Raw genomic sequence first — 57,671 nt, 5'->3', positions numbered from 1 at the left:
GCCGCCGGAGCCGCTGCCGGCAACGCCGGTAATCGTGCGGGCAAATGCCGTGTGCGCCGTTCTGCCGTTGTTGCCGATCAGACAGCCGGTAATCGTCACACGCGACGAGTCGATGTCGATCCCGTTCCGGCCGCATCCCCGGATGACGCTGCCGACAAAGGTGGCGCTGCCGGTAAAGCCGGACGTTATCCGGACGTTATCCTCCTGGCCGTCGCACGAAATGTATGTATTGGCGAATTGAGCTTGTGCGCCCGCTTCCAGCAATACTGGAACGCCTTCGCCGTTTTCGAATCCGCCGCCCTCGAAATATAAAAATTTGGGCGTCCCTTTTTGTCCCGTCGTATTACGCAACCACAAGCCGTGCCGTCCGAACAAGATGGCAGTCGCAAAAAATTTGATCGAGCCGCCCATCCCGTCAATCACCACGTTATCCGTATTCGGATTCGATCCGGCCGAGATGCCGCACTGCACGAATTCAACAGGATCGGCCCTGGATTCATCGTCCAACCCGTTCAGCAAAATGACCTGTTCGCCGTTAAACCCGCTCCATACGCAGTTTTGAAATCTGACCGTATTGCACGCTCTTAACGTCATGCCGTTATACCCGTTCTTGAAGCGGACATTATAAAAAGAAAGCATATAATTGCCTGTTCCGCCCCGGCGTTCGGTAGCGACTAAGCTGCCCCCGGTCAATCCTTCTCCGCGCAGCTGCAATCCCGTGAAGCCTCCACCGCGAACGCCGGAAAGCAGAAAACCGTGATCGGTGCCCGTGGCAACGATAAATTGCGTACTAAACCCGTCATTGTCCGTGCTTCCGGCGCCTTCGAACACGATCGGCACGGCTTCCACCTTGATCGTCCTCGCAATTTTGATCTTGCCGCTGCCATATTCGATCACGCCCCCGGACACAAGCGTATTCACCGCCGCTTGAACACGTGCGGAGTCGTCCTGCAAGCCCCGGCCGTCGCACCCGAACCAGGCGAGATGGACCCGCGCCGAATAGCTTCGCTTCCAGCGCCCGACCGGCGTCCCGGCGACGGCAAACACCGTTCCGCCGTTGTCCGCTTCCGTGCCGGCCGCATCCCAGAACAGCACACCGCCGCCACTGCCGGGGCTGCCGGCGTAATAGCCCAGCAGGTTCACATGCTGCCCGTCATATTCGCCGGGCGTAACCCGCAGTTGGTCGACGCTTTTCACGACTCCTGCCTTGCCCGCCTTGTTGGCAGGATCGCCCGGCGGCGGCGCCCCCTCTGCCGCATGGACCTCCAGCGGACCGAGCAAGCCCCCGCCTGCAATGGCAACGCCTGCCATGCCGAGAGAAGATAACAGCTTGCGCCGGCTGAGCTTGCCGTTCCGGATGTTCGGGCCCCCTTCGATCCCATCCACCGGCAGGCCTTGTTTCATGAGCTTTTCGTGAAGATTGTCTTCGTACATTGCTACCCTCCATTCTTCGTTTTATTGTTTCAACATTTCTTCAATCTTCTTGTTGATGTTTTGCTCCGTTTCTCTCAGCACTGTATTTACATCCTTGCCGCCTTGATAAATATCGGCCAATCGGGCGTTCAGCTCTGATTTGGCGATCGCATCGTACTTCGTTGCCGGGATGGGTTTGGCGATTTTCTCCTTAAAGAAGGCCTGCAAATTTTTTCCTTCCATGCCCGGTAAATCCGCCGCATACGCTTTGACTGCATTGTCATTGTTGATTACCGGTATTCTGCCTTGTCTGGACAATTGCGTCTGCGCTTCGTCGGACAACATAGCCGCAATGATTTGAAACGCTTCTTCCTTGTGCTTGCTTGTCGGCGGAACGCCAAAATAAGGGGCGTTCAGCTGGGAGCCGATCTCCTTCGCACCGGAAAATACAGGCAGCGTTACCACATCCCAATCCAATCCCTTCGCTGCGGCGGCTGGAATCTGATCGAGAATGTTCGGTCCGGTACGCGTCGCCAAAATTTGTTTGTTCATAAAGTTGTCCTCCACGTTGCCGGCCGGGGCGTTCCCGTTAATTTTGTGCAAGCCGGCCATGACATCCATCCATCTTTTCCATCCATCGACATTGACCGCAGCTTTATTCGTTTTCGGGTCCACAAGAGGCAGCCCTAATTGGTCTTTATACACGATGTTCAAAGAATTCATTTGAAACCCTTTGTATTCTACGCCGTCCGCCGTACGGGACACTTTCTTCACGACATCGTACAGCTCTTCCCAGGTCATGCCGTCTTTCGGATAAGGGACGCCGAACTTATTGAAAATATTTTTGTTGTAAAACAGAGCGGTGTTGTTAAGGAAAAAAGGCATCGCCAGCAGCTGGTCCCCGTTGTCCGAATAAGATTTGACCGAATCCGCGACATTCGGCACCAAACGGTTCATATCGAATTTGTATTTTTGGATGAGCGGCGTCAGGTCGGACAAGAGCTGCAAGTCTTTCAGCGTCCACAGCAATCCGAGCGAGCCCGAGATCAGATCCGGCGTCGTTCCGCTGCTCAGCACTTCCTGAATGCTGCTTCCCTTCGCATTTTGGATCATTTTCAACGTAATATGAGGAAACTTTTCCTTCACCTGCCTCTCAACCGATTCCACGATGCCGGTTCCGCCGACCTCGTTGAAATAAACGATCGTCACCGGTTCCGTCGTTTGCCCGGTTTGTTGTTTTCCGCGCTCATCGCTTTGCTTGCCGGAGCAGGCCGATAGCGAGAAAACGGTTACAGCTAGGAACGGTACAACCCATTTGCGCCAATGGGACATTGTTTTTCGACCTCCCTTTTTGAATTGAGATTGAGATGAATGTACAGCATTACGTTACTTTTTCGACTCGCCTCAATCTGTTTGTTGATGTCTTCCTCCGCTTGCCTAAAGGATGTATTCACATCGAGCTGGTCGGTGCTTACTTTGTTGAAGGCGGAATTCACGGCTGTTTTGGCAATGGCATCGTATCTTGTCGCAGGGGCCGGGGCCGGGCTTTGCCCGATTTGATCGTAGACTTCTCTGTTCCTTATCATCTCTTTCGATCGGCTTCACTCCATTGGTGCAACCGGTCACGGTTATGTCCGGCACAGCCAAGCCTGTCAATTTTGCCGCAATGTTCACCTCATCACCCCGTTAAACAGTTTCATATCCCGGTTAACCGCGAATTTCACAAAGTCGAGAAAAAGTATTGTAACCGTTTTCATAAAAAGTAAAATTGCCGGCTCCCGACTGCTCCTATAGATGGATGTATCACTCCTCACAGTATTACGCTTGACCCCTCCTGCGTCGACACACTTTCAATCCGCTGCGACTCTCTTTTATGAATGCATTCCCCCTGGTCGGTTATGTATTTAACACCTATTCGTATCTCGTTAACATTATAAGATCATTTATTTATATTTTCAACAATTTTTATTTAATTATTAACTTAATTAAGTTAATTATTTTAGCATTCAAAATAATTTGCTGCATGTCATCAGTTACATCGCGACTCTTTCTTTCTGTGTGCTAAAGAAATCGCAACAACAAATAGCCGGAACGTCAATCGGTCCGGCCATCGTTTCCATTGCGCGTAGTGGATTCGCTCGATTATTCGACTCGATCCTGCGCCATGCATGATTTTCTTTCAATAAGCTGTGTAGGAATCATGATTTGTCTCGGGTATTCATTGGTATTGCCCAAAATGTCGGCAAGCAGCTTCGTCGACATGGTGCCCAACGTTTTCTTATCCTGCATAATGACGGACACGGGAGGATCTTCAAGCGAAAAGGAAGGGAAGTCGTCAAAAACGATCAACGAGACCTGATCGGGAATTTTCTTTCCCGTATTTCGCAAATAATGCAGCAAGGTGATGCCTACTCTGGCATTGACCGCAAATATGGCGGTACAATCCATACGATCCAGTTCCCGCCAGCATTCATCCTCCGCTTGATAGAGACTGTTCACCCGGATCACGCGGTAATCGCTAGAGGTCAAACCGGCATTTCGCAGCGCGGCGCAATAACCGTCCACCCGCTCCATTTCCCAATGAGGCGCCCCCTGAGGGATGACCATCGCAATTTGTTTATGACCAAGGCCCAGCAAATATTCCGTTGCCATTCTCCCGCCATTATAGTTGTCCGAAGACACGCAATGCAGCGGGTTGCTGTAGCCGGCGACTTTCCTGCTGCCGACAAATACCATCGGGAACCGCATCTCGAGCAGCTTGTCAAATCCGGTTAGCTGATGGTTATTCGTTATAATAATGATTCCGTCGACTCCGGACTTGATGACTCTGTTCGTTATATTTTCCTCTACATTGTTTTTCCCGTCCATATGAATCCCGATCATCGTTACGTCGAATTCGGATCGGGCGGCTTCTTCGCATATGCCCATAAGGGTATCGCGGAAAAATCCTTTTTCCATGTCGTGGTTGCCGCCGAGATACAGGACGCCAAGCGATACGTCGGTTTTTGTTTTTTCCGAGACGACGGCCATCCCTTTCGCGTATCCGATTTCTTTGGCAATATTGCGGATTTTTATTTTCGTTTCGCTCGAAATCCGCGGATGATCCGTTAAAGCCAAGGAGACGGTTGCTTTGGATACCCCGGCTATGTTAGCAATATCTTGTATGGTAGGCTTCAATCAAATGCTCCTTCACTTCTTTTTTAGCTTATTTACTATTTTAACTAAAAGTTAATTAATATTTCAACTAAATGTTTATAATCGCCAAACACGAAATAAATCGAAAGCCGGTTGGTACCCTTCGGATACCCGATATCGTGAAAATCCGGAACCATCGATTTTGATAAAAAAATACACCCTCCGCCACCGCCATTCTGCTACACTGGAAAAAAATGAGACGTATCCTGCAAATGGGGTGTTCGATGAAATATATACATTGCGTACAACAAGCAATCGATTATATTGAAGATCATTTATACGAGCCTTTAGAGCTGCAGCAGATCGCCGATCGGGCGTTCATGTCCGTACCTCATTTGTACAGAGCCTTCTATTCGCTCACCGGCCATCCGATTAAAGAATACATTCGTAAACGGCGCATCAGCATGTCGGCGATGCATTTGCGGCATTCCGACAAGCTGGTGTGGAATATCGCGTTCGACTGCGGCTTCGATTCGTACCAAGCCTTTACGAAAATGTTCAAAAAAGTAGCAGGCATGACGCCCGGAGCGTATCGGAACGCCGATCTGTATTACACGTTCGAAGCCTTAAATCTATTTGCAGACGTTTCGTATGTGGGGGAAAAAGAGCTTTTCGATCGGTACCCCGACGTATCGGTCATTCGCTTTCCGCCGCTGCAAACGGCCGTTTACCGGCATCGCGCATCGTCGCCGGAAGGGATCGAAGAAGAAGCTTACCGCATTGTGTTCGCGAAGTTGGAACAAGCCGGATGGCCGATGGAGCGGATCCGGTTATTCGGCTCGAACGTCGAGCTCGCTTCATGGGAACTGCCTTACGGCTACGATATCATGATCCCTTTGCCGGATACCGGTGCATGTGCCGCTTCGGACGACTTTCACGTCGCGACGTTTCCCGGCGGGCTGTACGCTGTCGGCAAAAGCGCGGAAACGAGCGGACCGCAAATTGTCGCCGCTTGGGACCGGCTGTTGTCCGAGTGGCTTCCCCGAAGCGCGTTTGAGCTCGGAGACCACTCGTATGTCGAAGAGTTTCTTACTTACCAAGGGCGCATAACCCGCCTGAAGCTTTACCTTCCGGTGAAACGAAAGCCGGAACCGGCGGCTGCGCTCGAAACGGTAACGATCGATCCGTTTGCGGTTGTCGCTTGCAGAGCATACGGGCCGGAAGCCCGGAAACAGGCGGATCACGAGCTGACTTCTTGGCTGATGCGCACGGGCATGACGGGAACGACGGAGCTGCGGCTGTTCATGTCGTACAGCTACGGCGTTGAGCCGGAGGATGGCTATTGGTACGAGCTCAGCGTTTCGATTCCGGAGAATGTGCACAACTCGGTGTGGGTCTCCGAAAGTTTCGCCAAGGCAGCACTACACCCTGATCGCGCTTGTTGCGCATGCGTTGACGGCATTTCCCTCGATGCTCCCCTGCGCTTCCATACGTTAGGCGGCGGGCTGTACGCCTGTCTCACCGCCGGCGCGTACGGGCTGATGACCGGTTTGCTCGACAAAATGCACCGCTGGCTGTATGCAAACGAGACCTACGCGCTCGATGAAAACAGGCAATGGTTTGCTGAATACGTTGCGGGCGATGGAGACGATCTGGAACGATCGACGTCGGTGCGATGCTATATCCCGATAATTGAACAATAAGGAGGCAATACGTATGGGTGAAAATGCTATGAATCGAAATCAGAACGATTTGACGGGTCAAAAAAATACCGACGGCTATAAGCCTGTTGCCGTTCCAAAAGCCTTCAGAGTAATCCAAGGGAACGCGGAAAACGGCAATCAGGAGGCTGCCGTCTTCAGCGAGCGGCAAATCGATGCTTACTGCATACCGAGGGTCATCTATGACGGAGGCACGATTCACGTCCCCAGAGAACGGCACGAATAACGATCGCATGGTTTGAGAAATATGCCGGTTGGAAACGATCCGGCAAACAATTCAAAAGCGACGCGTACATTAACACCGAGCTGCAATGGGGCGTATGGATTTACTGCGACGACCGGATGACGCTGCCGGAGGCGGCACAATCGAATATCCGTTGGTGCTTTAAAGTACGCGATCTGAAAAAGCTGCACAGCGAGATGTCGGAAAACGGCGAGGACATCACGGATATTTATCGCGGTCCTCTGGGACATGGACACAGACATTCACAAAGATGAACGGGCAAGACCGTTCACCTACGTCGAAAAGTCGGCATTTGTGAAATACCGCCGGTTCCTTTCCGAGCAAAACATCGCCGTCGGCGATATCGAAGGCAGCTTGAAGGGGCTCGCGAAGTTTCATCTTTTCGATCCGGACGGCAACCGGTTTAACATCAGAACGTTTTAGCGGCGGCGCAGAAGCGATTGCATGGCGGTCAGAAGAACTACCGTCGCTTGCAAGCAATCCGATTCTCGACGTCATGATGACGGCTGATTAGATCCGATAGGCCCGGAGGGCGGCGCGGCAGAGGTTCCGTCGTAGCCTGCGGCACACCCGGAGACATCGCTGCTTGCGCAGCGTCCCATACCGGCCGATAGTGGAAGCGCGTGCTGGTGAAGGCTGCTGCAAATAACACTTTCCCGGTCTCCCCCGGCTCGCTGCTCATTTTCACGTAAACTTCAAATCCGCTATTTTCCCGCAACCGACAAACCCGATGCCCGCGTACAGTTTGTTGGAGTCGGGATTTTTCAAATCCGCATACAGAATCGGCACCAGGTACTCACTTCGTATGACCGCGCATAGCTCGGCAACAAGCGCGCTGGCGTAGCCGTTCTTACGATGCCGAGGTGAAGTAAACACGCTGTTGATCCGCGCATGTCTTGCAGAACGATGCGCGATGTTCGCCATCGACACGGGAATGCCGTTCACAAGCCACAGGCATAAGTTACCGGCATCAATCATACGCTCGGCCGCCAGCCGCTGCACCGAAGGCTCGGAACGGACCCCATACGCATCCGTAGAGAAATTCGCAAGAAATCCGGCAACCGTCTCCGCGTCTTGCCGCGACGCCCGGCGCATCGTTCCGTTCACATTCAAAGGGCGAATAACCTTCGGACAGTAGTAAGCTTCCATTGCCATATGCGTCCGGAACATACAGCGCCGATCTTTCGAATACGCCGCTGCAAACCGCTCCGCCGTTTCCGGCCCGCTGCATATGCCGGGTATTGAAATGCCGCGCAGCGCGTCAATCAACTCACTAATATAGCGGTTCCTTTCCGGCCCTTCCACGCTATCGTAAATCCAGAGCCATGCACGGTGGCCCGGGGTTTGCGCGAAGATCATGTTGCCGTCCGTCGATTTCCAACCCAATACCTCGGCGTCGCCGCATATCCGGTGCAGCAGATTGTAAGAAACTTCCGCTTGAGTAAACGGGGGCGTGTTCAAAATAGGGTCCACACGTTCAAGCTTGTGCAGCATCGTTAGTCCTCCTTTTTTTTACGGGCCGCTCTAAGGTACCGATCATTCATCACCGGAATAACCGGCAGCCGCGGGCTGCCGGTTTCCACCTGTATATGCCAAAAAACGTCAATGCTCAATCCGCAGCCGCAAGCTCCTGTCTCCCATCGGCACCGATGCCATGTCCGGCTCGCTAACGAACGTTACGCCGGACAACAGCACATTTTCCCGCAGCACATGATCGAATCGTTCCAACGCTTGTTTCAATACCGGATCGACATCGAGAACAAGCATCACCCGCTTCTCGATCGGCAGCTCCAGCTTTTTGCGATAATCCTGAACCGCGCGGACGACTTCGCGAACCATCCCTTCCTGTTCCAGCGCCTCGGTGACCGTTGTGTTCAAAGCGACGGTCATTCCGTAGCCGGAAGCCGCGGCAAAGCCTTCCTTCGCCTGTTTTTCCACAAGCAGCTCGTCAAGCGTAACACGGTGCGAAACGCCGTCGTCGGTCGTGATATCGATGAAACCTTGATCGACCGCTTGCTTCGTTTCCACCGCGGACAACGGCTTCAAGCGGCTTTGCAGCAGTCCGACGTATTTGCCGTACTTTTTGCCCGCTTCCTTCAAATTCAGCTTGAGGTTCAACCGGACGAAGCCGCTATCGCTGTGCTCCATCCGAATATGTTTGACGTTGATCTCGTCTTTTACGATGTCCTCGAATCGGCGCAAATCCAAATCGCGGTCAAACGAAACGATCAGCTCAGACAACGGCTGGCGGGTTCGGATTCCGGTTTCGTTACGGACGCTGCGCGCCAGCTCGACGATCTGCATTACAGCTTCCATGTCGCGCTCAAGGGCGGCGTCGATAAGCGATACGTCCGCTTTCGGATAATCTGCCAGATGAACGCTGTTTTCGCGGCCGAGATTCGCGTAAATATCGTCGGCAATGAACGGCGCATACGGCGCAATCATCCGTGCGAGTGTGAGCAGCACCTCGTGAAGCGTCCGGAATGCCGACATTTTGTCCTCCGTCCATTCGCTGCCCCAGAAACGGTCGCGCGAGCGCCGGACGTACCAGTTGCTGAGTTCGTCGACAAGCGATTCGATCTGCTTCGCCGGATTCAGAAAATCGTTGACCGCCAGCCCCTTCTCCACCTGCAGCAAAGTGCTGTTCAGTCTCGACAATACCCAGCGATCCAGCAAATTGGCGGAAACTTGCGATGGATGCTCTTCCGGCTTATATTGATCGATGGTCGCATAAAGCGCGTAGAAGGCATGCACATTATGAATGGTGTCGACCACCTTCGATTTGGCTTCGGCAACGATGGATTTGGAGAACCGCTTGTTGTTCCAAGGCACGCTGTCGGACAGCAGCGCCCAGCGGAAGGCGTCCGTGCCGAACTCGCCAATGATCTCCCAAGGATCGATGACATTGCCTTTGCTCTTGGACATTTTTTGCCCGTTCTCGTCCAGTACGTGTCCGGTAGAAATGACCGCCTTGAAAGGAGCCGTGCCCTGGTACAAGGTGGAAACGGCAAGCAGCGAGTAGAACCAGCCTCTCGTTTGGTCGATTCCTTCGCAGATCATGTCGGCAGGAAACTGCGCTTGGAACCGCGCCTTGTCTCCGAACGGATAATGATACTGCGCGAAAGGCATCGAGCCGCTGTCAAACCAGACGTCGATCACTTCCGGCGTTCGTTCCATCACGCCGCCGCACGTGCAACGCAGCTTCACGCCGTCAACGTAAGGCTTATGCAGTTCCAGCGACTCATCGAGCGGCTTTGTCGACCGATCGCGCAAATCTTGCCGGCTTCCAGGCGAGTAATCCGCTCCGCACGTCCGGCATTCCCATACGTTCAGCGGCGTTCCCCAGTAACGGTTACGGCTGATGTTCCAATCTACGAGCTCTTCGAGAAATTTGCCGAAACGACCTTCACGAATGTGCGACGGGTACCAGTCGATCCGGCTGTTGTTCTCGATCAAATGTTCTTTGACCGCCGTCGTTCGGATAAACCAGCTTTCCATCGCGTAATAGAGCAGCGGCGATTTGCACCGCCAGCAGAATGGGTAGCTGTGCTCGTAACGCTCTTTTGCAAACAGCAGCCCGCGTTCGGCCAAGCTTTTGACGATATCGACGTCGCAATCTTTTACGAAACGGCCGGCAAAATCCGCTATCTTGTCGTCGTATCGCCCGTTCGAATTCACGACATTGACGAAATCGAGTTCATGCTCGCGGACCGTGCGATAATCGTCTTCCCCATGCGCCGGAGCAATGTGAACGATCCCGGTACCGCTAGCGTCGCTGACATAATCGGCGTCCACAACGACGTGCCCTTTGTTCACGCGAACGTAGCCGAACGGAGGCTCGTAAGGCATTCCGATCAACTCGGAGCCTTTGTGCATCGATAATACGACGTACTCATCCTTAAAAACCTTTTCCGCCAGATGCTTGGCGACAACGTACACTTCGCCGTTCTGCCGAACTTTAACGTAATCGACGTTGCGGTTGACCGCTAACGCCACGTTAGCCGGAAGCGTCCACGGCGTCGTCGTCCAGGCCAAAAACGTCAGCCCGCCCTGCTTGCTCCTGAATTTGACGGTGGCGCTCAAATCTTTCACGTCCTCGTACCCTTGCGCGACTTCATGGGAGCTGAGCGTCGTTTGGCAGTCCGGACAGTACGGGCTTACCCGATGGCCTTTATACAGCAGCCCCTTATGATGAATATCCGATAAAATATGCCATACGCTCTCGATGTAATCATTCGCCAGCGTAACGTACGGATCGTCCATATCGGTCCAATACGCGATGGCTTCGGTCAATTCGCGCCACTGCTTCTCGTATTCGAATACGCTGTTCTTGCACTGCTCCACGAATGCCGCTACGCCATATTTCTCGATCTCCTGCTTGCCGGAGATGCCGAGCTGCTTCTCGACGCCAAGCTCGACGGGCAGACCGTGCGTATCCCAACCGGCTTTGCGAACGACGCGGTAGCCCGACATCGTCTTGTAGCGGCAGACGAAATCTTTGATGACCCGCCCGAGCACATGCCCGATATGCGGCTTACCGTTAGCGGTCGGCGGTCCCTCGTAAAAGACGAAGTTCGGCTTCCCCTCGCGGTTTTCGATCGATTTGCGGAACGTGTCCTCCTGCTTCCACCGGTCAAGCACGCGCAGCTCGCGTGATCTCGCCGTCTCCTTCACATCTACTTTCCTCAATGCTACCACCCTCTCTTCGGTCCAATTAGGCGATGGTTCAGAGGACAGTATCGCTTCGAACAACCGTTTCGAACAACTTCGTCGAAACGCAAAAAAATCCCGCCCCATAAGGGACGAGATTCCATCTCGCGATACCACCCTTGTTCCGCAAGCGATCATACAGCTTTTGACCTGACTTACGGCACCTCATACTACGTACCATCATACGCGTCCCTTGTAACGGCGGGATCCCGGGTCAGCTTACTTCATTGCTTCAGCTTTCCTTCTCGGAGAGGATTTTCGAATAAGTCTTGTACGTTGGCTTTCAGCGCAAGGCCAACTCTCTGGGGAACAAGGGGATTAGCGTACTCGTTCTCGTCAACGAATTTAAGGACTGTTTTCAATTATGTTTAGTTCTACACGAAATTCTGCAAAATGTCAAGGGATGATCTCATTCGCAGCAGCATATTTCCGTAGAAAAAAAAAAAAAAAAACGCAAGCACCCCGTTCAAGAACGAGGCGGCTTACGTTTCTCCATATCTATTTTAACGATCTCAAACCTGAATAACGATAGCTTCAAGGTCTGCAGGCACACTTCTTTGAGCTCTCTGAACCCCATCAGCATTCCTAACTCTTAGGGTATAGGATACGTTCGTTAAAGTAGTAAGATTATTAAATCTTGCAACACCGAAACTGTCAAAGTTTGCTGTTTCGGTTGTATCCCCTCTCGTTAACACGGCTGTCCAGCCGGTTGTAGTAACTGGAACCAGGTTAGCGTTTACCGCAATGACATGAAAACGATCCAACGTCTGTCTGATTCTCCGTCTCCGCACCTTAGGAGCCGTTACACCGATTTTTTTTACCGGCTTTTTCGTTACTGTTTTTTTCTTAACGATTGCCATTCATTTCACCCCTTCGCTTGTGAGATAGTTATAATTAATGCGTTCATTTCTCATGTTGAAACGTCAGATACCTACCACTATGAAATAAGGCATATTTACTAGAATGCATTATCGATTTTAGTTCTTCCGTATCTTCCTCAACTTTTGCATTACCGCACATATACTGCATGAGAAAGAGGTGAGACGCCCGCATGAAAAGAAAGGCCTGGCTGCATAAGTACGCCGTAAAAATGAATCCCCATTTGAGGAAAAAGGTTCGGCGGTCGCACTTATTAAAGCGTAAGCCAGCTTCCCTTCCGGTAATCGTTCAGTTTCAAAAGAAAATGACTTCAGCCCGTCTGCGTTCCTTGCAAAATCGTCTAGGCTCTGACTCTTTGCCGAATCCGCTTCGTTTGCCGCTGATCAATGCGGTCATGCTCAAGGTTACGATGAAGGGTCTGCGGTGCATGTGCGGCTTGAAATCGATCGGCAAAATTTACTTGGACGGAATCAAAAAAGCATCGCTCGATATCGCGACGCCTTCGATCGGCTCTACGGCCGTTCAAAGAAAAAAAGGGCTTACCGGCAAAGGGATCAACGTCGCTGTTATCGATACCGGCGTGTATCCGCACCCGGACTTGACCCGTCCCGTTAATCGAATTGTCGCCTTCAAAGATTTCGTCAACTTCAGGAAATTGCCTTACGACGATAACGGGCATGGAACCCATGTGGCAGGGGATGCGGCAGGAAACGGATGGATGAGTAAAGGGAAATACCGGGGTCCCGCTCCGAAGGCGGGAATCGTAGGCGTCAAAGTATTGAACAGATTCGGTAACGGCTCCGACTCTACAATCATCAAGGGAGTCGAATGGTGCATCGCGAATCGGAAGCGGCTGAAATTACGCATTCTTTCGTTGTCGCTCGGCGGTCCGGCACCCGGTTCTTTGAAAGAAGATCCGCTGAGCCAAGCGGTGGAAAAAGCAGTCCGCGCCGGCCTCGTCGTCGTTGTCGCCGCGGGTAACGAAGGGCCGCGTCCTCGGACCATCGATTCCCCAGGCAATAGTCCGTCGGCGATCACAGTCGGGGCTGTAGATGATCGGCGGACCGTCAAGGAAGCCGACGATACGATGGTTTTCTATTCCAGCCGCGGCCCTAGCAGGAACGGCGGCAAGAAACCGGATTTGGTCGCGCCCGGCGAAGCGATCATTTCGCTGCGGGCTCCCCGCTCCTTCCTTGATCGCAGCTTGCCTTGGCTGCGGGTCGGCAAAGGATACTTCACGCTGTCCGGGACGAGCATGTCCACGCCCATCGTCTCGGGTGCGGCCGCACAGCTGCTGCAAAAAAAGCCGTGCCTTACACCTCTTCAAGTGAAAAAGATATTGAAAAAACATGCGTTCCGCCTCAAGTTTGGCGTTAATGCAGCCGGCAGTGGCGAAATCGACGTCCGGTTTCTGGAAAAGCGATGCGGTCGCTCCCATGCAAAAAAGAAGAGGCCGCCCTCCTCTTGCCGGAATTCCGCCGCCGCCAGCCGCCGCAACGTTTAGTTCAGTCGCTCCAGCAATCGCTTTATAGCTGTGTCGCATTGCTGGAGCACTTCGGTCTTATCGATCGTCGTTACCTGTTTGTTCTCCATCACGATGCGGCCGTCGACCAGTACCGTGTCCACTTCGCCGCGCGTGGCCGAATAGACGATACGGGAGAAAAGATCGGTTTCGTACGACGGAAACGTATGATAGTCGTTCAGGTCGAGCAGCTGCAGATCGGCCTTTTTGCCTACTTCGATGCTGCCGATCTCATGCTCCATGCCAAGCACCTCCGCTCCCCCGATCGTAGCCATGCGCAGCACCGATTCGGCTTTCATCACGGTCGGTCCGTGCTGAACTTTGTGAATCAGCGACGACAGGCGCATTTCCTGGAACATATCCAGATTGTTATTGCAGGGCGCCCCGTCCGCCCCGAGACCGACATGAATATGACGGGAGAGCAGATCCGGGATTTCCGCAATCCCCGAGGACAACTTCAGGTTGGACGCGGGACAGTGCGTTACTTTCACGCCGCGCTCCTGAATAATCCGCTTTTCCTCCTCGTCCAGCCAGACGCAATGGGCGAGCACAAGCCGGGGTGTAGCAAGCCCGATCCGGTCGAGATAGACGACGTTGCGCATCCCCCGTTCCTGTTCGACCAAGGCGATTTCGCCGCGATTCTCCGATGCGTGCGTATGTACTTTGACATTGTGCGCGCCGGAGAGCGCAGCCACTTCCTTGAGCAGCCGTTCCGTGCAGGATACGACGAAACGAGGGCAAAACGCGTATTGAACGCGCCCCCCGTCATATCCGTGCCATTTCTCCATCAGACGCACGCTCTCCGCTATCGATCTATCGGTATCTTCCAGCAGCCCGGCCGGGACGTTAGCGCCATGATCCATCATCACTTTTCCCGAAACGGCGCGAATTCCGCTCCGGGCTATAGCCTGAAAGGCGGACTCGGAATGATGGACCGTTTCCATATCCAGAATGGTCGTCGTTCCGCTGCGCAGCAGCTCTCCGATGCCAAGCAGCGCGGAATAATAGACGGATTCCTCGTCGTGTGCGGCTTCAAGCGGCCATATTCGGCGCTGCAGCCAGTCGAGCAGCTCCAGATCGTCAGCCCGGCCGCGGAACAGCGTTTGACACAAATGAATATGCGTCTGCACGAAGCCCGGCAGCAGCACTTTCCCCCGCGCGTCGATGACGCGTTCCGCCTGCACGTTCAATTCGGGAGCGATGGCGGCCAATCGGCCGTTCTCCACCAGCACATCGCCGTCGACAATGTCGCGGTTCGCATTCATCGTTACGATGCGGGCATGTTTGATAAGAATGGTTGCCGTTGTCATAGGAAGTCTCCCCTCGCAAGCCGCTTATGCTATAAACTATGCAGTCTGCCTTGCTTCCAGTAGTTTTCGTGCACCGTAATCGTCTCCTCCTCGATCTCAGGAAAAGGCCCCATCACCTCAATCGGCTTGCGGCCTCTCGCAAATACCTCGCGGCAAGGAAGGTCCAGGGTCAAGTTACGCGAATCATCGCCCGTCAGCTGAGCGAGTCTTTGTTCCGAAATGCCGTACACGACACGGCCGACATTGCCCCAATAAATCGATCCGGCGCACATCGCGCACGGCTCCACTGTCGTGTACAAAGTACAGTTCCATAAGAACGATTTGGAAAATACACGGGAAGCGGCTTCCATCAGCATCGTTTCGGCATGCCCGGTACATACGTTTTCCGTAATTTCGATATTGCCCTGCTCCAGCAATACGTTGCCCAGCGAGTCTACCAGTATGGCACCGAACGGGAAATTGCCGCTGTTTTTGGCTACTCTTGATACTTGAACGCAGCGGAGCAAGTAGGATACATGATCTTGTTCCGCGTAACTCACCTTCATTTTACCCCTCCGTTCTCGATCTGCTTCTCTGCCTGAATCATATGTTATATTATGCTTTTCATCATTTTGATCATGTCCTTAACGTCTTCCGGCGCATCGGCAACGGCAAACGCGAGCGGTTCGCAATCCGCCATAACCCCTTTGTAAGCCGGAGATAACAAGAGCGCTCGAACCCCCGCATCCCCTTGCAGCATCTTAAAGCTCGGGAACATGCTGCAGGCAAAACCGCCGGCGGCATCGCCTTGCCGTTACAACCGCCCGCCACGAAATCGAGAGCCGACTCGCATCGGAATCGTTCGATCAGGCCGTCGGTCATGCGGTCGCGAACGCTCCTTTGCGCCCGATTATCCGATGCCAGACCCGTCTCGTAACATGTTATTTTTATTAACATGATATTTGATAAAGAGCCAAATTACAACTACTTTATTTTATATTATGTTATTTTATATAACGTTAATATGACACATCTTTATGTGATTAATTTTATTCCCTATACTTGATCCCTGTTTCGCCTCAGAGACAACAAAAAAAACCGCCAGCCTAAGCTGACGGATTTCAAATCACTGCAAAGATGCGAATCCTATGTGCCGAGCACCTTTTTCCCTCTCGGCTTCGTCCCCTTCGGATCCGGTTCCAGCGTAATGCCGATCGTGTCAAACGATCGCTCGGCTTCATCGATCTTGTACGTCAGCACGCCGTTGCCCTGCGCATCGACCCGGAACGTGCCGCCGTTGACGCGATCGCCGTTTTTCACAAGCCATACCTGGTAGGCCTGCTCCCCTTGCAGTTCAGGCAGCCCGCTCGCTTGCAGCACAAGCTGCATTGTGCCGCCCTGCTTCATAAGCCAAGCCTGCCCGCGGGCTGCCGGCATGGCCGGGTCGAACGGCTTCAAATTGTACGCGCCGAGCACATGGGCAGGCAACTGCAGATCCGGCTGCGCCCGTGGATCCTGCTGTTGCCATTGTGATAACTGCAGCCAGCCGGCGTACCCCAGAAGCAACACCAATAATACGGCTGCCGCAGCGTAGCGAGGGGAGCGGCGTCTGATCCGTTCCAATACGGTTTCGGGCCGTTTCACGACTTGCTCATACCGTACCGCGGGTACAGGCTGCGCCTCCGACGGTTCGGGCCGAACCGCAGGTGCCTGTTGTGACGGTTCATACGGTGCCACAGCCTGAGACTGCTCCTCGGACCGTTGGTACTTCAGCCGCTCCGTATGTTCGGGCAGTATCTCGGTCGCAACCGGCTTTCCTTCCGATCCATCAAGTATGGCTCCCAACGTTTCGACCTTCAGCTCTGCCTGCGGTTCGAGTGGATCCATCGAATAAGGAATGACACTCCACGCTTCCTGCAGCTGCATCAGCTCTTCCCGGCAATCGGAACATTCGGACATATGTCTTTCAAATGCCTTTTCTTCTTCCTCCGTCATCTCACCTAAAAAAAACGAAATCAGCTGCTCGCAGCGATTGCGCTCCTCGTTCATTCGAATCCCTCCCCTCTGGCCGGACCGAGATGCTTCCGCAAAATTTTCAAAGTCTGATGCAGTCTGCTTTTCACCGTACCAAGCGGTTCACCGCTCTGCTCTGCAATTTCGCTTAACGTGTAGCCTTCCCAATATAACGCTTGAATCAACCGCACCTGGCTGTCCGACAAATAACGGTATGCTAGCTCGATATGCTGCTTCCGCCATTTGCGGGAGACGATTTCCTCGGGATGCTCGTGCGGGTGATCCGGGAGCCGTTCCCATGCCGAAGGCTCATAAGGCACGACCGCCGCCTGTTTTCTCAATTTGCGCAGCTGATCAATCGATATGTTCCGCGTCACCGTCAGCAGCCAATTGACGAATTGTCCCTTTTGCGGATCGTAACCTTTGGTCGTCGTCCACAAACGGGTGAACACAAGCTGAACGACCTCTTTGGCAAATTGCGTATCTCTGTTTGCTTTCATCGCGAACGAATAAACGAGCTTGGCATAGCGATCGTACATTTCCTCGAGCGCCGTGCTTTGCTTCTCCATAATCATTCGCATCAATTGTTCATCGGAAAATTGTTGCACGATTCAGGCACTCCCCGCGTCGATCAACGACCCATTTAGAATAACGTAAGCGATTTACAAAACACGATCCGGTATATCGATCTTCCTATATCCCGGCTTGTTTTGCAATATGCGGGCCGCAAAAAGAAATCCGGCATACCCGGAAAAATGTCTTCCGGGTATGCCGGACTCGCGACGAGTTCGGGAACAGGTGCAGCGTTATTTCACGATGATTTTGCCTTTCATCATACTTTTATGCGGTGCGCAAAAGTACGTATATTCACCGGGCTTATCGAATGTCAGCGTGAACGTTTCGCCTTTGCCAAGCAGCGGCGTTTCGAACAGCGGCTTGCCGTCCGCCGTCGCATCGGATACGACGTTATGCTTCACGGCATCTTTGTTGGTGAATGTAATGCTGGAGCCGGCCTCTATCGTCATTTCCGGCTGAGCGAAGGCAAATCCGGCGATATCCATCGCGTACGCTTTGCCCGCAGCCGCTTTCGGCTGTTCCGCCTGCTTGCCGGAAGAAGACGGTTCGATGACATACCATACGTTGTTAACGCCCTGACCTTTCACGTCTCCGGCTTTTTCATCTTTTACAAAGTAGTACAGCGGCATTCCCTTATACGTCGTTTGCTTCGTGCCGTCTTCACGGACAATCGTACCGAAATCTTCGGATTTCAGATCGGCGCCGGAAGCGATATGATCGGAGTAAAAAATGGGCCAGTTCGTTTCGCACATCCCATAGCACGCACTCTTATCCTTGCTGTCTTTTGTGTACAAATACAAGGTTCTGCCGCTCGAATCGACCAAAAACTTGCCGAGATCTTCCTGCGAAGAAACGGATACTGTCGAGAAGTTCACAACGTACCATACATTATTGACGCCCTGCCCTTTCACGTCTCCCGCTTTCTCGTCCTTGACGTAATAATAAAGCGGCATCCCTTTGTAGGTTGTTTGTTTTTTGCCGTCTTCCCGAACGATCGTTTTGAAATCGGCACCGTTCAGCTCGCCCGAAACTTGAATGTTGTCGGCGTAATAGATCGGCCAATTGGCGGCGCACTGGTCTTTGCACGTGCTTGTATCCATGCGGTCTTTCGTAAAAAAGTACAGCGTCTTTCCTGTTTCATCGACTAAGTACGAACCGAGCGTAGCGTCTTTCGCAATATTGATGCGGGCGTATGCAGCCAGCGCCGCTTTGCCCGCGTCGATGACTTTCTGCTCGGCCAGCGTCTCCGCCAGCGTCTTGCTTCCGCCTTTTATTTTCGCTTTCAACGCTTCCACCGTCGCCGTCGCGATATGGCCGTTTCTTAATGCCCCTGCAGTGGAAATCTGGTAGAGTCCCCGGCTTTTCGCGTATGTAATCACATCGTTGTAAGTAAAGTCGGTATCCTGCTTGTATCCTAACGTCTCCAGCAGTACTTTATAATATTGCTGTGCGGTTACGCCGGAGAGCGGATCGAATTTGCCTTCCCCCGTTCCGGTCCAACCCAAATTCGGATTCGCCTTCAAATAGGACATAGTGGCTTTGTTGCTGTCCCCGACCGTACCGGCGTCGGCAAAATTGTCCATGCCCTTAAAGGCAAGCGCCGTTTGTTCCAGTCCCTTCAAACGCAAAAACAATATCGCCGCCTGGATGCGCGTCGTCGTTTTGGCCAAGTAGCCCGGGGTCACCCCGCTTCCGTCCCCTTGCAGCACCCCGAGCTCGGCCGCTACCTGCGCATCCGTCTTCACGTTAACCGGCGCAGGCGTATCGGCGGCAAAAACCTGCACACCCGACGACAGCATCATTGCACCGGCCAGCAGCATGACCGCCAACTTTTTATTTCGTTTCTTCATCGCGTCGAATCCTCCCCATCATATATTCGGTTTACTGTTGAAACAGCATACAACGAAGTAAACGAGGATACGAGGTGATCGGTTTGACGAGTTGGCAAAATAATTTTCGGCGGCCGAATGACGAATGCCAAATGCGCCGCTTACTTTCCGCCCTTCTGGATGACCAGCTGCTGAATCGCTTGATTTGCTTCTTCTTCCACCGAACGAAGCGAAGTGTTCAAGTCCATGCCGCTTTTGAACATGTTGTCGAATATTTTGCTCGTATTGACGCTGTAATACACAAGTCCGGGAGCTCTCGGTGCCGGGGGCTGCGCATTTTTGCTGAAGTAGACCGCCCCGGTGTTTTTCCCGTTCAACTGAGGCAAGTCTTTCCCATACAAATCGCGAACGGCTTTGCTTTTAAGCGGTGACACGATGCCTTGCTTGGACAGCTCCGACTGCACCTCGTCCGAGAGAAGATACTGAATGATCTGGAACGACTGATCTTTATATTTGGAATTTTTCGTCACGAATAGCGAATACGTATTGGGCTGCATCCCGGTGTTCGGAACTTCTTTGAACGAAGGCGGCGAGGCGATGTCGAACTTCAAATCTTTGTTGGCGTTGTACCAACTCGTTACTTTCTCCGCGACATGAACGGCGATCGCCGTCTGCCCTTTCGGAAAATCGTCGATGTTCGTATACTCATTGCCGGGAATCTCGTAAAACCGTTTGAAGTTTTCAACGAGCGTTTTCCAAGCATTCGTATTGACCGCCGCTTTGTTTTCTTTCAAATCGAGCGGTGTCAGCGAAAGCTGGTTGTACCCCATCATGACGCCCGGATGAGCCGAAAATCCTTTGTACGCTATGCCGTCGACCGTTCGGGTTAATGTTTTGGCCAAATCATATACTTCGTCCCACTGCATGCCGTCTTTCGGATACGGAACGCCGAATTTGTCAAATAAATCTTTGTTGTAGAACATAATGATGTTGCTGAGCGTAAACGGGATGCCATACAGTTGTCCATCCGGGTTCGCGTTCCGGACTTGAGCGACAGCCGCTTCGTCGAGCCGCCCGAGGTCGAAGTTATGCTTCTTGATCAGCCCTGCGATGTCATCCGCCAAATCAAGCTCTTTCAGTCTGGAAACAATGTTGCCGCTGGACTCGAGAACGATATCCGGTATCGTACCGGCGGCGATCAAATCGGGATAATCTTGCCCGGTCGCCTTATGAATATGTTTGATCGTTACGTTCGGAAACTTCTTCTTGATGTACTGTCCGATCTCGTTCTCGAAGCCTCCTTCTTGTGCATATACGGAATTTTGCGCCGTAAAAAACGTAATTGTCACCGGCTCGCTGCTTGTTTTATTTTGCGGTTCGCCGGATGGAGGAGCCGCTTCTTTGCCGGAGCTGCATCCGCTTGCAAATACGGCTAGTCCCACCGAGATCGAAACCATTTTCTTGTACCATTGTCCCCCCATGCATTTGCCCCCTTTTCATCGATAAACAAAATGCAGATAGCGTGCCATTTATAAAAGCGCTTTCATTTAAGTATATGAAGGTAGGTACTGCATATTAATGCACAAAACTAATGTGTTCTTGCACGATATTCACTTCTTTTTGACCGACAAAAAACCGTCCGGAAACATGACGCCGGACGGCTGAACAGATACGAATGCTATTTTCCCAGTTTCGATATGACTCCCGATATTTCCAAGATCAGCGCCACTTTGCCGTTGCCCAATATCGTCGCCCCGGCAATGCAGTCCATCTTGCCTACATAGGAGCCCATCGACTTGATGACGACTTCCTGATTTCCGATCAATTCGTCCACGGCCAAAGCAAGCCGTTTGTCCGCCGAACCTACAATCACTAGCGGAATATGCTTTTTGCCGTTATGCTTTCTCGGAATTTGGAAATGATCGTGCATCCAGGCGACCGGTATGACTTGGTTGCGCAGCGAAATGACCGACTGTCCACGAACGGTCGTAATGTCACTTGGCGTCACCCTTATAATTTCCGTAATATTGCTCATCGGAATAATGAAGGTTTGCTCATGCAGCCGGATGAGCAGTCCGGTAATAATCGCGAGCGTTAGCGGCAGCTTTATAATAAATCGCGTCCCGGCGCCAAGCTTCGTCTCGATATCGATCAAGCCGTTCAGCTTCTCAATGTGGCTGCGAACAATATCCATCCCGACCCCGCGACCCGATATATCGCTTACCGTATGTGCCGTCGAGAAGCCCGGACGGAATATCAAACCGATCGCCTCTCGATCGGTGAGCTGCTCCGCTTCCGCCTGCGACAATATTCCTTTTTGGATCGCCGACTTTTTCATTTTTCCGGGATCGATACCGGCGCCGTCGTCCTCGACGTAGACGACAACCTGGTTATCCTCGTGAGCAGCGCGGATACGCAGCGTTCCCTTGGCGGCTTTTCCCGCCTGCCGCCTTTTTTCCGGAAGCTCGATGCCGTGGTCTATGGCATTCCGAATCAAATGAATGAGCGGATCGGCAATCTCTTCGATTAACGTCCGGTCCAGTTCAGTATCCTTGCCTTCGATGACCATTTCGATTTCTTTCCCCAAATCGCGGGAGAGATCCCTGATCATGCGCGGGAAACGATTGAACAGCTGCTCGATGGGAAGCATCCGGGCCTTCATTACGCTTTCCTGCAAATCGCCGATAATCCGGGTCAGATGGTCTGCGACTTGCCCCAATTCGCTCACGGCTTCATCCGAATAACGGCGGCTGATCATTCGCTTCACTTGGTGAATCCGGGTTTGGTCAATGACAAGCTCGCCCACCAAATTCATCAAATGCTCCAGCCGCTCCACGCTAACCCGAATCGTCTGGGATTGCGTCTTGGCTATCCACCGATGCTCCCGAGATGGTTCAATCGACGGTTCTAACCTCTCCGAACTAGGTTCAGCAGGCTTCGCCGATATTGCCGGCTCGATACTCACCTGTCCCTCTGCCTGTACGGATGCAGGATCAACGTGTACTTCGGCAACATCGGTCAATCCTGCAACGAGTCGGTGGAGTTCTTCCGCACTTTGTCCTCCCGCATACAAGAATGTGATCGGGAGCAGTCCTTGACATTGCTCATCTACTGCATCCAACTCGGGGTCGCTGAACAGCACTTCTCCCCATTCGCTCAGGTTGGAATGAATGACATACATTCTTGCTCCTTTAATAAAACAATCCGCCGAGATCTGTACGCGAATCCAATAGACCGCTGCTCCCTTATCGAGCGCTTCTTCCATCTTCAGCGTCATATGCAAATTCAGAGCGGGCCCATGACCTGTCGCTGCCGATTCGGGCTGGTTTCCCGGCGTCTCGGTAAACGATTGAAGCTCGCGAATCGTTCCCGAAATCTCCGTCGCCCCGTATCCTTGCCCTTCAAAATCGGACTTCAGCCGCTTCAAACAATCCAGCGATTTGAACAGCAGATCGATGAGCGGACCGCTTACCCCCAGCTTCTTGTTTCGAACCTGATCGAGCAGATGCTCCATCTCATGCGTGACCTGCTTCATCTCCTCGAAACCCATGGCCGCAGAGGAGCCCTTGAGCGTGTGCGCCGCCCGAAACAGGCTTTGTATGACCTGATCGGAGGCTCCGTGCTGCTCCAGCTTTAATATTTCATCGTCCATCAGCTGCAGCTGATCTTGAAGCTCCTCCTGAAAAAGCTCTTTGTATTCGGATAGCACGGACGTCACTCCTGTTCGTGAAGTAAAACTTCATCCATTTTTAAGATGCCGACAAGTCCGCTTTTCGTGAGTCCGATCCCCGTAAACAAATGGCCGTCATTTCCCCCGACTCGCTCCGGCGGGGACTGAATGTCCGAGAAGGTCGTCACTTTATTCACGCGATCGACGACGATGCCGATCTTCTCCTCCATTTGGTGAACGACGATAATGCGGGTTTGTTTGGTATATTGTTGATCTTCTAGGCGGAATAAGCCCCTTAAACTGATGACAGGCACGATCTTTCCCCGGAGATTGATAACCCCCCGAACATAAGGCAGCACATTAGGGATTTCGGTAATATCCTGTAACTTAATAATTTCGTGTATGTCCTGAATGCGAATTGCATAGTGCTCGTTTCCAATGCCAAATTCGATATATTGTTCCAGACCGGTTCCCTGCATGCGTATCCCTCCTGCTCCTTACATTTTGAACCGCGATACGGAAGCCTGCAGTTTGTCCGCCATTTGTGCGAGCGACTGGCAAGTGTTCGCCGTTTCTTCCGATGCCGCTGCCGCCTCTTCGCTCGCTGCGGCGATCGATTCCACCGATTGCATCACTTCGGAAGCTTGCGCGGTTTCTTCTTCGCACGCTGCAGCGATTTCGCCCACTTTGCCGGTGGAATTGCTGACCATTTGAATGATGCCGTTGAACGCCTCCCCGGTCTGGGTCGATTGCTTCATGCTCTCCAAGACGGCCGACACGCTTTGCTTGGTGTTCTCCTGCATCACTTTAATAATGGATGTAATTTCTTTTGTCGCCTCGCTGCTACGTTCGGCCAGCTTCCTTACTTCATCGGCAACGACGGCAAACCCTCTGCCCTGTTCTCCTGCCCGAGCCGCCTCGATCGCGGCATTTAACGCCAGCAAGTTCGTCTGCTCGGCAATATCGTCAATCACCTCGATAATGTCGCCGATCTTGTTGGAATCTTCCTCCAGGCGGGACATTGTCTGATTCACGCCTTGCATTGCTTCGATCGATGCTTTGACGACTTTATCGCCTTGACTGGCGGTTTTCATCGTATCGTTCGCAAGCTCCGCCGCCTCTTCTGCGCTTTCGGCAACCGTATTGATGGCAACGGACAGTTCCTTGAATAGCTCGGCAATCATGGAAGCCGATTGCGCCTGACTTGTGCTGCCGCTCGCAATCTCCTCCGTGCTGGCAGATATTTGTTCGGAGGCTGCAGCTACGCTTTGGGACGATTCGGCGATATCGCCGACCACGACCCGCAGCTGGTCAACCATTTGGTTAATCGATTGGGAAAGAACGCCGACTTCATCTTTCGTATCGATATCCGATTTCTCCCGCAAGTCGCCTTCCGCCACTTTGGCCACGACGGCAACCATTTTACCGAGCGGACGAGCAATCGATTGCGCAATCGCATAGCCGAGAATAATGCTGAACAAGACTGCGATGATAACGATGGTAATGGTCGTCGAGCGAGCCTCTTTATATGTATTGAAAGAGTGTTCATTTTGTTCGCCCGCAAGCTTTACGTTAATCTGAATCAGCTTCACGAGGCTGTCTCTGTATTTGTTCTCCGTTTCGGTCAACGGGCCTTCCTCGAACTTGACAAACTCGATTTGGTTACTTTGATATGCGTAAGCAAGCTGTACGGCCGTGTCAAAAAGTTTCTGATACGCAGGCCATTCCGCATCGTAAACTTTTAGAAGCTCCTGCTCCTCTTTCGTAATGGTCGTATTACGGTAAGTATTCATCTTGTCCGTCATGTCTTGCCGCAAACCGGGAATTTGTTTGGCAATCGCATCCTTGTCTTCTTTGGTAGGAGCGATTGCAATGTCCCGCAGCCGCACTTTCAGTTTTTCATAGTTGATTTGAACGGCCGACAAGTCTCTGACGGAGATGAGGTTATTATTATACATTTCTTTTGAGTTGCTGTTTAGGTCACCCATGTTCTGCAGTGCATAAATCCCGACTCCCGCCAATAGGAGCGAAATGAGTAAGAAAGCGGAGATCAATTTAGCAGAAGTTTTCAAGTTCAAGAACCATTTCATCTTGATAATCCTCCCTTGGATTTTATAATACAAATTCATAAAAAGTGCTGCCGTTTGTTCACACCTTGTTTGTAGCCTTCGAGCAATTTCTCTGAATCCAAGGAAAACGCCCCTGCAAAAAATCTCTCGGCTGTTTCTTACCCCCTTTGTAAAATGAAACTGTGCCACAAACCATCTTAAGGACAGTTCAGCATCTATATATTTCTCCGTGGCGCTGGACAACTAGCCTATGGCCTTCAGTCAGTAGGCCATCGCCTGCTTCAGGAGATCGGTGCCATCTTCAACAGCTTCAAATACTGTTCCGTTTTTTCCGGATGCTTAATGACGACAAACGCAACGAGGTTGTAAATGCTTAATAATTTTATCGTAATATAAGATTCTATTTCCGAATCCGCCAATCCGCGAAAACGGAGATAAGGTGCATATCTTGCCGTAAAAAAGCGGAGCAGCTCGTCGTTTTCAAGGACGGGTATGTTGAATTCGCGGGATCGTGCGACAAGCTTCAACAGCTCCGTCTTTTCTTTAAAATATGAAAATGCAGCCTCGGCAATGAAAGCGATTTCACGATCGAGATCGGGCATGGCCACAAGGGGGTCCATTTGGTTGACGATCTCATTCAATACTTCCGTTAACGTCCTCGAAAGAATTTGATTCAGCAGATCGTCTTTATTATTAAAATACAAATAGAATGTTCCTCTGGCGATGCCGCACGCTCGATTAATGTCCTGGATGCTGATTTGCTCATAACCGAACTGTGTAAAAAGATACGTTGCGGTGTCCAATATTTGATTGCGCCGATCCATAGAGCTGCCGCCTTCCGATTTACACCATCATTCGACATTATTCGATATATTTCAGCATCATTCTAACATGACAGATTGTCATATGTAAAGAATAATTAATGTCTTAAGCACCATAATTTTAGGTATATCGTCTTACGCTTTTGACGAGAACGCAAAAACAGCCCTCCGCTGCTGCGTGGGCCGTTCGTAGGAATTCATCCCGCATATGCGGTCTTTCTGAGCATCCGAAAGATTCCCGAACACTGATCGTCGTTTTTTTACTTTCCTTTCGTAGCGGTGGCGTTACGGCCGTTTTCCTCCGATGGTTACGATCTCCGCCGGACGTATCGCGATCCACTCGCCGTGTCCGATACCGCTTCCTTCCTCTTCCAAGACGTTGCTTCGGTACAATGCTCCGCCTGCTCCGTGCACCTGCTCCACCCGCAGCTGCGCAGGTCGCTTCGTCATGTTAAACCAACGCATCGTCACGTCTTCCGATGACCCGTTCCGCTTGACGGCGGATAACGCAAGCCCATCGCCTGACCAGCGAATGAACTCGTGCTCGGCCGGCAAGCTTCCGGGTTGCACCGACCCTTGCACCGCCGTCCACGGTATTTGTGCTTGATAGGCGGCTGCGTACGATTGTTCAATGTCTTGGCCCGTGCCGTGAGGAATTAACACATATTCGAATGTATGTTCACCAAGGCATTGCGCCTCCGGTGTGTGGAACACTCCCCAATCACCCAGCTCGCGAACCGCTCGCAGTAAAGTAACGGCAATCGTCCCCTGGCCGTCGCGTAATATTTCGTACTCGTTCAGCCCAAGCGTACTGACGGTAAGTCCGCGGACTTCGTCTCTTACGTTGACGAACGTTTGCATATGCTGGCAGTTGCTCGGATTCGCCCATGTCGGCGCCGGGTTCGTCTCCCGCTCCGCCGCTTCAAAGACGGAATCCGCATAATGAACGGGCGAATGAACTTGCGTCGGAAACAGCACCCGCAGCCGGTGGTCCTTGGCCTCGTTCCTCAAGCTCGTTTGCACCTTAAGCTGCGGGACGCCCTGCTCCAAGGTGAGACGCGTCGTGATCGTAAGCGGTACGGTCCGCTCGCTACGCTGCGCCTTCCGCTCCAGAAACGGCACGAATTCGGCGATTTCCCGCGCCAGCGTGTCATCGCCGCTTGCGGGAATGTCCCAGCGATGAACTATCGCGATCACGGTGCGGAACGACGTATGCTCCTCGACGCGAATGTCGGCGGGCATCCCGCGCGTCGTCAGCGGGACGTCGCCGTCTGGCGCCCGAAATATATATTCGTTGCCCACGTCGCCTACATTCTCGTATGTGCCAAGGCCGGTAAAATCGCCGCCATTTCGTTTATCGGCAATCCCGTACGTCCCGTCATCCGCGATCGTAACCGTCAAATATTCGTTTTCCATCCTCCGCCCTTCTGCCGGCGGAAGCGGTCGATCCGGTGCGGCGCTTACGGAATCGTCCCGGCATAAGGCGAATGTCCGGTAACCTAACCCCGGCACGCATTGCGCCAGAAAGTTAACGCGAACGGAACGCGCCATATACGGCTGACGAAACCGGTCCTTCGGCAGCTCGTATCCGAACGTCACGCCTAAATCTTCTACCTCGGCGTCACGCTTGTTGCCGCTTGCATCCTTTACGACAAAGCCATCCAGAGACAGTTCCTTCAACTCGCCGATGACTTGTTTTCGCTTCCCTCCGGCAAACGGAAGCCGTTTGACTTCGAGTACAATACTGACGACCCCGGTGCGGGCCCTACCCGACGTATTAAATACAGTGAAAGGAAGAGACGATGGATCAAATACCGCTTGAGTGTCGATATGCGAGACGATAGCTTGCAAACTATCGGCGGCGACCTGCTCGGCGACTTGATGGCTTTTATCGAATCTCGTCATCATTTCGCGGTGCACTTCATCCACGCTGCAGCCGCAAATGCTGTCGTGCGGATGATTTTGCATCAATGTTTTCCACGCATAAGCAAGCAAATGCTCGGGATACGCATGACCTGTCAACATCGCGAATACGGCTAAAGGCTCGGCTACTTTCTCCAATTGCGTCTGGACCCGCTGATTCGCCTGCTTCAAATACACCCGTGCAGAGGCGGTATTGACCAGCGTCCACCAACCGTTCGTCCGCTGGCTCCTTAATTCTCCGCGAATGGTCGAAAGATTGGAAGGCAAGGCCGCCTTCACTTGCGCAACGTAATCGTCGAAATTGGAATGAACGAACCGCACATCCGGGTATAAGCTTCTCGCCGTGCGAAGCGCTTCCGATAAATTCGTCTGGACTGGCTGGTGATCGCAGCCGTTCATGAATAGAAGATGCGGCGATGAAGCATACTTCTCCGCATCCGCCATTTTCCGCGCCCAATAAGCCGCTGACTCATCCGGAGTGACCGGGATTTCCATGCCGTTGTTATACCAATTGGCGAACAAAATGCCGAGGACGGCGGAACCGTCGGGAGCTTGCCAGTTCATTTCCGAGAACGCGGATTCGTAGTCCCCCTTCGCCTCATTATTCAAACCGACGGGTTTTACCCCTCTGCCGAATACCGCCGTATCGATGCCTGCTTGCAATAAGATTTGCGGGGCTTGCCCCATATTGCCGAACGAATCGGGGAAATACCCCAATTTGCTAATTGCGCCGAATTTGCGGGCGTCGGAATGGCCGATGAGCAGGTTGCGTATATTCGCCTCGCTGCTGGTCAAAAATTCATCCTGCAATATGTACCACGGGCCGATATGAAGCTTGCCCTCGCGAACCATCCGCGTAACGATCTCTTGCTTGTCAGGTCGGATTTGCAAATAATCTTCCAACACGATCGTCTGCCCGTCGAGATGGAAGCTTCGAAACTCCGGATCGTTCTCCAACAACTCAATCAATGCATCCATCAATTCGACCAGCCGTACGCGATGCTTCTCGAATGGCAAATACCATTCCCGATCCCAGTGCGAATGCGATATGACATGGGCTGTCTTTTGTACTGTCATGAATTCCACTCCTTTTGTCAAAGTTGTATCTTTGTTTCTTTATTTCGGCTGGGTCACTTTACGAATGCGACATTTGGTTGTATATTTGTTATAAATTAAAATACAAGGAGAAACACCATCATGTCCCAAGCCCCAAAAAGGGTCCCCATGTATATCCAATTAAAAAATTACATTTTAGACCAGATGAACAAAGGCATTTGGAAACCGGGAGACAAGCTTCCGTCGGAGAACGAACTCGCGGAACAATTCCAAGTAAGCCGGATAACGGTCAAAAACGCGATGGCCGATATCGTGAAACAAGGTCTCATCTACAGAATCCAGGGGAGAGGTTCCTATATCGCCGACGGTGCGTCAGAGCAATGGATCACGTACGAACAGCAGGAGACCGGCGGCGGATCGCTTGTCGCTTTCCTGATGCCACGCTTGAACAATTTGTTCACTGCCAACCTGATGGCCGGAATCGAAGAAGAGCTGTCCCATCATGGCTATCACCTCGTATTCCGGCTTACCCACGATTCGCAGCCTTTGGAAAACAAAATATTGAAAGAACTCACTGGGCTTGGCGTAAAAGGCATTATCATTTACCCGGTGGAAGGCGAGACATTCAATGAAGAAATATTGAAGCTGACGCTGAATCATTTTCCGCTTGTCATTGTGGACCGGTATTTGCGCGGACTCGATACGAACAGCGTAAGCTCGGACAACTACACCGGAGCATATGAAGCGACAATGCACTTAACCCGGCTCGGACACACGAAAATCAGCTTTATCAGCACGGCCGTTGCTGGCACGACAAGCATCGAGGACCGCTTGCACGGCTACGAACGGGCGCTCAGCGATTCCGGGCTCTACATCGACTACCGGCTGCGTCTAAGTTTGAACGCCGCGAGCCCGGTCGAACAGATCAAAACCTATTTGGCCGATAACCCGGATGTGCAAGCGATCGTCGCGACGAACGCAACGATCGGCCAAATGGCCAAAAAAGCGGCCGATTTCTTGAAGATTCGCGTTCCGGAACAGTTGTCCATCGTCTGCTTCGACAACAGCGAGCAATCCGATTTGTTTGAAGTTCCGCTTACGTTCATGAACCAGAACGAGAAAGCGATGGGCAAGGAATCGGCCAAGCTGGTGCTGTCGCTCATACAGGATCCGACGCAGGACCGCCGCAACGTCGTGCTTCCCAATACGCTCGTCATCCGAAGCTCGACGGCAAGCGCCGCCGGCCCCGCTTCCATACCAGCTTCCGCGTCTGGCATTGAAGCGCAATAATCGGCCGGCAGCTGTTGCGCTGCCGGCCATTTCACGATGGAAACTCCGCTGCCGGGACCTATGCATAAGCAGCTCCGGCGGGAGCCTATTTCTTTTTCTTGGCCAGCTCTTGTTCTATGGCTTTATCCGATTCCTCCTGCGTTTCCCGGAGAACCGTATTGATGTCCTTCGCCCCGGTAGCGAACGTCTCAGCCGCCGCATTGACTTTCCCCGCAACGATGACATGATATGGATTCGGCGGCGCCATTTTAGCCGATTTGACTTTTAATGCGCCTTGGATGTTTTTTCCTTTCGTCACCTCAACGTCGGCCAAAAACTGCTTGGTAAGCGATTCGTCGGCCAGTACGGTCAGGCGGCTTTTTCGGTTCATTATATTTTGCACGTCTGGTGAAGCGAACAGCTGAATGGCTTGAAAAGCCTCTTCTTTATGCTGCGACGACTTGGACACGACCATCATCTGCGCGCCGTGATCGATCGTAATCCCCGGTTTTTCCTTGAACGCCGGAGCGCCGACAAGGTCGTAGTTCATCTGGGCCGCCGATTGCTGAATGAAACCTACGGTATCGGGGATCCAATTCAAATACATCGCCATTTGCAAGTCTTTGACGAAATGATTGCTCCCCGCAGGCAGCTTTTGGCCGTCCTGCACCATCCCTGGAATTTGATAAAAAGCCTGTACAAGCTCCATTACGTTCTTGAACGTGTCGTTGTTGACCAGCGCTTTATTCGTTTTCGCATCAACGAGGGACATCGATTTCATGCGGGAGATGAACTCCGGATTCGGGGGAAGACTGCCGCGATACTGCACGCCCCCTTCATTGTAGGTCAGCTTTTTGGTCAGCTCGAAGTACTCGTCCCAAGTGATGCCGTCTTTCGGATACGCCACCCCGCGCTTGTCGAACAAATCTTTGTTGTAGAACAATGCCATTTGGTTGAGGCCGAACGGGATTCCATATATTTCGCCTTTTGTGCCAAGCTCCTTGATCCAATCGATATTCGGGCTGGAAAATTTGTTTAAATCCAAGTTGTACGTTTTTACAAGCGCGCTTAAATCATACGGAATGTCCAGTTCCTGAAGAACGGAAAATCTGGAGTTGGCGGAGTACACGATGTCGGGAGTCTGCCCTGCCGAAACCAGCTTCGTAATATCGTCGCGAACGACTTTCAGACTGATGTGCGGGTATTTTGCGGTGAGTGGTTTAATGAGAACTTCTTGAAACTCCGCGTCGGTCATATTGAGAAAGTACGGTGCAAGGGTAAGCTCTACAGGTTCTTTCGTCTTCATGTCCGACGGCGCTGCAGCCGGTTGGTCCGGTCCGCCGCAGCCCGCAAGCGCTCCGGCAAAGAGAGAACCGATTGTCAATACGAAGGATGCCTTCCTAATCGAAAAAAAGTTCCATTCGGTCATCGATTTACGCCCCTTATTCGCTTTTTTATCCACGCCCGTTACACTACCAGCGTCAACAAGTTTTGGATTCTTGCCGCCTAGACAGACTGCTTCCATGTCCCGTTCTTCCCGCAGCTTAGGTTTCCGGTCTCGCTTCGTATGACTTGCTGCGCATAGAACGGCTTCGTTCGTAACGTCACCTGCCTCCCCTGATTCAAACACTCGGATACAGCGCTTACATTTCCATGTATCTCCTGCGACAGAACAAATCATATCACTGATATTCGAACTTGTAAATATGTTGTATGTTCATTTATAACAAATATATGTTTGCGCAATCAATTTATGATTGTCTGCTCTTGTAACAAAAGAAAACCGAGCCCCGGAACAACATCTGGGAATCGGTCGATTGCTTGCGTTGCGTATATTTGATGAAATTATGTCACGTTATTTGTCTTTTCCTGATTGGTCATGAGGAACTTGGACCGTCGCCGAAGCTATCGTCTGGTTGCCTGCTTTCTCCGTCGCGGTATACGTAATCGTATATATACGTCCGGATTTGCCCGGTCTTTCCGCACGCAGGGCAAAGGAAACGTCGAACGTGCCGTACTGTGCATCTTGAATGTCGCCCGATTCATCCCCGTCTCCCAAGCCGCTGTCCGGCTCGCTGCTCGTAATGGAGGTAAGGACAATCGAGTCGATTTGAGAAGCACTGTCTGTAGCATACACGCTTGCCGTGACTGTAATTAGTTTATGGTTCGGCGGCCAAAGCGTATTTTTATCCAGCGTTACATGAACAACGGGAGAGGTTTTATCTACTTTTACCTCCATCGATTTCAACGATTCCTCGTTACCGGCTTGATCCACGCTTTTGTATTCCAATGTATGAATGCCGTCCGCTGTAATCGTAACCGGCTGCGAATACGGTTCCCAGGCCTCTTGGTTCAGCCGGTATAACGTTTGTTTGATTCCGGAAAAATCGTCGCGTGCCGACAATGTAATGGTCGGGCTGCTTGTATGCCAGCCGTTGCTGCCGGTAGCGGCACTGGCCGCCGCTATCGTCACCGGTGCCGTCTTATCGACGCCGACTTCGCCCGAGTTCATGCTCTCTCCCGCGGTATTCGCAGCCGTAACGACGTAGTAGTAGGTGTTGCCGTCCGCAGCCGCCATGTCGATGTAGCTCGCCGTTCTCAAGTTCGTGCCGATCGCCGTATAAGGTCCGCCGCTCGTCAAGCTGCGCTTCACGTTATAATATACGGCATCGGTTACACTATTCCAGGCGAGTGCCGTTTGTCCGCCGCTGCCTGCTTCTGCCGTCACACCCGACGGAGCTTCGGGGATGGTTACCGTATAGGTACCTTCCACCCGCTTTACCTCCCCGACGGTCCATTTGGCGCCTGATGCGGTTTGGGATTGATCGCCGACGATCTTCACGTAAGCGCGATTCTCGAAAAAACCGGTCGTTCCGGCGACGGTCAGCAGCTTCTGCGGCCACGTTCCTGCCCAGCTGTAACCGTTTCTCCGTTCTCCTTCAATCTCCAGAATGTTATGTTTGATTACTCCGTCACGGCCGGAAAAAATCGGCAGATTCGTCCCGATTTCATAAAAGCGGTACCAGATCGTGCTGTTCGGGTCGGGAACGAAATATACGTTATTCGGATCGCCGGAGACGTATTTCATGCCGCTTACTTTATTCGCGTCGAACCAGGACAGAGCACTGTCCACAGCACGCTTCACCTCAGGTGAAGGATTGGGCAGCGCCATCAAATACTTCATAATGTCGATTGACTCGGAACCCGATATCGACGGATGCTCGTAGGCGCGGGCGCCGCGCGGCTCGTAGGTCACCGGGTCATGCTGCGCGCACCAGGCGGCCGGGACGCCGTCAACGACGATCTGCGATTTCAAAATATAATCGAGCCCTTGATTCAAGCTTTGCTGCAATCGGCTGCGCAAACCGTCGTCGAGGATGTCCGTGTTGAACGGGTACTGCTTCTTCACCGCCATCGTAAGCACGTTCATGACCCGCATCATCGCGTTGTCGTTATAGGTCACATAATCGGAGTAGTTTCCGCGTGCGGGATATACTTGCGCCCAACCGCCGCTCGGGTACTGCATTTTCAATAAAAATTCGACGCCTCTTTGAGCCGCTTCCTTGTAACGCACATCGCCCGTTTCTTTATACATGACGGATAAAAACAAGATTTCGTTCGTTGTCGCATTATTATCGATCGTGCCCAAGTCTTTGCCGTCCTTCGACTTCCAGTCCGCTTTCGCTTCCTTTCCGTCCCACGCTCTCTTGTACTTGTCGCCGCTGAACTTGAACCAGCCGCCGTGATCCATCTGCCAGCCGAGCAAGTACTCCGCCTGCTGAATGTCTTTGGCCCGATCTCCCGAGTAATAAGCTGTGCTTAAATAGGGAACACTTTTCGGATTTTCGGTGACCGGAACGGTAATCGTAGCATCCGGGTTAATGGGCTGATCCGTCTCGATCACAACGACGGTATTCCCTTCCGCGTTCGTTTCCGCTGTCGCCCGCTTCACCGTAAAGTATTTGTTGGACAGATTTGCGTTCAAGCTGTACCACGTGCCCATTGCGCCGCTCAACTCGAAATCGGACGGAACGAACGTCGTCAGCTTCTGCCCCAGCGTCAATTTCACCGTCGTCGGCGCCGTTACTTCCGCTTTCACAATGACGCCGGGCTGAACCGGCTTGGTGCTTGCCTGCGCCGAATCGGCGCTTTCCCCCGCCGCATTACCGGCTGTTACGACGTAGTAGTACGTCGTGCCGTTCATAAGCCCGGTGTCCGTGAAACGGGCATCGGACACATTGGCGATGGCCTCATACGGACCGCCGCTGGCCGTGCTGCGTTTCACCGTATATTGCTCCGCACCTGTCACGTTGTTCCAGGTTAAGCTGATCCGCTTGTCTCCCGCTTCAGCCTTTAGCCCGCCCGGAGCCGCAGGTACGGCGATACCGCCTGGAACGGGTGCGGCAAAAACGCCCGTTAAGGTCGGATCCCAGCTGTCCGCGCCTCCAAGCACGCGCTGTACCGTCAATTCATCAGCTTCGCCCGAAGTTAATTGCTTCGACCAAGCGAACCTTCCTTTCGGATTCGCTCCGGGGCCGCTGCTGGCGTATTCCGCATAGACGGCCGTCAGCTCGTTCGCCGGATTGCCCCAGTTGTCCCAGCCCTGCGGTTTGATGTGCGCGTCCATCCACGTATTGATGTATTTGACGTGGCCATACGGTCTCCATGGCCTCCCCAAATCGACGGTGTTGTTCGTCAATGGAATGCCGTTCGCATCGATATCCCACGACGAATCCCAATTGCCTTGCGCCGTCAGAAAAGATTTCAACGAAGAAGTACCCCGGGTTAGCCTGGAATCGGCAATGACATATCCGTTCGGCATGCCTTGATCCGTTGATGCAGCGGTCGTATGTCCGCCCGCTTTGCCGACATGCTTCAGCTCCGCGCGGTCAAAATAAGCGACCCCGTTGCCGTAAATGTAATCGACGTCACCCTCGATCAACACGTTGTGGAAATATTGCCGCCCGTTGCTTATATACAATGTATCCTGATACCCTAACAGCGTCACATCGCGGACGACGAATTTGTCACCGCTTAGATAGAGCGCCAAAGCCTGACCCGCGCTGAATCCCGGGGCGGGCGCCGTTCTCGGGAACGCCGTATTTTGGATCGTCACCTTCTCTATCGTGGCATTCGCCCCGCGAATATCGAAGCTTTGCACCTGCGTGTTCGGATTGGCGCCCACACTGTTGTCATATGAAAGCACCGTCCCTTCCCGGCTTTCGCCTACAAAGCTGATATAAGGCTTATCCGCTGGAACGACCAGCTTCTCCTTATAAAATCCGTTCCGGATGTAAATCACGATTCGCGTCTTATTGTTCGATGGAATCGCATTGATCGCATCCTGGATTTTGACATAATCGCCCGCCCCGTCTTGAGCGACAACGATCACTTGAGACGGCGTGGCGATGAGCGGCTGCGTGCCTTCGCTTTCTCCGCCGGCAATGCTTGCCGTTACGATATAATAATACGTCGTACCGTTCGTAACCCCTGTATCCGAATAGGCCGTTCCCGCCGTGACGGCCAAGGTGCCGTATGGTCCGTCATAAGCCGCAGCCCGCTTTACTATGTAGCCGGATGCGCCGGATACGGCATCCCAGCTAAGGCTTACACGGCTAGGCGCCGCCGAGATCTTCCCGCCTGTCGGAGCGCTTGGAGCTCCGCTCGGGATATCGCTTGGGATCGCCCTCACTTGCTTGGCGTTCATGCTCTCGGTTTGCCCGCTTTCGGCGCTAACCGTGTAGTAGTAGGCCGTTCCGTCGGACACGGCGGTATCCGTATAGCCCGGTACCGTTACGCCGCTTGCAACGATCGTGTAAGGCCCGCCGGACACGCTGCTCCGTTTGACCGTATATGACACGGCTCCTGCGGCAGGGTCCCACGACAGCGTTACCCGGTTGTGGCCGGCGGCCGCCTTTAGCCCGGAAGGTGCGGCAAAAGGCGCGACCGGCGTAACGGTCACCGGCTCGCTTTCCGTGCCGATTCCGGCAATATTTTGACTGCTCAGCTTGTAGTAGTACGTCGTGCCGTCGTTGAGCCCGGTGTCGTAATAGCTTGTCTGCGAAGACGGTAACGCCGATGAGAGCGTCGAGTATGGCCCTTCGAGCGAAGTGCTGCGTTTTAGCGTATAAGTCGCCGCGTCGCCTACCTCATTCCACGCCAGCGTAACGGCCGAATCGCGTGCGGTCGCCGCAATGTCCGACGGCGGAAGCGGCAAAGGCGTCGCTCCCGTCGGCACAACGGCAAGCGGCGCCGAATCGGTGGAGCCGTACACGTTCAATGCCCGAACGACGTAGTAGTAGGTCGTGCCGTTGGTCAGATGGGCGTCATTAAACGGCGACGATTGGGTAGGCGCCGCAGTCAAGCCGGCTGCGACCGCCGTAAACGGCCCCGTATCCGACGTGCCCCGCAGCAGGTCGTACGTCGTTGCATTTTTCGCCTCCGCCCACCAGATCGCCACCTGCGTATTTCCGGCAATGGCCGTTACCCCTGCGGGGCGATCCGGAACCGCGTTCAAACGGTACACCTGAACGTTATCGAACGCTACGTTATAAGCGCTGGACGAACCGGACGTTGTCGCCAAATAAGATTTTGCTACCGCGCTTGTCGTCGCGGCGTTAAAGAAGGGCTGGTCCAATAACGTTCCGTAGCTCGTCGACGGATCGTCCGGTTTCGTCAAATAGTAATTGACCCGGTATGTACTTAAATTCAGCACCGCCTTCAAATGGTACCATGTCTTGGCCGCGATCGCCGTCGTACTGATATTATGGTAATTGGCGGTTGCCGTGCCTCCGCTGTCTCGCCATGCGATATTGGAATTTTTCAAAGCGACCTCGATCAAGAGGTCGGAAGACGATGACGAGCCGTTCACCGTCCCGAGAATTTGCAGCGGCGTAGAGCCGTTGCCTACGGGACCTTCAAAATACATATCCTGCTCGACGGAAAGCACCGTTCCGGTGACAGCCGCGAAGCTTTTCGTAATTTTCACAGAGCCCGTACCGGTGTCCTTCAGCAGCAACGCCCTGCTGGGGAAAGCAGTAGGCGCCGCCGTCCCGCTGTTGTCCGAGACGGAAAGACCATAAGCGTCGCTCGCCGTGATGGTCGGGGTAAAGCCGGCGACCGTCGTCATCGGACTGGTCGTTCCCGTTACCGGAGGATCGGTTGTCGTTTCGAAATCTTCGTTAATGAACGCTGTATTGCCGTCCGGAACCGTTATCGTTTCCGCCGCCATAACGGCATACGGAGCTTGGAATAAAGCGCTTACAAATAAAAGTACAATCAACGCTAGTTTTAACGAAACGCTATCCATCCGGTACAAACGCCGTCCTGCGGAAGTCTTTGTTCGTTCAACTCGTTCCCTTTTATTCATGTACGTTACGTTCCTCCTTCATTTCTCCATCGTATCCATTTCGCCGTTCATTGCATCGAAATCTTCCGCATTCATCCATCCCAATACCGCTGCAACCTCACTCCTTTCGATACAGTTCATGGTTCGTACGCTTTTTACTTTAGCATGAAGGCAGCGCCAATTCTTTACGCTTCCATGCGCATTTCTTCTGCTTTTTTGTTAAATTTGCTGGTTGTAAAATGGCGGTAAAATCATTAGGATAAATGATATATGTATTTCCCATCACAGGCATGAAGGAGAAGAACAACTTTGAGCATGAAAAAAGCATTGACGATTGCCGGCTCGGATACGAGCGGCGGCGCCGGCATACAAGCCGATTTAAAGACGTTCCAGGAACGGGACGTATACGGAATGACCGTACTTACGACGATCGTCACGATGGACCCGGAGAGTGGCTGGTCGCACGGCGTACATCCTGTCCCATTGTCAACGATAGAGACGCAATTGAAGACCGTTCTCGACGGCATCGGCATCGATGCGCTCAAAACCGGGATGCTCGGCTCGGTTGAAGTTATTGAGCTTGTAGCGCAAACGATCCGCTCCAAATCGCTCAACCGTATCGTCATCGATCCGGTCATGGTGTGCAAAGGCAATGACGAAGCGCTCCACCCGGAATCGACGGTCGCCTTACGGGAACTGCTTGTCCCGCTGGCCGACGTCGTAACGCCGAATTTGTTCGAAGCGGCGCAGCTTGCGGACCGCCCTCCGATCAAAACGCTCGACGACATGAAGGAAGCGGCGCAAGTCATCCACGCCTCTGGCGCGAAATATGTCTTGATCAAAGGCGGAGCCAAACTGGATCATCCGCGGGCGGTCGATCTGTTATTCGACGGAGCAACCTTCGAACTGTTCGAATCGGAGAAAATCGGAACGAGCCACACGCACGGCGCCGGCTGCACCTACTCCGCCGCCGTAACGGCCGAGCTGGCCAAAGGCAGCGGCATCCATGATGCCGTCACTACCGCCAAAGCGTTCATCTCCGAGGCGATTCGTCACGGCTTCCCGATCAATTCGTATGTCGGGCCGACGATGCACTCCGCTTACCGCAAATATCGCGGATAACCGGTTCACCGCAAACAGCCGGTAGCGCCAAGAAAAAAAAGCTTATTCAGTCTATTGAAGAACTGAATAAGCTTTTTTGCTTTTACAGCACGAACCGTGCTTCGTATGCCCAACCGGTCCGTTCGCCAGTGCCGATCCATAGCCTACGTACAAATAAGCTAATATTTCAACACGCGGTCCGATATTTTCGCGGTCACCACATGGCCGCCGTAGACGTTACGGTGCCCGCATTCCGCCGGGGACGGCCCGACGAATTGCGACGTTCTGCCCGTCAGCGTAAGCCTCCCCTCCTCAAGCGTCACCTTCGTATACAACGGCTCCTCGTATGGGGCGGAACGCGTCAATATCGGATATTTCGCCGATACTTGCTCATTGTATCTGATCGTTTCGTATTCTTTGCCCATATAGAAATAAGACATGCTGTTGATATGGACGAAGTAAATATCGTCGATCACCTTCACGCCGTCCAAATGGTTATGGCCGTTCATGCAGGCGATCACTTTACGGAATCCGGCCGATCGGTTCGCTTCTCTCAGCACGGCGAAAAAGTCGTCGCTGTTCTTGATGCCATAGTTGAAATCGTTGTACGGAGATTCCAGGTTATGATGGCTGAATATTATCGTCGTTTTGTCTGTTGCGGCCAAATCTTCACGCAGCCATGCGAGTTGTTCCGGCGTCAAGTTGCTGATCGCAGCGGGATGCTTATGGTAGTTGCCGAATTCGTAATCGGCATATTGCCCATCGAGCAGCAAATAATTCGCATCCAGCACGACAAAATGATACTCTCCTTGATCAAACGAATAATAATTGCGCTCCATGCCGATGTAGTCCATAATCGTCTTCTTGTTGCACTTATCCATGTCGTGATTGCCGAGCACGTGGTATTTCGGCCCCTGAAACCGCTCCCAGACGTTCACGAACGATCGGTTTTCCGGCAGCGGATAACAGAAGTCGCCCAGCTGGATAATAAAATCTACCTGCTCGCGGTTCATGTCTTCAATGAATTGCGAGAGCCGTTCCTCCGCCTGGTACATAAAATCATGATGAATGTCGGCAGCAATGCCGAAAGTCAGCTTTGACTTGCTCATCCTCTTCTCCCTCTCCGCGATCATTTCTGCGCAGGTCTGTCTTTTTCCGGGAAGACCTGCAGCTGCTTGCCATCCGACGTGATCAAAATATTTTTATTAATCCCTGTATTATAAGCTTTCGTTACGCCTCTTTCCAGTCTTTCCAAGAGCGGCATGTTCACCCATATATTGCTGCTCAGCACAGCCGCCTTCGGCGCGACTTTCTCGATAAATTTGGGCGATGACGAGGTGACTTCGCCATGATGCGGCGCATGCAAATAGTCCGCCTTCAGACGGTCGCCGTATTGCGCGTTCAGCTTTTCCTCCATGTCCTTGTAAATGTCGCCGGGGAATAAGAAGGACTGGTTCTTATACGTCAGCTTTACGACAATGGAGTAATAATTCAGCTTCGCGTCGTTGTACGATTGGATGGCATCCGGCAGCTCGCCCTTCGGCGGACCGAACAGCTCTACTTTGACGTCGTTCCCCAGCATAAGCCGGCGCCTTCCTCCAAATATTCGTACGGAATGTTTTTCTCCTTCACGCCTCTACACGTACAACGCTCTTGCATTATTCATACCTCGATCTGTCCGGCAATCCCCCCTGTTAACGATGAGAATCTCTTCACTAGCAAACACTACACTCGTACAATTACAAAATGAATGTAACCCATTACATTAACCTCGTCAATAATCCAACAATATTATAAAATACATGTAATATATACCGATTTTATAACAACAAACACGAAACTTAATGTAACCCGTTACATGCGTCATTATATACCATTGCTTACTTTTCAACAATACGTTCCATTGCATTTACTAAGTCTTTATACCACGACTCGCATCCTGTCTTGATTAGCACACTTTTACCATATTCGGTCGCAGGCTGCCGCAAATCGCGGCGATTGAAAACAAAGTGGCCGTACGATATAATCGAATGTAATGGGTTTCTTACTATTGCACCGTCGTCATATCATTAAATCGATGAAGGGAATTTTCTAGTGAGCAAAAAAAATGCAAGCATATACGATATTGCCAAAGAAGCCGGCGTGTCCACCGCTACCGTATCCCGAACGATCAACACCCCCGATAAAGTAAGCAGCGAAACCCGGACGAAAATTCATTCCATTATGGAACGTTTGAATTACTCGCCTAACGCGCTGGCTCAAAGTCTTGTATCCAGGTCTACGAGGACGATCGGCGTGTTTATCGCAACGGTGAACAATCCTTACTATGCGGAAATGGTGCATGTGATCGAAAAGCATGCCTTTCACAACAACTATTCGATTCTGCTCGGTAACACGGGAAATTGGATTGAAAAAGAGGAAAAATACGTCGAAATTTTCGTGAAGAAACAGGTGGACGGGATTATATTCGTCGGCGGGCGCAACGTGACCGACCCCCACAGCCATCATATTATGAAGACGTCCGAACGCATACCGGTCGTACTCACGAATCATGCGCTGGTCGGGAAAAATATTTATTGCGTGCTTTCCGACGAAGCCGAAGGGGCTTGCATGGCCGTTCAGCATCTCATCGATACCGGGCGCGACCGGATCGCTTACATTAATGGCTTCAACTTCTCCTACCCCAGCGTCGTTAAGAAAGACAGCTATATTAAAACATTGAGCCGCAACCAAATCTCGGTAAATGAGGATTTGATCGTCAACGCTCCCAAAGACAACATGGAGGGCGGATATGCCGCTTGCGAAGCGCTGCTTGAGAAAGGGAGCGAGTTTAACGGCATTTTTGTCGCGAACGATATGATGGCTGTCGGCGTCATGAAAAAACTGACCGAGGCGGGATACGCTATCCCCGGGGACGTCTCCGTAGTCGGCTACGACGATATTCAATTATGCCATTACTTGACGCCCAGCTTGAGCAGCGTAACCCAAAACATATCCAAGCTCGGCAGCATGGCCGTGCAGCTCGTAAACGACGTCCTCGAGGGAAAAGAAGTGGGTAAAATCACTTACTTACATCCGGAACTGAAGATCAGAGAATCCAGCCTGCCGCACTAGCTGCGCACCAGCCGGACCGGCATACGAAAAAAGCAGCCCTGCCGCATATCCCTGCGGCCGGCTGCTTTGCTCACGCCAAACTATTCGTTTCATTTCATCGTGGACATTAAGCCTTTGAACCCGTAACCCTTGTATGCCCTCCGCAGCTCCGTAACCGACTGACCAAGCACCCACGCGCCTGCCGTGATCGAAACCAGAAAGCTGACGATTGCGACGACCTGTAGCGCCGACCATTCCAGAACGGAATGGCCGTTCCACGTCAATACGCCGATCGAGATAAGTCCAAGCACGTATGCAATACCCGTAATATGAACCATGGTCCGGCGAACCGTGCTCTTAAGCGAGGTATACTCCGTTAACCAGGCGACGATCGGTACGGCTTGAAGCGCATGGAACCCGAGACCATGCAGCCAAATGATGTTTCCTTCCAGGCCGGTGAACCGACCTTGATTGACCGAAATCCACACGCCTGCTGCAAACGAAATGACGGTGGCCGCCATGGCGTAACGAATCCCTACCACGATTTCCGGGCGCTGAACGTATGCTTTTCGGCGAAAATAATGTACTGCGAGGAATAGATAACTCAATACGAGCATCAGCGCGACAAAAGCAAAGATGTTGCCGATCGTCTTATCAAAGATCGTACCGTTATGTACGAATCTCGGGTTGACGCCGCGGAAATTTTGCACCGTTTCTGCACCGTAAGAATAAAGCACGAGGATGATGTACGTTACGCGAAAAAAAACTTTGCTCCTCTTCCCCATTGCGGCAAACGGCATAATGGCAGCCGTCGAGAGCAAAAATATGCCGAGTGCCGCATTGAAGGAGATCGCTTTCGAGACATCGCCTCGGGGAGCAACCTCCCCTCCGAACAACAACACCCAAACCGCGCATATTCCGGCAAGCAGAAAACCGAATAATCCCGTTAAATAAAGCCATTTCTCCTCCTCGAAGTGGTGGACCCATGATTTCTTTCCTGCAACCGTACGACTTCTCATCTTATTCCCGCCTGTTCTGTAATTTGTTACTTTAACTATACAGAAAGGAAAAGATATCCAAATCAGTCGCAGGACCAGAACTCCTCCGGTCCCCGGGCGGGAATTGGAACTCGACTTAAGTCTGGCTCACACGAATAATTTACATTGTTCTCCAATTTTAGCAAGACCGTCTTTTGACTGTGCTGGAACTCAGTAAGGGTTATGCTTGCGACGTACTCGGATGCTTCATCCGTGCAGGAAACGAAATAGGATCGCGCGATCTTACGAACAATACATCGCTTTCCGCATAAGGACTGCTCTCCATCCTCGTTGCATGGTCGTCGGGAGTATAGTGAAACACGATCTTTGCGGTATTCGCGCGCGATATTGTGTTCAAAATGCGTTCTAGGTTAATCTCCGTTCTGCTAATGATATCAAACATATCGATTCGTGACGGCTCCTGCTTGTAAAGGACAATGACATCCTCGCGTTCCAAATAATAAATATCGTTGTAAAATACGTTCAAACAATAATACATCAGAATGCCCAGCGTGTGCTCCGTGCCAAAAATGCGGGAAACCGGCCTTCGTGCCGACGCGAATTTGTAAATAAACCGGAGATCCTCACTGTTCTTCCCGTTTAATTTACGAATGCCTTTGTCTATAAAGGCATCGGAACTTTGCGGGGATTCAGGCGATCGGTCCATATAAAATAAAGACTCCTGCATAGCCTGAAAGCCGAATTTAGGATAATAGTCCAATACGTCGCGATTGGCGAAAAGGTATATAAAGTCGCATTGCTCCTCGTACTTCGCCAACACGATGTTCATTAAATCGGAAGATAGCCCTCTGTTCCGATAATCAGGATGCGTCATCACGGTTCCGATTTGCATCGCTTGCGGCCGGTTGCCGTCCATGATGCAATCGAGAATATTCACCGAAACGTTAGCGATCACATGACCGTTGTCTGCGTAAGAATACGGAATATAGCGTGGGCTCCAAAATCCGAGCAACTCAACCTAATTGGGTAAAAAATGGATTGACGTTGACAGAGGGCAAAGCCTTGAGGCCAATTTTTTTCAGGTAGATCAGCCGCAATTCAATTTCATCTATTACTTCACTAGAAATCTTCAAGTCACGATCGTCGAGCGAACTAGGTAAATTTTGAATAAACGGCAGTAATTCCGAAATCGGTAATCTCGTAATAGGTAAACTCTCTGGGACCAGCTCGCTTCCATTACACTCCGGGCACTTAACTTGATGTGAGAAAAAATGGATTGCCCTTAGGTTTCCCCAACTGGTCGTACCAGCATCTCGCATTTGCCGCAAATCGAAAACACATCCGCGATAAAACCCTTTCATTTGCTTATTTTTGTGAATGTATGAAACAGGTTCATTATCGTATCCGTAAAGCAAAATATCGGTAAACCGTTTATCCTGCTCGGCAAGCGGCCTCACAAAGTCAATCCCGATCATCTTTGCCAATTGTTTGATCATCTCAACAGGACCGCAATGCGTACCAGCCCATAAAAGCATGGCTCCGTGTTTAAGTGACAGTTCCGGTACGGTCATGCGGCTTGGATCGATATCGCCGAGGACAGTACCGGTCCCGTTACATGAAAAGCAAGCCCCATCTAGACTGTTTTCTGAAGAATCCGGAGATGTCCAAGACCCGTGGCCACTCTTCCCGACCATTGCATAAAGCAATCTAAGGTATTCCGACACTTCCGTAATCGTACCAATAAGGGCTCCAGGTCTTTTTGCGTTAAACTTTTTTAGGGGGAGCTTCATGCTGTCCAAATCGATAACTCCTTTCGATACTATATTTCTAGATAATCACAATAAATAAATAATTCCCTATAATTTCCTACAATCCTTTTCAATCATTCCATCCCGTTAATCAACGAAAAAGCGCCACCCAACGTCACATTGCCGCCGATGCGCAAACCCGTAAATGCGGACAAAACCAAAAGCCGCACATATGAAGCAATGTACGGCTTTTGATCCTGCAGCATTACGCTTTAGGTGACACTTAGTTAAGGCGCGTTCGGTCCTACCTCCGCCGTCGTCAACGGATGGATCGGGAACGTTGTGGCGCTTGAACGTTCGTCCGCGCCGGCATCGGGAGTCGAGCGGTTTTCCCCGTCCATATCCGTCGTCACAAACGAATACGTTCCTTTCGCATAGTTGATCGCCGGGCTCGTCGAGGACAGCTTTTGCAGCCCGCCGATCGCTGAGAACAGCGGATTTTGATACCAAATTTCGGCTGTCGTTCTGGACTTGTTCGTCACCGTGCTGCCGTAACCGATGTTTCCTTCGAACACAGTGTTGGTCGTGGCGGCTTCGTTGTACAACGTGCCGGTAGAATTTCTTACGATATTGTTCGCTACTCTGCTGTCTTGAGGCGCATACGTCTTGCCGGAACCGACGATGATGCCTGCAGCGCTGTCCACGATAGTGTTATTGACGACTTGAGCACGGTAAACTTTCCATTGCGCCTGCAGATCGGTGGAAGACGGATTTGAAGGATAGCCGCTCGAACCGCCGTCATAATCGCCGCTATCGATCAGAATCGCCTTGCCGGTCAGCTTCTCCATGTAGTTGTTGTAAATTTTGTGGTCGTTTCCGTAAATCCGGATGCCATCCTGCTCCGATTCCACGCCGTCCCCGAGAAAGAAGTTGCCGTAAAAGCTGTTGTTATGGCCGTGTCTCGAGGTTAGTCCTCCCTTGGAAGTCTTAAATGTATTATAACGGACCGTATTGCTGCCGCTTTTGACCGATACGATCTCCGGTTCGCCGTCGGTAATTCTCAAATAAATTGTATTGGATCGTATTAAAGCCGCTCGAGAGTGATACGCTGGAGAGACCGAGACGAATCGTTTCTTTGCCGTTGGATACCCACGGACCGACGTCGTGGAAATAGTTATATTCGATGACGTCGAATTGCGAAATATTGCCGTTGCCGTCTCCCTGGTAAGCTATGAGAGGCGCCGTGTCGGTCTTGTTGCCGAAATCGTTGCGGTCGATCCGATTATGGTGGCTGTTCACGCCGCTGACCTGTAGCCAGATCAGGTCGCCTCCGATAGCCGGCAGCGCAAACGTGTTGCGTGTCACCCGGATATTGTTAGAACCGTTCAGCAGAACCGCCGTTTTGCCGGTATTCGTGAACCGCAATCCTTTCCATCGAGTTAATAAAAGCGTTTTCGCAAAACAGAGTGCGCACTCTACCTCCATAGATTCACAGCCCTATTTCTTCGCAGCCGCTTCGATATCTTTGGCTGCCTGTTCCTCGCCTTTGCGGAAAGACGTATTCGCATCGTTTATACCCTGCGCCAATTCCCGGAATGCCGTTACCGCCTGTTTCTCCACCAAATCGTCATACGCCGATTTCGGGCTGATGGCAGCAGGCTTGGTCGGGTAGAACGCCTTGATGTTTTTCCCTTTCAGCTGCGGGATATCTTCGCCGAACGCTTCGATCAGCTTCGGATTGTTGACTACAGGCAGACCGGTTCCTTCTTTAGCAAACTTGAGCTGCATGTCATCCGAGGTCAAATAGGCCAATATTTCGAAGGCGACCTCCTTGTTCTTGCTCGTGCTGGACACGCTGGCGAACGTCGGGTACATCTGCGAGCCGGTGCCCGGCGCTTCCTTGAACGAAGGGAGCGGAACGGCGTCTACGTTCATGCCGGCGGTTGCCGCGCCGATCACGGTGCTGTTCAAGTATCCGTACATGGCGAGCGTCCGGTCTTTCAGGAACAGGTCGCCTTCCTTCCCCTGCTTTTCTTTCGGCAGTTCGGCCCCCGGAACGCGATAAAACCGGGTAAAGTTTTCCGCCATCTGCTTGAACTTTTCCGTCCCGATCGCCGGCTGGTTGGCTTTCACGTCGACGAACGGAAGCGACAGCTGGTTCATCCGCAGCATATGCGAGACGGAGGTCAGAAAGCCGTAATATTGTACTCCACCGTCTGTGCGGCTCAGCTTCTTCGATACGTCGTACAGCTCATCCCAGGTCATGCCTTCCTTCGGGTACGGCACGCCGAATTTATCGAACAGATCCTTGTTATACGCCAGTACCTGCGCTGTTGTAAAGATCGGGAGCGAATATATTTTGCCGCCGCCGTACTGTTTAATGAAATCCAATGTCGTCGATTCCAGACGCTTCGTATCATACGAATATTTTTTGATATAATCGCTCAGATCGGTTTGCAAATTATAGTTTTGCGTTTGCGGCACGAAGCCGATGGAAAAGATGACGATGTCCAGGTCGACCCCGGAGGTAACGACTTCGTTCACGTTCGTGCCTTGGCCGTACGGAATGAACTTCGGCGTGACGAACGGGAACTTTTCCTTAATTTTTTTGCCCATCAAATCCATAAACTGGTCTTCGGTTGTGGCGGTATTCGGCCGGTAAAACGCAATTTCCACCGGCTTGCGGTTTGCGTTTGCTTCGTTTACTTTCGCTGCATCTCCCGGCTTGGAACTGTCCCCGCCTCCACCGCCGCACGCGGACGTGATCAATAATGCGCCGATGGCGGAGGAACACAGCGCCCGGTTTATTTTTTTCATTGAGTTTGGCCCCTTTTTTCGATATTGGTTAAGCGATATCCTTAACCTTTAATCGCGCCAATCAGCGCGCCTTTCACGAAATATTTTTGCAAGAACGGATAGACGAGCAGAATAGGTACTGTAGCCACGATGATCGTCGCATATTTCAACGTAACCGACAGCATCGCCGCATCCGTATCGGAAGCGCCGACCGCCATCGTGCTCGCTTCGCCTTGCAGCAATATTTCCCGCAGTATGAGCTGAAGCGGATACATCGACCGGTCCTGCAAAAAGATCAGCGCATGAAACCACGAATTCCAGTGGCTTACGCCGTAGTACAGCAGCATAACGGCGATGACAGGCATCGATAAAGGCAAGACGATCCGGAACAGGATGACAAAATCGTTCGCACCGTCCATTTTGGCCGATTCCTCCAACGCATCGGGAATCGATTCGAACGCCGTTTTCATCAAAATCAGGTTAAACGTGTTGATCGCTTGCGGGATGATCAGCGCCCACAGCGTATTGGCCAGGCCGACACCCTTGACGACAAGATAAAACGGAATCAGTCCGCCGCTGAAAAACATCGTAAACACAATAAATAACATAATCTGCTTGCGGTACTTCAACCCTTTTCGGGAAAGCGCATACGCTCCGAGCGAGGTCAGCAAAATATTAAAAACAAGGCCGACCACTACAACAAAGAACGTGTTCGCATAGCCTTTAAGAATCATCGGATTGGCAAAGACGCTGGCATAAGCATCGAGCGAAAATCCGAGGGGCTTCCACAGCAATCCGCTGAACGCCATCAGTTGTCCTGCATCGCTAATGGAAGCAAAGGCTACGTAGATGAGCGGGTAAATCGTCACCATCATAAGCAAGGTCAGTAAAAGCATGTTGCCGAGGTCAAAGCATCTTTCCGATAAAGTCGGCCGGTTCATCCAGGCTCCCCCTTTCCTACCATAGACTCGTATCGTTCAATTTGCGGCTTAACCAATTGGAGCAAAAAAGCAGCGTGAAATTGACGGCAGAGTTAAATAAGCCGACGGCGGAGCTGAAGCTGTAGTTAAAGTCCTGCAAGCCGACCCGGTATACATAGGACGAGACGACATCAGCCGTTTCATACGTGCCCGGATTGTACAGCAAAATGATTTTTTCGAAGCCTACGTTCATCATTCGTCCGATTTCAAGAATGAGCAGAATGACAATCGTCGGCATAATGCCGGGAACAGTGACGTGTACCATTTGCTTCCATCTTCCGGCGCCGTCGATGCGGGCGGCTTCGTACTGCTCCGGATCGATTCCGGTCAAAGCCGCCAAGTAAATGATCGTTCCCCAGCCGATATGCTGCCAAATGCCGGACGAAACATAGACGGAACGGAACAATCCCGGTTCAAGCAAAAAGGTGGACCGTTCGCCTCCAAAAAACGCGATCACATCGTTAATGACGCCTTCGCTGGACGTAAAGTCTTTCACAATGCCGCAAATAACGACGAGCGATATGAAATGCGGCATGTAGGTAACCGTTTGCACCGTGCGCTTGAAGACGGCGTTCTTCACTTCATTGAGCAATAATGCTAGAGCGATCGGCGCCGGAAACCCGAATATCAGTTCGTATAAGCTGATCATGATCGTATTTTTGATCGTTCGCCAAAAATACGCGCCCGTGAAAAACGTTTCGAAATGCTCGAAGCCTACCCACTCGCTTCCCCAAATGCCGAGGCGAGGGGAAAAGTCCTTGAAAGCAATCATTGCCCCGTACATCGGTGCATAGTGAAATACGACGTAATACAGCAATACCGGTAACAGCATCACATACAGCAGCTTGTTCTTGCGAATGTCGAGCACGATTCCCCATGTCGTCCGCTTCTTTTCTATTCGTGCAAAAGTCCGTTGTTGATCGATCGCGGCCATCGTCGTTTCCACTCCATCCTCCCGTCGTTTGTGGCGGGGAACGCCTGTCCGAGTCAGCACGTCCCCCTAGACGGTTATGTTATTATCTCTTGTTATAACGGTCGTAAGCGTCCTGATAAATTTTCGTCACTTTGTCGCTGCCCATTTCCTTAATGCGCTTCGCATACTCGTCGAATTTCTCGATCGGCTCTTTGCCCATGACGAATTTCACGAACATCTCTTCTTTATAGCTTGCGATGGCCGTATTGATCTTCGCCACTTCCTTGCTCTCTTCGACCGTCGGCGTAATAAACAGCGGCAGGACGTGCCTCGCGGCATCGGTTTGCTCCCAAATTTTAATCGCTTCATCCTGTTCCGGGAACGTGTTGAAATTTTTTCTCGGATCGCCAAGGAACGGACCGTTCGGCTTCGTGTACTGGGAAACCATTTGCTGCAAGTTGTACTTCGGATCTTTTGTTATTTTATCCGTAAACGTCGGGGTGCCGTTTTTCATTGCGTAGCTTTCCCCTTCGACTCCGAAATTGAACAGCAAGCTGCCTTTTTCGCTGTAGGCGTAATCAAGCCACTTCACGGCAAGCTCCGGATTTTTGGCTGCAGTGGTCACCGCTTTGCTGGCAGCCGGGTTGTATTTGAAATCGCGCTGTCCGATAAACGCGCGCTCTCCTTTTTTCAAAGTCGGATACGGTGCGGCGACCAACTGGTATTTCGGATCTTTCTTCTTGCCCGCCTCCATCCAGCGACCCATCCCGCCGCTTAGGAGGCCGACCGTAGCACCCGAAGCGTCGCTCATCATTTTGTTGTCGAGCGCCTTGGAGTCGGTGTTGAGCGCAAAGTCTTTGTCGATCAACCCTTCCGCATACCATTTGCGGAGCAATGCGAGTGCTTCCTTAAATTGCGGATCGATCGGGCCGTATTTGACTTTGCCTTGATCGTCGATATAGTAACGGTTCGCCGTGCGGAAAGCTCCGATAAACGCATCCTGAATGTTCAGTTCGTTGCTGTACTGCGCCGTAAACGGAGCGCTCGCACCTTTTTTCTCTTTGAATGCTTTGAGTACCGTGTACCATTCGTCGATCGTCGTCGGGACCGGCAGCTTCAACTCGTCCAGCCAGTCCTTGCGGATCATCGGCCCGCGAAATACGAGCCCGTTGTCCGGACGAATCATCGGGAACACGTAATATTTGCCGCTGTCCGTTTTCAGCATTTTGTCCAATTCTTTGTCCTGCTGCAATATTTTTTTCAAATTCGGAGCCTGCTTGTCGATCAAATCGTTGAGCGGCAGGATGACTTTATCGGCCATCGCTTTCTCGGGCCCGCCCGGATATGCGTTGTTCCAATCGTATTCGATCACGTCCGTTAAATTGTTCGACCCGATCAGCAGGTTGAACTGCTCCTTCGATTGCCCGTCGGCCGGGTGTGCGTATTTCACCTTCACGCCGGTTTCTTTCTCGAGCTGCTTGCCGAACGGCGAGTCGGCCAAATTCGGCACGAACGTCGTTAAGTTCGTGTTGATTTGCTCCCAAGACGTTATCGTCTCCTGCGTGTTGACAGGATACTTCCCCGCCTCGGATAACGGCGTCGCCGACGACTTCGGCGCATTGCCGGCCGTATTGTCTTTGGAGCATGCGGCGAGCAAGCCGGTTGAAGCCAAAACGACGGAAACCGCGATACTGATCGTCTTCTTCTTGGAATGGTTCCCCATGGATTCGAATCCCCCTCTTTCAAATGGCACACCATGCTGCTCGTGTACCTTACCGTTATTATGTAACGAAATGATGCCGGTTCGAAATCATCAAAACCGGAAATCGATCTGTAAAATCGAAAGTGATCGTCTTCAAAATCGGCATTCGGCCTGCAAAAACGGGAAAAGCCGCTCATGGCGGCTTCCTTCGGCTGTATACCTAGGGCTAGACGATTTCTTTGAATTTGCCCGGCGTGATCCCCTCATACTTTTTGAAGATCCGGTTAAACGTGTTGATGTCGGCATAACCTACGCGCCTCGCAATTTCGGCGATCGGCATCGTTTGCCCGGTCAGCAGTTTCTTGGCTTCTTCCAGCCGCGTCTTATTGATGAATTCCAGCAACGCTTCACCCGTATGTGCTTTGAATTGTTTGGACACGTAGGAAGGCGTCAATCCGAATGCTTCGCCGATCATCGTAATGTTCAAATTTTCCGAGCTGTAATGCTGCTTCACGTAGGCGATCACCTGCTCACTGAGCTGGCTCTGGCCTTGGCTGCGATCTTCGAGAATCGACCGGCATACTTGATCCAATACTTCGCCGATTTGGTTCTTCATATCCTTGATCGTCTCACAGCCGATGAGCCGATCGACCGGATTCACGCGGTTGATGAATTCCCGCTTATTACCCGTGCCGATTTCATCCATCGTTTTCAGCAGCGTGCCGATCAGATCGAACATGAGGCACTTGGCCAGCGGGACGGATACGGAAGCGGACGACACATTCACCTCGATAATATCGTCGATCATCGCTTTGGATTTTTCATAATCGCCCGTTTTCACAAAATTGATCAACTGCTGCTCCACATGCAATGGGTAGTAATAACCGGCAGAGCCGCCTCCCGACTCCGAGCTTGGCAGTTCATCGTACCGGATAATTTCCCCGCTTCCCATGACAAGACGGTACTCCAGTGCCGCAATCGCCTCCTGATATGCGCGGGAGATCCCTTCCAGCTCTTGATGAATGCCGCTGATCGCCGCCGTCAGACGGATGTGGTAATGGTCGAGCAAAAACCGTTTCACCTGTTCCGCGATGCGATCCAGATCGGAGGCTTTATGCGTTTCGTCGAAATTAACGATGCATGCCAGCATACCGTCCAGTTCGGCTGCGAAAGCTTGATGCTGAAGTCCGGCGACTTCTTCCGCAACGTTCATCATGATGAAATGCGCCAGCTTCTCTTTTTGCGGCTGCGCGTCACCGGACGACGCGAATTTGCCGTAATGATCGATATGGAACAACAGCACGGCAAAATAGGGCGAAGCGAGCCGGATGTTGTGAGCCGCTAGCGATTCGTGCACGGGGACGTTTTGTTCCAGACGCCCCTTTAACAAGCCCTGCAAAAAATGCGACCGGATCGCGTTGCGATGCCGTTCGAGCCGTTGACCGATCTTTTCCTTCTCGGCAAACGTATTGTTCAATGCTTCCTGCAAATAACCGTATTCGTTCGATCCTTCCTCAAAGGAGATGCCTGATTTTGTCGACAGGCTGCGGATAAGCACGCTGATCGGGTTGTAGTTTTTTTTCAGAAACAGATAAGTCACGAGTCCGCCGATTAATAGACTTAAACCGATGCTCATATAAATGAGGTTTTTCACGTATTTCATTTTTTCATCGAACAGCTCGGCGGGAATCATCGATACATATTTCCACCCGGTACTGTCCGACGTCGTGTAGGAGACGGCCGCCTTCTCACCGGAAACATCGCCGTATAAAAGCCCGTTTTTGCCAGGCAGCCTGTTGTGCGCCAAAAAATCGGGTCGCTCTTCGAATCCGGTGGAAGCAACCATGCGATTATGCTGGTCGAGTACAGCCACCGTAGCGTCATTGGGCGTTCTGATGTTTTCGAGCAGCTTCGAATCTTTAATGATAAATAAGATGACGGCGCCCGGAAGATCGGGATTGTCGAGAATTACGGATTTTGCGAACATGACAGCTTTGACCGGCGGTCCGTCTTCCTGCGTTGTGATCGGCACGTATTCCTGAATGTACCGTTTGCCAAAAAACGCTTTCCACTCCTCGAGACTTTGGTCATCCTTGGCGCCGATCGTCTCGAATAAGGTGCGGCTGTCGATATGTTCGCGCGTCGATAAGACGGTATCGCTGTTTTTGTAATAAACGTAGATTTGCTCGATGTAGTCGTTGGCCATCTTGTACACCCGCAAATCGTTGGCGATGTTGACCAGGTCATAATAATCGTTATCCGTGAGCGGCTTATTGACGTTAATAAAACCGCCGAGCCGTTTGCTCAGGGCCATTTCCATGCTTAACCGCTCGATCCCCCCGAGGTTGCTGTCAATCGCCTGCTCCATCTTTTGGAGAACCGATTCGTTGGCGCGGTTCACTTCCGACTCTACGACGTGCCAGGTTGCTGCATATATAATGCCGCTGATCATAATCGGGACGAGCAGTACGGAGATATAGGAGATGAGCCAGTTGACGATGACGCTGCGCTTGTAAAATCGGATCCGTTGGAGCTTCACAGTCGTTAACCTCCGTATCCCTTCGGTGTAAGTGCTTTCTTCTTATTATACACAAAAGGAAAATGAGGCAAAGCGCTTTTCTTTCGCTGTAAAATGAGAAAGCAGACCGCCGAGGCCGCCTGCTCCGATAAACCTCTACCTATTGTTGTTTTTATCCTTCCAAAATACCAGAATCAGGAAAAATACGACCAGAAGCGCAAGCGCAACGATGACATATTTGCTGAAAATGAGGATTCCGAAAAATAAAGCGCCGTATATGATTTGCCTTACCATACCTCACCCGCTTTCTTTAGCGCAAGGATGTACGTAATCGGACCATTTAGAATGAACCAGGAACGCAGCAATTCTACTTCGCCTGCACCAACTGCACATCGAGATCAAACGCAACTTCCTTGAACGTCTTTTGCAAGTCGGCCGGCGATTCGATCGACGACAGCTTTTTCAAAAAGACAGGCGAACTTTGTCAAATGGCTCACACTCCTAGGATGTACGAATGAAATTCTACACTTCATTACGTATCGAACATCACATCGTTCCAATTTTTTACATTTATTTCGAGCAAATGAATCTCTCGTTTTCAAAAGAAAAAGCCATCGGCAAGGCGCCGATGACTTCGATAGGTTCATGTTCTATAACGGCTGTCGGGAATTCTCGTTGTTTCGTAGCGCTAGGCTAAAGCTTGTTCCAATATCCGCCGATTTCGCAACATCCAGGCCGCGGCTCGGATTCTCCATGCAAGCCCCCATTGCGGGCCGATACTCTCCATTGTAATGCCCGCTTCAACCGCTTCTTCGGCAGCCTCGCGTACAGCGACCTCAATGATGCGGTCCAGCAGCAGCAGCCGTTCCTTCGCAGCCAGTCCGTACGCATCGACGAGCAGACGCACTTGCTTCGCACGGATAGCCGCTGGCGGCAATCCAACCTTCTCCGCCACGTCATCATCGTGAAGCTGAGGGAAGAGCCAGCATACCCTCGCAAGCTCGGCCATCGGGTCGACCGGGCCGGCAAACTCCCAATCGATGAGCGCGACCGGCATTCCGTCCCGCGTTACCATGTTCCACGGCGCAATGTCGCCATGACTGACGATGCGGGACGTTCCGCCCAGCTCGCGTAAAAACCAGGGCTGCCACACGGCGCCGTCAGCCGGAACATATGAAGCAGCGGTATCGTGAAGCCTGCGCAGCATGCGCCCTACTTCCATGAGCGCCTCATCGCTCCACGGTCCGGGGTGGACGAATTCCCCTTCCACATAGCTGAGCATCTCACGTCCGTCTTCATTCATGCCGGAACCGACGACGTCCGGTAGATGGGAGAAGCCGTCACGCTTCAGACTCTTTAGCAAATCATGCACATTCGGCGTCCAAGGACCGGACGGGCGAAGCACGACATTCCCTTCACGGCTCACGGATTTATCAGCGGATAGTACCTCCTGCTCAGACACTACCTGTTCGTTAGTATTGCTCGGATCGTTTACGCCATTCGTTTCCACTGTTCTCGTATACCCCTTTTCGCAGCAGAGGAATCACGCAGGTTTGTCGGGTTATTTATGCGCTGTCCCCTTCCATATGATACCCGAAAAAGATTACATTACTTGTCATAGACAACGCCCCCTGATCAAATATGCAATAGTTTATCATAATTCACCCCGAGTCCGTAGGGGAAAAATCGTTATAACGATACATTGCTCCTATATTGCTCCTACATCTTCAAGAAGCAAGTAGCGAGCGCGCGTTCCTGCGTCGAGAGCCGCTATCGAACCAGCAGCTTTTTGAACATGACCCTGTTACCGCCGCGACCGTCATAGTTAAGGCACACCGGAACACCTTCCAGTTCCTGCTCTTGCGGTTCAATGCTAAACCCAAGCTTGGTATGAAACGCGATCGAATCTTTCTTTCGCGGCACGGTGACGCATCGTATCGTCGTCCGACCCGACGCTGCGGCGCGGTCAAAAAAATTCCCGTACAATGCCCGCCCAACCCCTTGTCCCCGAGCCACCGGATCAACCATCACAATGCGAATATACGCCTCGTCCGGTACCGTCTGCGACAAGAACCCCATAAGAAATCCAATCATGTCCCCGCCTTGTTCAGCCACCAGACATGTTTCCCGAAAATGATGAATGTACCAGCTCGAAAACATATCGCTCGCATAGGTGCTCCCCCACCAGTCGGGTGCCGCCGATATGATCGCTCCGCAATCTTCCGGTTCCATATGCCGTATGATCAACCTAATTCCCCCTGCCGATAATTTTATAATGATTTTTTTCGCAAAATAATCCTTATCTTCTTTACCATTAATCATACTTTACGCATATACATGTAGTGAAGCTAAATAAAGTTTGGAGGTGCTTTATGAAGACAAGATGCCTCTTAACAGCTCTGTTCGGTCTCTGGTTCATGGTTGCGCCTTGGACGGTCGGTTTCGCTGATCATCCCGTCGCGCTCTGGGTGAGCGAAGGATGCGGCGCCGTGCAAGTCATTTGTTCGCTGTGGGCGTTTTATAAACGCGCGGGAGATTCGTTGCCGAATCTGCTGATCTTGCTTACAGGCTTTATCTTTGCCATTATGCCTTTTACCTTTCTGCCTGTTTCCAAAGGGCTATATGTTACCGTATTCGGAATGCTGACCATCGTCTTCAGCTTTCGAAATCTGGGGTCCAAATAACTTAAAACGGACTTGCCCCGTAAAGGACAAGTCCGTTGAGCTTGTTGAGAAAGTGTTCCATTGAAGTAATAAATAGTACGAGGGGGTGGGGTATCCGCTTCCGGTCGCTGTTGTCTGCAGGAAATCTTGAATCGGAGCCGCTTAAAAGCGGTCATCTCCCGCAGACAAAGGCGAACGCTGTCACTCCTCCAACGGATACCCCACCTCCGTATTTATCTATATTCTTTTTAGTAACACTTTTTCAACACTCTGAGCGGACTTGCCGCGTATAAGACAAGTCCGTTTTTGCCGTTTCACTAAAGCAAAGCTGTAACCGGCCTTATTTCTTGAACAGGATCGGTTCGGTCACGACGCGGTTCTTCACATATTTATCCATAAACGCCCATGCTTCCTCGCTAGCCTGAGCGGCTTCTTCTCCCTTAAAGCCGTGGCCCTGGCCGGGGACGATTTTAAAATCAACGACCGGTGCGCCCGCGTCCTCCAGCTGCTTGGCAAACTTCTCGCTATTCGAAAACGGTATCGTCGTATCCGCATCCCCGTGCCGTATCCAAAACGGAGGCGTACTTGGGGATGCATACGTCCCGGGCATAGCCAATCTCGCTAAGTCAGGGACGGAAAGCGCCGACTTATTGCCGAGCAGCGCCGTGAGCGATTTATATTTATCGGCCTCCGGGGTTGTAAAATCTGCCGGTCCGTACCAATCGGCTACCGCTTGCACTTGATCCGAGTATTGCTGCCAGCCGCTGGAGCCTCCCAGATCGATATCCTTCACTTTCTTGCCGTTGTCCAGCGTCACTTCGGCGTCCGGGGTCAAATCGCCGGTCGTTCCAAGCAGCGAAGCCAGGTGGCCGCCCGCCGACACGCCCCACACTCCGATTCGGCTCGGATCGAGATGATACTGCTTGGCGTGAGCCCTCAAATAGCGGATCTCCAGCTTCACATCTTGAATTTGCGCCGGGAACGCAGCTTCCGGCGTAAGACGGTATTCCAGAGATACGCCGATGTAACCTCTCTTGGTCACATACCCGCTGATCGAACGGAGCGCATCTTTCCTGTTGCCGTGGTTCCACCCTCCGCCGTGAATATACACCATAACGGGCAGCGGACTTTCAGGCGGAGTGTCCGGAATGGCGATCGAAGTGTACAACTTCCGGCTTCCTGCCATTCCGATCTCCACATCTTCGAAAAGCTTCACCCCTTTTGGGGCGACAGACACTGCCGGTTGCGCGAGGACAGGCGCCTCACCAGGGAGTCCCCTGGCCTCGGACAGCGCCGGCGCAAACGCAGGCTCTGCACTCAATTGCTCTTTTTCACGAGGACTACATCCCGTCACGTTTAAAACGGCTGCAAGCATCACGAACATTCCCATCGATACGATGACTCCTTTTGTTCGAATAAAATAGTGCACGGTCGTCCCACCTACATATTGACTCGTATCTGACTCATTAATAACTATATACAACGGGATACGTATCGTCAATCGATATTATTTAAGCGTTTGCAAAAAGAGTATGAAAGGATTTCGCAGCCCTGTTTTTCTCCCTACTCGACAAATAAAAAAGCCGGCTTCACAGGCATCATCGCCCATACAGCCGGCTTTCGTAAAGTAATCGTCATTCGACCGCCGCGAGCAGCAATACTACGGAAACGA

At 51.9% G+C, this 57,671-nt stretch carries 43 protein-coding genes, 1 pseudogene and 1 other annotated feature (2 of these 45 only partly in view); of the genes and pseudogenes, 8 read left to right on the top strand and 36 right to left on the bottom strand.

Annotated features, from left to right (window positions below; translation table 11 throughout):
• The 3 genes from ACFQI7_RS09880 to ACFQI7_RS09870 all read right to left on the bottom strand — a co-directional run.
• Positions 1 to 1,434: the 5' portion of a hypothetical protein gene (locus ACFQI7_RS09880; protein WP_218099596.1), read on the bottom strand. Its footprint begins 747 nt before the window's first position; the window shows 1,434 of its 2,181 coding nt (coding positions 1-1,434); the start codon lies at positions 1,432 to 1,434; its stop codon lies off the left edge, out of view.
• Positions 1,435 to 1,455: 21 nt separating this feature from the next.
• On the bottom strand, positions 1,456 to 2,745 hold the full coding sequence (locus ACFQI7_RS09875; protein WP_218099595.1) for an ABC transporter substrate-binding protein: 1,290 nt from the start codon (positions 2,743 to 2,745) through the stop codon (positions 1,456 to 1,458).
• A gap of 810 nt (positions 2,746 to 3,555) precedes the next feature.
• Entirely contained in the window at positions 3,556 to 4,590 is a 1,035-nt protein-coding gene (locus ACFQI7_RS09870; protein ID WP_218099594.1) for a LacI family DNA-binding transcriptional regulator, read from the bottom strand.
• Between the two features lie 242 nt (positions 4,591 to 4,832).
• On the opposite strand from ACFQI7_RS09870, the gene ACFQI7_RS09865 reads away from it, so the two are divergent.
• From ACFQI7_RS09865 to ACFQI7_RS09855, 3 genes are all read left to right on the top strand, one after another.
• Complete coding sequence (locus ACFQI7_RS09865) at positions 4,833 to 6,251, top strand: AraC family transcriptional regulator (protein ID WP_218099593.1); 1,419 nt, start codon at positions 4,833 to 4,835, stop codon at positions 6,249 to 6,251.
• Between the two features lie 13 nt (positions 6,252 to 6,264).
• Positions 6,265 to 6,495, top strand: a complete 231-nt coding sequence (locus tag ACFQI7_RS09860) for a hypothetical protein (protein ID WP_218099592.1) — start codon at positions 6,265 to 6,267, stop codon at positions 6,493 to 6,495.
• Positions 6,496 to 6,741: 246 nt separating this feature from the next.
• Positions 6,742 to 6,936, top strand: a complete 195-nt coding sequence (locus tag ACFQI7_RS09855; RefSeq protein WP_218099591.1) for a hypothetical protein — start codon at positions 6,742 to 6,744, stop codon at positions 6,934 to 6,936.
• A 37-nt stretch (positions 6,937 to 6,973) separates the two neighbouring features.
• On the opposite strand, the gene ACFQI7_RS09850 is transcribed toward ACFQI7_RS09855, so the two are convergent.
• The 4 genes from ACFQI7_RS09850 to ACFQI7_RS09835 all read right to left on the bottom strand — a co-directional run bounded on the left by ACFQI7_RS09850 (position 6,974) and on the right by ACFQI7_RS09835 (position 12,083).
• Complete coding sequence (locus tag ACFQI7_RS09850) at positions 6,974 to 7,201, bottom strand: hypothetical protein (protein WP_218099590.1); 228 nt, start codon at positions 7,199 to 7,201, stop codon at positions 6,974 to 6,976.
• Positions 7,198 to 8,007, bottom strand: a complete 810-nt coding sequence (locus tag ACFQI7_RS09845; protein WP_218099589.1) for a GNAT family N-acetyltransferase — start codon at positions 8,005 to 8,007, stop codon at positions 7,198 to 7,200. The genes ACFQI7_RS09850 and ACFQI7_RS09845 overlap by 4 nt, the downstream gene beginning before the upstream one ends.
• A gap of 108 nt (positions 8,008 to 8,115) precedes the next feature.
• Positions 8,116 to 11,202: an isoleucine--tRNA ligase gene (gene ileS / locus ACFQI7_RS09840; RefSeq protein ID WP_218099588.1), complete on the bottom strand. Its 3,087-nt coding sequence runs from the start codon at positions 11,200 to 11,202 to the stop codon at positions 8,116 to 8,118.
• A gap of 106 nt (positions 11,203 to 11,308) precedes the next feature.
• Positions 11,309 to 11,572, bottom strand: a binding site (T-box leader).
• 163 nt (positions 11,573 to 11,735) lie between these two features.
• Entirely contained in the window at positions 11,736 to 12,083 is a 348-nt protein-coding gene (locus tag ACFQI7_RS09835) for a hypothetical protein (RefSeq protein ID WP_218099587.1), read from the bottom strand.
• 191 nt (positions 12,084 to 12,274) lie between these two features.
• Between ACFQI7_RS09835 and ACFQI7_RS09830 the strand changes: the two genes are divergently transcribed.
• Positions 12,275 to 13,606 (top strand): S8 family peptidase, encoded by a 1,332-nt coding sequence (locus tag ACFQI7_RS09830; RefSeq protein ID WP_218099586.1) that lies wholly within the window; start codon positions 12,275 to 12,277, stop codon positions 13,604 to 13,606.
• Here the strand turns inward: ACFQI7_RS09830 and ACFQI7_RS09825 are convergent.
• From ACFQI7_RS09825 to ACFQI7_RS09770, 12 genes are all read right to left on the bottom strand, one after another.
• Complete coding sequence (locus tag ACFQI7_RS09825) at positions 13,603 to 14,934, bottom strand: 5'-deoxyadenosine deaminase (protein WP_218099585.1); 1,332 nt, start codon at positions 14,932 to 14,934, stop codon at positions 13,603 to 13,605. The two genes, ACFQI7_RS09830 and ACFQI7_RS09825, sit on opposite strands and share 4 nt — an antisense overlap.
• A gap of 29 nt (positions 14,935 to 14,963) precedes the next feature.
• The gene (locus ACFQI7_RS09820) at positions 14,964 to 15,479 is read right to left on the bottom strand and encodes a nucleoside deaminase (RefSeq protein WP_218099584.1); all 516 of its coding nucleotides are present in this window, start codon (positions 15,477 to 15,479) and stop codon (positions 14,964 to 14,966) included.
• Positions 15,480 to 15,523: 44 nt separating this feature from the next.
• A complete protein-coding gene (locus ACFQI7_RS09815) occupies positions 15,524 to 15,691 on the bottom strand; it encodes a hypothetical protein (protein ID WP_218099583.1) in 168 nt (55 codons plus the stop codon).
• Between the two features lie 368 nt (positions 15,692 to 16,059).
• Positions 16,060 to 16,962 (bottom strand): anti-sigma factor, encoded by a 903-nt coding sequence (locus tag ACFQI7_RS09810; protein WP_218099582.1) that lies wholly within the window; start codon positions 16,960 to 16,962, stop codon positions 16,060 to 16,062.
• Positions 16,959 to 17,534, bottom strand: a complete 576-nt coding sequence (locus ACFQI7_RS09805) for a sigma-70 family RNA polymerase sigma factor (RefSeq protein WP_218099581.1) — start codon at positions 17,532 to 17,534, stop codon at positions 16,959 to 16,961. Before ACFQI7_RS09805 ends, ACFQI7_RS09810 begins: the two co-directional genes overlap by 4 nt.
• A gap of 198 nt (positions 17,535 to 17,732) precedes the next feature.
• A complete protein-coding gene (locus tag ACFQI7_RS09800; RefSeq protein WP_218099580.1) occupies positions 17,733 to 19,352 on the bottom strand; it encodes a plastocyanin/azurin family copper-binding protein in 1,620 nt (539 codons plus the stop codon).
• Between the two features lie 140 nt (positions 19,353 to 19,492).
• Complete coding sequence (locus ACFQI7_RS09795; protein WP_218099579.1) at positions 19,493 to 20,812, bottom strand: ABC transporter substrate-binding protein; 1,320 nt, start codon at positions 20,810 to 20,812, stop codon at positions 19,493 to 19,495.
• A 197-nt stretch (positions 20,813 to 21,009) separates the two neighbouring features.
• On the bottom strand, positions 21,010 to 23,040 hold the full coding sequence (locus ACFQI7_RS09790; RefSeq protein WP_218099578.1) for a chemotaxis protein CheA: 2,031 nt from the start codon (positions 23,038 to 23,040) through the stop codon (positions 21,010 to 21,012).
• Between the two features lie 5 nt (positions 23,041 to 23,045).
• On the bottom strand, positions 23,046 to 23,480 hold the full coding sequence (locus ACFQI7_RS09785) for a chemotaxis protein CheW (protein WP_218099577.1): 435 nt from the start codon (positions 23,478 to 23,480) through the stop codon (positions 23,046 to 23,048).
• A gap of 18 nt (positions 23,481 to 23,498) precedes the next feature.
• The gene (locus ACFQI7_RS09780; protein WP_218099576.1) at positions 23,499 to 25,091 is read right to left on the bottom strand and encodes a methyl-accepting chemotaxis protein; all 1,593 of its coding nucleotides are present in this window, start codon (positions 25,089 to 25,091) and stop codon (positions 23,499 to 23,501) included.
• Positions 25,092 to 25,351: 260 nt separating this feature from the next.
• Positions 25,352 to 25,894 (bottom strand): TetR/AcrR family transcriptional regulator, encoded by a 543-nt coding sequence (locus ACFQI7_RS09775; protein ID WP_218099575.1) that lies wholly within the window; start codon positions 25,892 to 25,894, stop codon positions 25,352 to 25,354.
• 282 nt (positions 25,895 to 26,176) lie between these two features.
• Positions 26,177 to 28,891, bottom strand: coding sequence for an alpha-mannosidase (locus ACFQI7_RS09770; protein WP_218099574.1), 2,715 nt, complete (start codon positions 28,889 to 28,891; stop codon positions 26,177 to 26,179).
• Positions 28,892 to 29,011: 120 nt separating this feature from the next.
• Here ACFQI7_RS09770 and ACFQI7_RS09765 point away from each other — a divergent pair, with 120 nt between their 5' ends.
• A complete protein-coding gene (locus ACFQI7_RS09765) occupies positions 29,012 to 30,160 on the top strand; it encodes a GntR family transcriptional regulator (protein ID WP_218099573.1) in 1,149 nt (382 codons plus the stop codon).
• A gap of 85 nt (positions 30,161 to 30,245) precedes the next feature.
• On the opposite strand, the gene ACFQI7_RS09760 is transcribed toward ACFQI7_RS09765, so the two are convergent.
• Both ACFQI7_RS09760 and pelA read right to left on the bottom strand, forming a co-directional pair.
• Positions 30,246 to 31,568 (bottom strand): ABC transporter substrate-binding protein, encoded by a 1,323-nt coding sequence (locus ACFQI7_RS09760; protein ID WP_218099572.1) that lies wholly within the window; start codon positions 31,566 to 31,568, stop codon positions 30,246 to 30,248.
• A gap of 426 nt (positions 31,569 to 31,994) precedes the next feature.
• Positions 31,995 to 37,508, bottom strand: coding sequence for a pectate lyase (gene pelA / locus ACFQI7_RS09755; protein WP_218099571.1), 5,514 nt, complete (start codon positions 37,506 to 37,508; stop codon positions 31,995 to 31,997).
• Between the two features lie 288 nt (positions 37,509 to 37,796).
• On the opposite strand from pelA, the gene pdxK reads away from it, so the two are divergent.
• Positions 37,797 to 38,609 (top strand): pyridoxine/pyridoxal/pyridoxamine kinase, encoded by an 813-nt coding sequence (pdxK, locus tag ACFQI7_RS09750; RefSeq protein WP_218099570.1) that lies wholly within the window; start codon positions 37,797 to 37,799, stop codon positions 38,607 to 38,609.
• 158 nt (positions 38,610 to 38,767) lie between these two features.
• Here the strand turns inward: pdxK and ACFQI7_RS09745 are convergent, their stop codons facing one another.
• Both ACFQI7_RS09745 and ACFQI7_RS09740 read right to left on the bottom strand, forming a co-directional pair.
• Complete coding sequence (locus ACFQI7_RS09745; protein WP_218099569.1) at positions 38,768 to 39,697, bottom strand: metallophosphoesterase family protein; 930 nt, start codon at positions 39,695 to 39,697, stop codon at positions 38,768 to 38,770.
• A gap of 20 nt (positions 39,698 to 39,717) precedes the next feature.
• Positions 39,718 to 40,170, bottom strand: a complete 453-nt coding sequence (locus tag ACFQI7_RS09740; RefSeq protein ID WP_218099568.1) for a ComEC/Rec2 family competence protein — start codon at positions 40,168 to 40,170, stop codon at positions 39,718 to 39,720.
• 512 nt (positions 40,171 to 40,682) lie between these two features.
• Here ACFQI7_RS09740 and ACFQI7_RS09735 point away from each other — a divergent pair.
• Complete coding sequence (locus tag ACFQI7_RS09735) at positions 40,683 to 41,702, top strand: LacI family DNA-binding transcriptional regulator (RefSeq protein WP_218099567.1); 1,020 nt, start codon at positions 40,683 to 40,685, stop codon at positions 41,700 to 41,702.
• An 89-nt stretch (positions 41,703 to 41,791) separates the two neighbouring features.
• Here ACFQI7_RS09735 and ACFQI7_RS09730 read toward each other — a convergent pair whose 3' ends face one another.
• The 11 genes and pseudogenes from ACFQI7_RS09730 to ACFQI7_RS09680 all read right to left on the bottom strand — a co-directional run bounded on the left by ACFQI7_RS09730 (position 41,792) and on the right by ACFQI7_RS09680 (position 55,583).
• The gene (locus tag ACFQI7_RS09730) at positions 41,792 to 42,700 is read right to left on the bottom strand and encodes a hypothetical protein (protein ID WP_230415023.1); all 909 of its coding nucleotides are present in this window, start codon (positions 42,698 to 42,700) and stop codon (positions 41,792 to 41,794) included.
• Between the two features lie 199 nt (positions 42,701 to 42,899).
• Positions 42,900 to 43,691, bottom strand: a complete 792-nt coding sequence (locus tag ACFQI7_RS09725; RefSeq protein WP_268966829.1) for a GNAT family N-acetyltransferase — start codon at positions 43,689 to 43,691, stop codon at positions 42,900 to 42,902.
• 1 nt (position 43,692) lies between these two features.
• Complete coding sequence (locus ACFQI7_RS09720) at positions 43,693 to 44,469, bottom strand: hypothetical protein (protein ID WP_230415039.1); 777 nt, start codon at positions 44,467 to 44,469, stop codon at positions 43,693 to 43,695.
• Between the two features lie 245 nt (positions 44,470 to 44,714).
• Positions 44,715 to 45,912: pseudogene (locus ACFQI7_RS09715) on the bottom strand (polysaccharide lyase 6 family protein).
• Between the two features lie 12 nt (positions 45,913 to 45,924).
• Positions 45,925 to 47,244: an ABC transporter substrate-binding protein gene (locus ACFQI7_RS09710; protein WP_218099564.1), complete on the bottom strand. Its 1,320-nt coding sequence runs from the start codon at positions 47,242 to 47,244 to the stop codon at positions 45,925 to 45,927.
• Positions 47,245 to 47,285: 41 nt separating this feature from the next.
• Positions 47,286 to 48,164 carry a carbohydrate ABC transporter permease gene (locus ACFQI7_RS09705; RefSeq protein ID WP_218099563.1) on the bottom strand — a complete coding sequence of 293 codons (879 nt, stop codon included), beginning with the start codon at positions 48,162 to 48,164 and terminating at the stop codon, positions 47,286 to 47,288.
• Positions 48,165 to 48,180: 16 nt separating this feature from the next.
• Positions 48,181 to 49,137, bottom strand: coding sequence for an ABC transporter permease (locus ACFQI7_RS09700; RefSeq protein ID WP_218099656.1), 957 nt, complete (start codon positions 49,135 to 49,137; stop codon positions 48,181 to 48,183).
• An 82-nt stretch (positions 49,138 to 49,219) separates the two neighbouring features.
• Positions 49,220 to 50,839: an extracellular solute-binding protein gene (locus tag ACFQI7_RS09695; protein WP_218099562.1), complete on the bottom strand. Its 1,620-nt coding sequence runs from the start codon at positions 50,837 to 50,839 to the stop codon at positions 49,220 to 49,222.
• Between the two features lie 205 nt (positions 50,840 to 51,044).
• Complete coding sequence (locus ACFQI7_RS09690; RefSeq protein WP_230415021.1) at positions 51,045 to 53,357, bottom strand: helix-turn-helix domain-containing protein; 2,313 nt, start codon at positions 53,355 to 53,357, stop codon at positions 51,045 to 51,047.
• Between the two features lie 667 nt (positions 53,358 to 54,024).
• Entirely contained in the window at positions 54,025 to 54,846 is an 822-nt protein-coding gene (locus tag ACFQI7_RS09685) for an aminoglycoside phosphotransferase family protein (RefSeq protein ID WP_230415019.1), read from the bottom strand.
• A gap of 260 nt (positions 54,847 to 55,106) precedes the next feature.
• Positions 55,107 to 55,583 (bottom strand): GNAT family N-acetyltransferase, encoded by a 477-nt coding sequence (locus tag ACFQI7_RS09680; protein ID WP_218099561.1) that lies wholly within the window; start codon positions 55,581 to 55,583, stop codon positions 55,107 to 55,109.
• A gap of 125 nt (positions 55,584 to 55,708) precedes the next feature.
• Here ACFQI7_RS09680 and ACFQI7_RS09675 point away from each other — a divergent pair, with 125 nt between their 5' ends.
• The gene (locus ACFQI7_RS09675) at positions 55,709 to 56,020 is read left to right on the top strand and encodes an SPW repeat protein (protein WP_218099560.1); all 312 of its coding nucleotides are present in this window, start codon (positions 55,709 to 55,711) and stop codon (positions 56,018 to 56,020) included.
• A gap of 319 nt (positions 56,021 to 56,339) precedes the next feature.
• On the opposite strand, the gene ACFQI7_RS09670 is transcribed toward ACFQI7_RS09675, so the two are convergent.
• Both ACFQI7_RS09670 and ACFQI7_RS09665 read right to left on the bottom strand, forming a co-directional pair.
• Positions 56,340 to 57,389: an alpha/beta hydrolase gene (locus ACFQI7_RS09670; protein ID WP_218099559.1), complete on the bottom strand. Its 1,050-nt coding sequence runs from the start codon at positions 57,387 to 57,389 to the stop codon at positions 56,340 to 56,342.
• 244 nt (positions 57,390 to 57,633) lie between these two features.
• Positions 57,634 to 57,671: the end of a hypothetical protein gene (locus ACFQI7_RS09665; protein WP_218099558.1), read on the bottom strand. The gene runs 262 nt beyond the window's last position; only the last 38 of its 300 coding nucleotides appear in the window; its start codon lies beyond the right edge, outside the window; it ends in the stop codon at positions 57,634 to 57,636.

Source organism: Paenibacillus allorhizosphaerae, from assembly GCF_042659105.1.
GTDB classification, from domain to species: domain Bacteria; phylum Bacillota; class Bacilli; order Paenibacillales; family NBRC-103111; genus Paenibacillus_G; species Paenibacillus_G allorhizosphaerae.
This window is presented reverse-complemented; position numbering and strand designations above follow the sequence as displayed.

What these genes read in the sequence shown, in the direction of transcription:
- ACFQI7_RS09740 (WP_218099568.1), bottom strand. Translation starts at nt 40,170, where the DNA reads ATGCTGGGGAACGACGTCAAAGTAGAGCTGTTCGGTCCGCCGAAGGGC.
- ACFQI7_RS09800 (WP_218099580.1), bottom strand. Translation starts at nt 19,352, where the DNA reads ATGAAGAAACGAAATAAAAAGTTGGCGGTCATGCTGCTGGCCGGTGCA.
- ACFQI7_RS09830 (WP_218099586.1), top strand. Translation starts at nt 12,275, where the DNA reads ATGAAAAGAAAGGCCTGGCTGCATAAGTACGCCGTAAAAATGAATCCC.
- ACFQI7_RS09675 (WP_218099560.1), top strand. Translation starts at nt 55,709, where the DNA reads ATGAAGACAAGATGCCTCTTAACAGCTCTGTTCGGTCTCTGGTTCATG.
- ACFQI7_RS09720 (WP_230415039.1), bottom strand. Translation starts at nt 44,469, where the DNA reads ATGAAGCTCCCCCTAAAAAAGTTTAACGCAAAAAGACCTGGAGCCCTT.
- ACFQI7_RS09785 (WP_218099577.1), bottom strand. Translation starts at nt 23,480, where the DNA reads ATGCAGGGAACCGGTCTGGAACAATATATCGAATTTGGCATTGGAAAC.
- ACFQI7_RS09855 (WP_218099591.1), top strand. Translation starts at nt 6,742, where the DNA reads ATGGACACAGACATTCACAAAGATGAACGGGCAAGACCGTTCACCTAC.
- ACFQI7_RS09825 (WP_218099585.1), bottom strand. Translation starts at nt 14,934, where the DNA reads ATGACAACGGCAACCATTCTTATCAAACATGCCCGCATCGTAACGATG.
- ACFQI7_RS09705 (WP_218099563.1), bottom strand. Translation starts at nt 48,164, where the DNA reads ATGAACCGGCCGACTTTATCGGAAAGATGCTTTGACCTCGGCAACATG.
- ACFQI7_RS09770 (WP_218099574.1), bottom strand. Translation starts at nt 28,891, where the DNA reads ATGACAGTACAAAAGACAGCCCATGTCATATCGCATTCGCACTGGGAT.
- ACFQI7_RS09730 (WP_230415023.1), bottom strand. Translation starts at nt 42,700, where the DNA reads ATGAGAAGTCGTACGGTTGCAGGAAAGAAATCATGGGTCCACCACTTC.
- ACFQI7_RS09760 (WP_218099572.1), bottom strand. Translation starts at nt 31,568, where the DNA reads ATGACCGAATGGAACTTTTTTTCGATTAGGAAGGCATCCTTCGTATTG.
- ACFQI7_RS09845 (WP_218099589.1), bottom strand. Translation starts at nt 8,007, where the DNA reads ATGCTGCACAAGCTTGAACGTGTGGACCCTATTTTGAACACGCCCCCG.
- ACFQI7_RS09745 (WP_218099569.1), bottom strand. Translation starts at nt 39,697, where the DNA reads ATGAGCAAGTCAAAGCTGACTTTCGGCATTGCTGCCGACATTCATCAT.
- ACFQI7_RS09810 (WP_218099582.1), bottom strand. Translation starts at nt 16,962, where the DNA reads ATGAACGAGGAGCGCAATCGCTGCGAGCAGCTGATTTCGTTTTTTTTA.
- ACFQI7_RS09865 (WP_218099593.1), top strand. Translation starts at nt 4,833, where the DNA reads ATGAAATATATACATTGCGTACAACAAGCAATCGATTATATTGAAGAT.
- ACFQI7_RS09710 (WP_218099564.1), bottom strand. Translation starts at nt 47,244, where the DNA reads ATGAAAAAAATAAACCGGGCGCTGTGTTCCTCCGCCATCGGCGCATTA.
- ACFQI7_RS09775 (WP_218099575.1), bottom strand. Translation starts at nt 25,894, where the DNA reads ATGGATCGGCGCAATCAAATATTGGACACCGCAACGTATCTTTTTACA.
- ACFQI7_RS09795 (WP_218099579.1), bottom strand. Translation starts at nt 20,812, where the DNA reads ATGGGGGGACAATGGTACAAGAAAATGGTTTCGATCTCGGTGGGACTA.
- ACFQI7_RS09820 (WP_218099584.1), bottom strand. Translation starts at nt 15,479, where the DNA reads ATGAAGGTGAGTTACGCGGAACAAGATCATGTATCCTACTTGCTCCGC.
- ACFQI7_RS09670 (WP_218099559.1), bottom strand. Translation starts at nt 57,389, where the DNA reads ATGGGAATGTTCGTGATGCTTGCAGCCGTTTTAAACGTGACGGGATGT.
- ACFQI7_RS09860 (WP_218099592.1), top strand. Translation starts at nt 6,265, where the DNA reads ATGGGTGAAAATGCTATGAATCGAAATCAGAACGATTTGACGGGTCAA.
- ACFQI7_RS09780 (WP_218099576.1), bottom strand. Translation starts at nt 25,091, where the DNA reads ATGAAATGGTTCTTGAACTTGAAAACTTCTGCTAAATTGATCTCCGCT.
- ACFQI7_RS09875 (WP_218099595.1), bottom strand. Translation starts at nt 2,745, where the DNA reads ATGTCCCATTGGCGCAAATGGGTTGTACCGTTCCTAGCTGTAACCGTT.
- ACFQI7_RS09815 (WP_218099583.1), bottom strand. Translation starts at nt 15,691, where the DNA reads ATGTTCCCGAGCTTTAAGATGCTGCAAGGGGATGCGGGGGTTCGAGCG.
- ACFQI7_RS09695 (WP_218099562.1), bottom strand. Translation starts at nt 50,839, where the DNA reads ATGGGGAACCATTCCAAGAAGAAGACGATCAGTATCGCGGTTTCCGTC.
- ACFQI7_RS09700 (WP_218099656.1), bottom strand. Translation starts at nt 49,137, where the DNA reads ATGGCCGCGATCGATCAACAACGGACTTTTGCACGAATAGAAAAGAAG.
- pelA (WP_218099571.1), bottom strand. Translation starts at nt 37,508, where the DNA reads ATGAATAAAAGGGAACGAGTTGAACGAACAAAGACTTCCGCAGGACGG.
- ACFQI7_RS09765 (WP_218099573.1), top strand. Translation starts at nt 29,012, where the DNA reads ATGTCCCAAGCCCCAAAAAGGGTCCCCATGTATATCCAATTAAAAAAT.
- ACFQI7_RS09835 (WP_218099587.1), bottom strand. Translation starts at nt 12,083, where the DNA reads ATGGCAATCGTTAAGAAAAAAACAGTAACGAAAAAGCCGGTAAAAAAA.